The 57,671-nt window shown below is 59.9% G+C and carries 48 protein-coding genes and 10 pseudogenes (1 of these 58 only partly in view); 16 read left to right on the forward strand and 42 right to left on the reverse strand.

Going from position 1 to position 57,671, the window contains the following annotated elements; all coding sequences use genetic code 11:
• Together HZZ16_RS20765 and ligD are read left to right on the forward strand one after the other, a co-directional pair.
• A protein-coding gene (locus HZZ16_RS20765; RefSeq protein WP_197951147.1) for an MOSC domain-containing protein crosses the window boundary here: on the forward strand, nt 1-254 show its 3' end. It extends 310 nt beyond the left edge of the window; the window shows 254 of its 564 coding nt (coding positions 311-564); its start codon lies beyond the left edge, outside the window; its stop codon occupies nt 252-254.
• A 12-nt stretch (nt 255-266) separates the two neighbouring features.
• Nucleotides 267-1,214, forward strand: coding sequence for a non-homologous end-joining DNA ligase (gene ligD / locus HZZ16_RS20770; RefSeq protein WP_197951149.1), 948 nt, complete (start codon nt 267-269; stop codon nt 1,212-1,214).
• A 28-nt stretch (nt 1,215-1,242) separates the two neighbouring features.
• Here ligD and rnhB read toward each other — a convergent pair whose 3' ends face one another.
• Complete coding sequence (rnhB, locus tag HZZ16_RS20775; protein ID WP_197951151.1) at nt 1,243-2,067, reverse strand: ribonuclease HII; 825 nt, start codon at nt 2,065-2,067, stop codon at nt 1,243-1,245.
• Nucleotides 2,068-2,328: 261 nt separating this feature from the next.
• On the opposite strand from rnhB, the gene HZZ16_RS37230 reads away from it, so the two are divergent.
• On the forward strand, nt 2,329-2,553 hold the full coding sequence (locus tag HZZ16_RS37230; RefSeq protein WP_246510262.1) for a hypothetical protein: 225 nt from the start codon (nt 2,329-2,331) through the stop codon (nt 2,551-2,553).
• The gene (locus tag HZZ16_RS20780; RefSeq protein ID WP_246510263.1) at nt 2,510-3,433 is read left to right on the forward strand and encodes a DNA topoisomerase IB; all 924 of its coding nucleotides are present in this window, start codon (nt 2,510-2,512) and stop codon (nt 3,431-3,433) included. The genes HZZ16_RS37230 and HZZ16_RS20780 overlap by 44 nt, the downstream gene beginning before the upstream one ends.
• Nucleotides 3,434-4,147: 714 nt before the next feature.
• Here HZZ16_RS20780 and HZZ16_RS20785 read toward each other — a convergent pair.
• The 5 genes and pseudogenes from HZZ16_RS20785 to HZZ16_RS37235 all read right to left on the reverse strand — a co-directional run.
• Nucleotides 4,148-4,933, reverse strand: coding sequence for a succinate dehydrogenase iron-sulfur subunit (locus HZZ16_RS20785; RefSeq protein WP_197951153.1), 786 nt, complete (start codon nt 4,931-4,933; stop codon nt 4,148-4,150).
• Between the two features lie 15 nt (nt 4,934-4,948).
• On the reverse strand, nt 4,949-5,113 hold the full coding sequence (locus HZZ16_RS20790) for a hypothetical protein (protein WP_197951155.1): 165 nt from the start codon (nt 5,111-5,113) through the stop codon (nt 4,949-4,951).
• The gene (locus tag HZZ16_RS20795; RefSeq protein WP_197951157.1) at nt 5,085-5,591 is read right to left on the reverse strand and encodes a DUF2243 domain-containing protein; all 507 of its coding nucleotides are present in this window, start codon (nt 5,589-5,591) and stop codon (nt 5,085-5,087) included. Before HZZ16_RS20795 ends, HZZ16_RS20790 begins: the two co-directional genes overlap by 29 nt.
• 280 nt (nt 5,592-5,871) lie before the next feature.
• Nucleotides 5,872-6,063 (reverse strand): hypothetical protein, encoded by a 192-nt coding sequence (locus HZZ16_RS38620; RefSeq protein WP_512699523.1) that lies wholly within the window; start codon nt 6,061-6,063, stop codon nt 5,872-5,874.
• A gap of 26 nt (nt 6,064-6,089) precedes the next feature.
• Nucleotides 6,090-6,215, reverse strand: a pseudogene (locus tag HZZ16_RS37235) (cobalamin biosynthesis bifunctional protein CbiET); the annotation flags it as partial.
• Between HZZ16_RS37235 and HZZ16_RS20805 the strand changes: the two are divergent.
• On the forward strand, nt 6,186-6,515 hold the full coding sequence (locus tag HZZ16_RS20805) for a DUF4142 domain-containing protein (protein ID WP_311974217.1): 330 nt from the start codon (nt 6,186-6,188) through the stop codon (nt 6,513-6,515). The pseudogene HZZ16_RS37235 and the gene HZZ16_RS20805 sit on opposite strands and share 30 nt — an antisense overlap.
• Nucleotides 6,516-7,151: 636 nt before the next feature.
• Entirely contained in the window at nt 7,152-7,697 is a 546-nt protein-coding gene (locus HZZ16_RS20810) for a phosphatase PAP2 family protein (protein ID WP_197951163.1), read from the forward strand.
• Nucleotides 7,698-7,726: 29 nt separating this feature from the next.
• Here HZZ16_RS20810 and HZZ16_RS38165 read toward each other — a convergent pair whose 3' ends face one another.
• Nucleotides 7,727-8,224: a DUF1236 domain-containing protein gene (locus tag HZZ16_RS38165; RefSeq protein ID WP_197951165.1), complete on the reverse strand. Its 498-nt coding sequence runs from the start codon at nt 8,222-8,224 to the stop codon at nt 7,727-7,729.
• A gap of 258 nt (nt 8,225-8,482) precedes the next feature.
• Here HZZ16_RS38165 and HZZ16_RS20820 point away from each other — a divergent pair, with 258 nt between their 5' ends.
• Nucleotides 8,483-8,656, forward strand: coding sequence for a hypothetical protein (locus tag HZZ16_RS20820; RefSeq protein ID WP_197951167.1), 174 nt, complete (start codon nt 8,483-8,485; stop codon nt 8,654-8,656).
• 93 nt (nt 8,657-8,749) lie between these two features.
• Here the strand turns inward: HZZ16_RS20820 and HZZ16_RS20825 are convergent.
• From HZZ16_RS20825 to HZZ16_RS20890, 15 genes and pseudogenes are all read right to left on the reverse strand, one after another.
• Nucleotides 8,750-9,714: pseudogene (locus HZZ16_RS20825) on the reverse strand (TIGR03885 family FMN-dependent LLM class oxidoreductase).
• Between the two features lie 101 nt (nt 9,715-9,815).
• Nucleotides 9,816-10,073 carry a DUF2934 domain-containing protein gene (locus tag HZZ16_RS20830; RefSeq protein ID WP_197951169.1) on the reverse strand — a complete coding sequence of 86 codons (258 nt, stop codon included), beginning with the start codon at nt 10,071-10,073 and terminating at the stop codon, nt 9,816-9,818.
• A gap of 11 nt (nt 10,074-10,084) precedes the next feature.
• Nucleotides 10,085-10,444 carry a hypothetical protein gene (locus tag HZZ16_RS20835; protein ID WP_197951171.1) on the reverse strand — a complete coding sequence of 120 codons (360 nt, stop codon included), beginning with the start codon at nt 10,442-10,444 and terminating at the stop codon, nt 10,085-10,087.
• A gap of 880 nt (nt 10,445-11,324) precedes the next feature.
• Nucleotides 11,325-11,742: pseudogene (locus tag HZZ16_RS37245) on the reverse strand (hypothetical protein).
• A 445-nt stretch (nt 11,743-12,187) separates the two neighbouring features.
• Complete coding sequence (locus HZZ16_RS20840; protein ID WP_197951173.1) at nt 12,188-14,413, reverse strand: hybrid sensor histidine kinase/response regulator family protein; 2,226 nt, start codon at nt 14,411-14,413, stop codon at nt 12,188-12,190.
• A 205-nt stretch (nt 14,414-14,618) separates the two neighbouring features.
• The gene (locus HZZ16_RS20845; protein ID WP_197951175.1) at nt 14,619-16,643 is read right to left on the reverse strand and encodes a hybrid sensor histidine kinase/response regulator; all 2,025 of its coding nucleotides are present in this window, start codon (nt 16,641-16,643) and stop codon (nt 14,619-14,621) included.
• Nucleotides 16,594-17,244, reverse strand: a complete 651-nt coding sequence (locus HZZ16_RS20850; RefSeq protein ID WP_197951178.1) for a chemotaxis protein CheX — start codon at nt 17,242-17,244, stop codon at nt 16,594-16,596. Before HZZ16_RS20850 ends, HZZ16_RS20845 begins: the two co-directional genes overlap by 50 nt.
• Nucleotides 17,241-17,627, reverse strand: coding sequence for a response regulator transcription factor (locus HZZ16_RS20855; protein ID WP_197951180.1), 387 nt, complete (start codon nt 17,625-17,627; stop codon nt 17,241-17,243). The genes HZZ16_RS20850 and HZZ16_RS20855 overlap by 4 nt, the downstream gene beginning before the upstream one ends.
• Nucleotides 17,628-17,991: 364 nt before the next feature.
• On the reverse strand, nt 17,992-20,271 hold the full coding sequence (locus tag HZZ16_RS38170) for a chemotaxis protein CheA (RefSeq protein WP_197951182.1): 2,280 nt from the start codon (nt 20,269-20,271) through the stop codon (nt 17,992-17,994).
• A complete protein-coding gene (locus HZZ16_RS20865; protein ID WP_197951184.1) occupies nt 20,268-20,663 on the reverse strand; it encodes a response regulator in 396 nt (131 codons plus the stop codon). The genes HZZ16_RS38170 and HZZ16_RS20865 overlap by 4 nt, the downstream gene beginning before the upstream one ends.
• Nucleotides 20,656-21,525: a CheR family methyltransferase gene (locus HZZ16_RS20870; RefSeq protein WP_197951186.1), complete on the reverse strand. Its 870-nt coding sequence runs from the start codon at nt 21,523-21,525 to the stop codon at nt 20,656-20,658. The genes HZZ16_RS20865 and HZZ16_RS20870 overlap by 8 nt, the downstream gene beginning before the upstream one ends.
• 6 nt (nt 21,526-21,531) lie before the next feature.
• Nucleotides 21,532-22,137 carry a HEAT repeat domain-containing protein gene (locus HZZ16_RS20875; RefSeq protein ID WP_197951188.1) on the reverse strand — a complete coding sequence of 202 codons (606 nt, stop codon included), beginning with the start codon at nt 22,135-22,137 and terminating at the stop codon, nt 21,532-21,534.
• On the reverse strand, nt 22,124-23,245 hold the full coding sequence (cheB, locus tag HZZ16_RS20880; RefSeq protein WP_197951190.1) for a chemotaxis-specific protein-glutamate methyltransferase CheB: 1,122 nt from the start codon (nt 23,243-23,245) through the stop codon (nt 22,124-22,126). Before cheB ends, HZZ16_RS20875 begins: the two co-directional genes overlap by 14 nt.
• On the reverse strand, nt 23,242-24,822 hold the full coding sequence (locus HZZ16_RS20885) for a chemotaxis protein CheW (RefSeq protein WP_197951192.1): 1,581 nt from the start codon (nt 24,820-24,822) through the stop codon (nt 23,242-23,244). The genes cheB and HZZ16_RS20885 overlap by 4 nt, the downstream gene beginning before the upstream one ends.
• The gene (locus tag HZZ16_RS20890; RefSeq protein ID WP_246510264.1) at nt 24,812-26,608 is read right to left on the reverse strand and encodes a methyl-accepting chemotaxis protein; all 1,797 of its coding nucleotides are present in this window, start codon (nt 26,606-26,608) and stop codon (nt 24,812-24,814) included. The genes HZZ16_RS20885 and HZZ16_RS20890 overlap by 11 nt, the downstream gene beginning before the upstream one ends.
• Before the next feature lie 472 nt (nt 26,609-27,080).
• On the opposite strand from HZZ16_RS20890, the gene HZZ16_RS20895 reads away from it, so the two are divergent.
• Complete coding sequence (locus HZZ16_RS20895; protein WP_197951196.1) at nt 27,081-27,704, forward strand: chemotaxis protein CheX; 624 nt, start codon at nt 27,081-27,083, stop codon at nt 27,702-27,704.
• A 1,310-nt stretch (nt 27,705-29,014) separates the two neighbouring features.
• Here HZZ16_RS20895 and HZZ16_RS20900 read toward each other — a convergent pair.
• Together HZZ16_RS20900 and HZZ16_RS20905 are read right to left on the reverse strand one after the other, a co-directional pair.
• Nucleotides 29,015-29,347, reverse strand: coding sequence for a low affinity iron permease family protein (locus HZZ16_RS20900; RefSeq protein WP_197951198.1), 333 nt, complete (start codon nt 29,345-29,347; stop codon nt 29,015-29,017).
• A gap of 14 nt (nt 29,348-29,361) precedes the next feature.
• Entirely contained in the window at nt 29,362-30,288 is a 927-nt protein-coding gene (locus HZZ16_RS20905) for a TIGR04086 family membrane protein (protein ID WP_246510266.1), read from the reverse strand.
• A 1,047-nt stretch (nt 30,289-31,335) separates the two neighbouring features.
• On the opposite strand from HZZ16_RS20905, the gene HZZ16_RS20910 reads away from it, so the two are divergent.
• Nucleotides 31,336-31,557 carry a hypothetical protein gene (locus HZZ16_RS20910; protein WP_197951200.1) on the forward strand — a complete coding sequence of 74 codons (222 nt, stop codon included), beginning with the start codon at nt 31,336-31,338 and terminating at the stop codon, nt 31,555-31,557.
• 51 nt (nt 31,558-31,608) lie between these two features.
• Nucleotides 31,609-32,022: a hypothetical protein gene (locus HZZ16_RS37250; protein ID WP_246510268.1), complete on the forward strand. Its 414-nt coding sequence runs from the start codon at nt 31,609-31,611 to the stop codon at nt 32,020-32,022.
• A gap of 533 nt (nt 32,023-32,555) precedes the next feature.
• Here the strand turns inward: HZZ16_RS37250 and HZZ16_RS20915 are convergent.
• From HZZ16_RS20915 to HZZ16_RS20945, 7 genes and pseudogenes are all read right to left on the reverse strand, one after another.
• The gene (locus HZZ16_RS20915) at nt 32,556-33,125 is read right to left on the reverse strand and encodes a DUF1236 domain-containing protein (protein WP_197951202.1); all 570 of its coding nucleotides are present in this window, start codon (nt 33,123-33,125) and stop codon (nt 32,556-32,558) included.
• Nucleotides 33,126-34,529: 1,404 nt separating this feature from the next.
• Nucleotides 34,530-34,760, reverse strand: a complete 231-nt coding sequence (locus HZZ16_RS20920) for a DUF6894 family protein (RefSeq protein WP_197951204.1) — start codon at nt 34,758-34,760, stop codon at nt 34,530-34,532.
• A gap of 1,258 nt (nt 34,761-36,018) precedes the next feature.
• Nucleotides 36,019-36,993 (reverse strand): Bug family tripartite tricarboxylate transporter substrate binding protein, encoded by a 975-nt coding sequence (locus HZZ16_RS20925; RefSeq protein ID WP_246510272.1) that lies wholly within the window; start codon nt 36,991-36,993, stop codon nt 36,019-36,021.
• 432 nt (nt 36,994-37,425) lie between these two features.
• Nucleotides 37,426-38,460 carry an IS110 family RNA-guided transposase gene (locus HZZ16_RS20930; RefSeq protein ID WP_197951206.1) on the reverse strand — a complete coding sequence of 345 codons (1,035 nt, stop codon included), beginning with the start codon at nt 38,458-38,460 and terminating at the stop codon, nt 37,426-37,428.
• A 259-nt stretch (nt 38,461-38,719) separates the two neighbouring features.
• Nucleotides 38,720-39,309, reverse strand: a pseudogene (locus HZZ16_RS20935) (ATP-dependent DNA ligase).
• A 117-nt stretch (nt 39,310-39,426) separates the two neighbouring features.
• Complete coding sequence (locus HZZ16_RS20940) at nt 39,427-40,041, reverse strand: general stress protein (RefSeq protein ID WP_197951209.1); 615 nt, start codon at nt 40,039-40,041, stop codon at nt 39,427-39,429.
• Between the two features lie 11 nt (nt 40,042-40,052).
• The gene (locus tag HZZ16_RS20945) at nt 40,053-40,370 is read right to left on the reverse strand and encodes a PepSY domain-containing protein (RefSeq protein WP_197951211.1); all 318 of its coding nucleotides are present in this window, start codon (nt 40,368-40,370) and stop codon (nt 40,053-40,055) included.
• Nucleotides 40,371-40,492: 122 nt separating this feature from the next.
• Here HZZ16_RS20945 and HZZ16_RS38295 point away from each other — a divergent pair, with 122 nt between their 5' ends.
• Nucleotides 40,493-40,723 carry a DUF6894 family protein gene (locus tag HZZ16_RS38295; protein WP_376707578.1) on the forward strand — a complete coding sequence of 77 codons (231 nt, stop codon included), beginning with the start codon at nt 40,493-40,495 and terminating at the stop codon, nt 40,721-40,723.
• A 97-nt stretch (nt 40,724-40,820) separates the two neighbouring features.
• Here the strand turns inward: HZZ16_RS38295 and HZZ16_RS38175 are convergent, their stop codons facing one another.
• The 3 genes and pseudogenes from HZZ16_RS38175 to HZZ16_RS20960 form a co-directional block, all read right to left on the reverse strand.
• Nucleotides 40,821-41,132, reverse strand: a complete 312-nt coding sequence (locus HZZ16_RS38175; protein WP_311974219.1) for a hypothetical protein — start codon at nt 41,130-41,132, stop codon at nt 40,821-40,823.
• Between the two features lie 915 nt (nt 41,133-42,047).
• A complete protein-coding gene (locus tag HZZ16_RS20955) occupies nt 42,048-42,221 on the reverse strand; it encodes a hypothetical protein (RefSeq protein ID WP_197951213.1) in 174 nt (57 codons plus the stop codon).
• Nucleotides 42,222-42,225: 4 nt separating this feature from the next.
• Nucleotides 42,226-42,504 (reverse strand): annotated as a pseudogene (locus HZZ16_RS20960) (IS3 family transposase); the annotation flags it as partial.
• A 43-nt stretch (nt 42,505-42,547) separates the two neighbouring features.
• Between HZZ16_RS20960 and HZZ16_RS20965 the strand changes: the two are divergent.
• Nucleotides 42,548-43,955, forward strand: a pseudogene (locus HZZ16_RS20965) (IS30 family transposase).
• Between the two features lie 7 nt (nt 43,956-43,962).
• Here HZZ16_RS20965 and HZZ16_RS20970 read toward each other — a convergent pair.
• From HZZ16_RS20970 to HZZ16_RS21005, 8 genes and pseudogenes are all read right to left on the reverse strand, one after another.
• Nucleotides 43,963-44,840 (reverse strand): annotated as a pseudogene (locus HZZ16_RS20970) (IS3 family transposase); the annotation flags it as partial.
• A 63-nt stretch (nt 44,841-44,903) separates the two neighbouring features.
• A pseudogene (gene rtxC / locus HZZ16_RS20975) lies at nt 44,904-45,604 on the reverse strand (dhydrorhizobitoxine desaturase); the annotation flags it as partial.
• A gap of 31 nt (nt 45,605-45,635) precedes the next feature.
• A pseudogene (locus tag HZZ16_RS20980) lies at nt 45,636-48,046 on the reverse strand (2-aminoethylphosphonate--pyruvate transaminase).
• A 1,954-nt stretch (nt 48,047-50,000) separates the two neighbouring features.
• Nucleotides 50,001-50,186, reverse strand: a complete 186-nt coding sequence (locus HZZ16_RS20985) for a hypothetical protein (RefSeq protein ID WP_197951217.1) — start codon at nt 50,184-50,186, stop codon at nt 50,001-50,003.
• A 470-nt stretch (nt 50,187-50,656) separates the two neighbouring features.
• Nucleotides 50,657-51,065: pseudogene (locus tag HZZ16_RS20990) on the reverse strand (transposase family protein); the annotation flags it as partial.
• A 49-nt stretch (nt 51,066-51,114) separates the two neighbouring features.
• Entirely contained in the window at nt 51,115-51,750 is a 636-nt protein-coding gene (locus HZZ16_RS20995; protein WP_197951219.1) for a LysE family translocator, read from the reverse strand.
• Between the two features lie 180 nt (nt 51,751-51,930).
• Entirely contained in the window at nt 51,931-52,149 is a 219-nt protein-coding gene (locus HZZ16_RS21000; protein ID WP_197951221.1) for a hypothetical protein, read from the reverse strand.
• 316 nt (nt 52,150-52,465) lie between these two features.
• Nucleotides 52,466-52,699 (reverse strand): hypothetical protein, encoded by a 234-nt coding sequence (locus HZZ16_RS21005; protein ID WP_197951223.1) that lies wholly within the window; start codon nt 52,697-52,699, stop codon nt 52,466-52,468.
• Nucleotides 52,700-53,647: 948 nt separating this feature from the next.
• Between HZZ16_RS21005 and HZZ16_RS21010 the strand changes: the two genes are divergently transcribed.
• The 4 genes from HZZ16_RS21010 (at nt 53,648) to HZZ16_RS21025 (ending at nt 57,150) form a co-directional block, all read left to right on the forward strand.
• Nucleotides 53,648-53,929, forward strand: coding sequence for a hypothetical protein (locus tag HZZ16_RS21010; RefSeq protein WP_197951225.1), 282 nt, complete (start codon nt 53,648-53,650; stop codon nt 53,927-53,929).
• Between the two features lie 14 nt (nt 53,930-53,943).
• A complete protein-coding gene (locus HZZ16_RS21015; protein ID WP_246510279.1) occupies nt 53,944-54,192 on the forward strand; it encodes a hypothetical protein in 249 nt (82 codons plus the stop codon).
• Between the two features lie 1,305 nt (nt 54,193-55,497).
• Nucleotides 55,498-56,103 (forward strand): response regulator FixJ, encoded by a 606-nt coding sequence (gene fixJ, locus HZZ16_RS21020; protein WP_197951227.1) that lies wholly within the window; start codon nt 55,498-55,500, stop codon nt 56,101-56,103.
• 462 nt (nt 56,104-56,565) lie between these two features.
• A complete protein-coding gene (locus HZZ16_RS21025) occupies nt 56,566-57,150 on the forward strand; it encodes a hemerythrin domain-containing protein (protein ID WP_197951229.1) in 585 nt (194 codons plus the stop codon).
• The last annotated feature ends 521 nt before the right edge of the window (nt 57,151-57,671 follow it).

The following is a 57,671-nucleotide window of genomic DNA, read 5'->3' on the forward strand; positions in this document are numbered from 1 at the left end:
GGATGCCGCTCGGGACCCTGATCGAGCTCGGGCCGTCCGCGGTCGTCGAGCTGACCGGTCTCCGGACGCCTTGCGTTCTGATCGACCGCTTCCAGCGCGGCCTCAAGCGGCTGGTACTCTCGTCGGAGGAAACGGGCCCCCCATTCAAATCAGGGGTGCTGGGCGAGGTCCGAGCCGGGGGACCGGTCGTGGCCGGCGACAGCGCGCGGGTTCGCCTTCCATCCTCGTCGTTTCGGCCTTTGCCGGCCCTGTAGAGAGCCCCTGCCATGGCCCGAAAATCGACCCTGCCTCGGCGCCTGCAGCCCATGCTGGCCACGCTGACGGATGCGCCGTTCGACGATCCCGATTGGGTCTTCGAGGACAAATTCGATGGTTTCCGCATGGTCGCGGAGATCCGGCGTGGTCGGGTCGCGCTCTACAGCCGCAACGGGAAGATCATCAGCCACTCCTACGTCGAGGTCGCGAAAGCGCTAGAGGGCGTAAAGGTGGACGCCGTGATCGACGGCGAACTCGTCGCGATCGGCAAAGACGGCGTCTCCCATTTCCAATTGCTTCAGAACGCCCTGCGCCATGAGGCCAAGCTCTTGTACTGCGCGTTCGACCTCATGTTCGCGGCCGGCGAGGACCTGCGAGCGCTGCCGCTCTTGGAGCGCAAGAAGTGGCTTAAGGCCATCCTGCCGCGCCACAAGCTGATCGCGTTCAGCAACCACCGCAAAGGCAATGGAACAAAGTTCTTCGCAGAAGCTGAGCGAAGGCATCTCGAAGGCATCATGGCAAAGCGCGCCGACAGCCCGTATGCGTCTGGACGCCGGACAGCCGATTGGCTGAAAGTGAAGACCGCGCAGCGCCAGGAGGTGGTGATCGCCGGCTTCACGGCGCCGAGGCGGACCCGGCCTTTCTTCGGCGCTCTCGTCCTGGCGGTGCGGGAAGATGATGGGTGGCGGTACATCGGCCATGTCGGCACCGGTTTCAGCCACCAGGTCCTCGAAGAGCTTCACGGCAAGCTCATGAGCCTCAAGACGGGTAAGTCGCCGTTCCCCGCCAAGGTGAAGGATGAGCAAGTCACGACCTGGGTCCGTCCTTCGCTGGTCGCGGAAGTGAAGTTCGCGGAGTGGACCAGCAAGGGCGAGCTGCGCCAGCCAGTCTATCTCGGCCTGAGGTCCGACAAGAAGGCCAAGGACGTCGTTCGCGAAAAGAGTTGGTCGCGAAAATAGCGCCGCCGAGAAGACACGTCCGACCCCGTCAACCGGCCGCGCGCTCTGTTGCAGAAGGCCACGGCGGCAGGGGCGGCAACCCGAGAGCCTTGCGTACAGGTCCGAACGACTTCCGGTGAGCTGCGCATGCACCAAGCCTGGCGAGAGCATCGTAATGAGCTGGCACCGGGTAGCCCTTATGATCCGCGAAGCCGTAGCCGGGGTGGCGGACGTCGAGAGCCCGCATGACCGTGTCGCGCTCGACTTTCGCCAGGATCGACGCAGCAGCGATGCTCGCGGACTTGGCGTCGCCCTTGATGATGGCCTGCTGGGGGAGGTCGATTTCCTTCAATTTCTTCGCGTCGATCAGCAGGTGTTGCGGCGTCAACCCTAGTCCCCGGACGGCGCGCTGCATAGCCTGGATGCCCGCCCAATAGATGTTGATCGTATCGATCTCCTCGACCTCGACGAACGCCACACACCAACTCTCTGCCTTTGCCTTGATCTCCTTCGCGAGTTCCTCGCGGGCCGCAGCGTCGAGTTTCTTCGAGTCGTCGATCCCGACTATCCGGGTACCCGGCTTCAGGATCACGGCGCCAGCGGAGACCGGCCCGGCAAGAGGGCTCATTCCGGCCTCGTCCACGCCTGCCACGACATGAACGCCGCTCTCCCACAGAGAGGTTTCAAAACTGAGCATCTTGCGGAGGCGCTGCCCTTCGGACCTGTTTTCGAAGCGCCGCTTATCAATCGAAGCCAGGATGGCACGGGCTCCCGCGCGGGTGTCGGCCCGCAAGATCTGCTCCAGGCTGGACTCCAGTGGTCGTTTCTCGACGACATAGCGCTGACGCAACACATCGAGCGAATATTGGGACATAGCGGCCTTCGCACAGACTAAATCGGGAAAGCGTGTCCGTAAACTTTGTGGCGATTGTCTGAAGTTAGGCCTTGCCGCCATCGTCAGCCTGCGCAGCGCCCCGTCGAGAGGAACCGCCTGCTCTAGCTGGGGGCCGGTATTCTGCGCGGCTACTGATCTGCATCTAAGACCCCCCGATCTCCGAACGGAACCAACCGCTGTCTTCATTCCTTTAGAAAGGAGTGGAGCCTCGATCCCAGGGTGCTTCCGAGGGACAGGCCCATGCTCCGAGAGACTCGCGACGAAGAACAGGTTCTGGACCGCACCGCCGAGGTCGCAGCTACCATTGCGGAAGAAGGCCTTCGCTATGTCAGCGACTCCGCGCCCGGTTACACCCGCAAGCGGATGGGGATTACCTTCAGCTACTACGACAAGGACGGCAAGCGCATCACCGATGCCGCCGTTGTCCGACGCATCAAGTCCCATCGGTATCCCGCCGGCCTATGAATCCGTCTGGATCTGCCCCTCGGCGAATGGCCACATACAGGCGACCGGGCTCGATGCTCGGGGGCGCAAGCAGTACCGCTATCACGCAAAATGGCGCGAGCTGCGCGACCAGAACAAGTACGAACACATCGTCCAGTTCGCTGCCGCGCTGCCCGCGCTGCGCGACTGTGTCGCGGCCGACATGAAGCTGGAAGGGCTACCTCGCGAGAAGGTTCTGGCCACGATCGTGAGTCTGCTGGAGAAGACGTTGATCCGAGTCGGCAACGCCGAGTATGCCGAGAAAAACAAATCCTACGGGCTCACTACGATGCGGCGAAAGCACGTTGCGGTGGGCCGCGGCGTCCTTCGGTTCGACTTCACCGGCAAGTCGGGCAAACAGTGGAAACTTCGGGTCGAAGACAAGCGGATTGCCGCCATCGTGAAGCGTTGCGCGGAAATCCCGGGACATGAGCTCTTCAAGTACCTGGATGACGACGGACAGCCGCGTACGGTCGATTCCGGCGACGTCAATGCTTACATCAAGGACATCACGGGCGAGGACTTCAGCGCAAAGGATTTCCGGACTTGGGCGGGGACGGTTCTGGCGGCGTTGGCGCTGACCGAGTTCAAGAAGTACGACAGCCAAGCCGAGGCGAAGCGCAACGTCGTTGCCGCGATCGACAGCGTCTCGAAGCAGCTCGGCAACACGCCCGCAATCTGCCGCAAGTGCTACGTGCACCCGGAAGTCCTGAGCGCCTACATGTCCGGTGATCTCGTTAACATGATCGAAGCCAAGATCGCGCAGAAGTTCAGGCGCCAGTACGCCAAGCTCACTTCGGACGAGATCATGGTTTTGTCGTTTCTCCGCAAGCGTCTCGATTGTCTGAAGGGCTCCGCCTGAGCTTCCGCTCACAGTCGGCATGGCCGTTGTGCTGACCGTGCTACGGTTCCGAAGTTCTTCCGATTTCTGGAGATCCGCGCGAAGACTACTTCCAAGAACTCGTCAGCCCAAGGAACACTCAACCGCCCCCAGTGTTTGATCCATATGCGCTATAGGCGCGAGGCTCTCTTGAGCCGAAGCGGCCCCAGCCCTGGGTCACTGATCCAGGCCTGGGGTCGTTTGATTTCTGCATTATCGGCTCCAGAAATCGAGTGAAAGGCATCCAGGTTCTTGGGATGAGTGTTGGATCTTGAGTGAACGCGACAAAAAAACCGAAACATGTCAACTGACCAGCTTCTTGCGATTATGAAGAGACACTCGGCATCAATGCAAATTCAGCCGATCCGGGAATGGTGCATCTTTCCTATGTCGACCGTCCGAGCGGCAGCGCGTGAAGAATTCGGCGCCGCGAAAGCGAATCGTCTCGGGGGGCGCGCGCTCAAAATGCAGCGTGAACTCCTTACGGCCTCACTATTGGAAAAACATTAAGTTTCGCCTTTCTGGTGACGGCTCCTCCTTCTGAGGCACGCAGGCTGCGAACGTGCTCTCGACTGTCGGTATACGACCGCGTCATGGCATCGGCTTCCGCATTGCGCGCGTCCGAAGCAGCGATTTATCCTTGGAACGCCGACGGATGCTGAAGCTAAAAGTATAGGGACGGTCAACGCGCGGCGCTCAGAATTTTCGCTCCACCATCTTGAGGCGCAGGGCGGAGATGGCTTCTCCGGGATTGAGACCTTTGGGACAGGCCTTCGCGCAATTGAGGATGGTGTGGCAGCGATAGATCCTGAAGGGGTCCTCGAGCATGTCGAGCCGCTCGCCTGTCGCTTCGTCCCGGCTGTCGTAGATCCAGCGCGCGGCCTGAATCAAGGCCGCAGGGCCGAGGAAGCGCTCGGAATTCCACCAATAGCTCGGGCACGACGTCGAGCAGCAGGCGCAGAGGATGCACTCGTAGAGACCGTCGAGCTTGGCCCGATCCTCGTGGCTTTGCCGCCATTCCTTCTGGGGCTCGGGCGATCGGGTCTGCAACCACGGCTCGATCAGGGCAAGCTGTGCGTAGAAGTTGGTGAGGTCGGGGACCAGATCCTTCACCACCGGCTGATGCGGCAAGGGCAGCACGCGGAGCGGCTCGCCTTCTGCAACGTCCTCGCTCATGGATTTGGTGCAGGCCAGCGTGTTCTGGCCGGCGATGTTCATCGAGCAGGAGCCACACACGCCCTCGCGGCAGGATCGTCTGAACGTCAACGTCGAGTCGACGTTGTTCTTGATCCAGATCAGGCCGTCCAGCACCATGGGTCCGCAATCGCTCTGATCCACGAAGAAAGTGTCCAGCCGGGGATTGCGGCCATCGTCGGGATTCCAGCGATAGACATGAAATTCGCGTAACCGCGTGCCGCCGGGCTTTGGCCAGACCTTTCCCTGCTCGATGCGGGAATGTTTCGGAAGCCTGAACTCCACCATGCTCTTTCTCCTCGTTCAGACCGGCGCAAGGCAGCGCAACTTCAGGAGTTCGTCCATCGACAGACCGAACAGGAGGACACGACATAGCGGCGCCATCGCGAGCATCAGCAGCAACACAAAGACGGCGTAGACCAAAGCCGGCGGCGTGCTTCTAACGAGCTTGTAGACTGCCTTGCGCATGCGCTCTCTCCGCTCCCGCACGCGCCATGGCGGCGCCCATCACGGCCATCGCAGCTCCCCAGAGCAGGAAGCCGAGATCCCAGAAGATGCGCTGGCCTTCGGGCGCCGTCTCATTGACCTGATGCAGCCTGAGGATCTGGTGATCGATCACGCCCTCGACCAGGTTGAAGATGCCCCAGCCGAGCAGGATCAGGCCGAGACATTTCCGACGCGACCATTGCAGATCGCTCCTGCGTGCCCGCTGCCAGAGCAAATAGAGAGCAGCAAGTACCGCGACATAAGTGGTGCTGTGGAAGAGGCCGTCCCAGGTCGTGTTCAGCCTGATGTTGTCGATCGAGTCGAGTGGATACCAGCCGCTTAACATATGATGCCATTGCAGCAGCTGATGAAAAACGATGCCGTCGAAGAATCCGCCGAGGCCAAGTCCGAGAAGAACGCCGGCGGACGTCGGGAAGCTGTTCGGTCGCTTGTGTTTCATGTGGTGGACTCGTGCGCGGAGCGGCACTTAGGATGCCAAAACAAGCCATCGCTCACACGGACGTTCCTATGATGGCCGGCAATCTCACCAGCGGTGAGCACCCCATGGCGACCAACTCGTCGGGACTAAACATGCGTTAAGCAAGCGGACGTCGGAGCATGCAAGGGCCGGCTCCATACCGGATTAGGAACGTTCAACATAGCGGGCGCGTCTGTCGTCGACACGTTGGAGATACAACATGCTGAGACGATCGTTTTTGCTCGCTCTGGGCGGGCTCGGCTTATCGACCTACACTGCACGCGCCAGAACCGTTCCGCAGAGGGACTTTCGCACGGCCGACCTCATGGGCGGCGCGTTCGCGATGCAGACAAGTCAGCTCGCCTTGACACGCACGAGCAATCCCTTCGTCGAGACCACCGCCAATGAAGACGGCATCCGGCGCTTCCAACCCGGCAAGAGCTTCCGGTGCCATGCCCGTGACGACTGTGATCCGATGCGCTGCACCACGGGGCGCGCTGCCTCCCACGACCGATAGCGGCCGAGCGGAGCGGCATGAGAAATCTCCACCCGCATCAGCTCGCCGCCGTGGCGCTGGTGCAGCTCGCCGAGCACGTCATCAATTTCGCAAGGGCCGGGATCGCCGAGCAGGTTCAGGTCGCGAGCGCGCTCGCGGCGGAACCCGGCGCCGCTCCGCTGCGGCCCGACCATGCCACGTTGCTGCGCCAACTCGAGGCCACGCCGGCGGGCCGGTTCGATCGAATGTACGTCCAAGGGCAGATCCGGGGACATCGCGAGTTGCTCGCACTCAACAGTTCTTATTTGAGAGGCGGCAGCAATCCGCAGGAGCAGCAGGTGGCCCAGATGTCGCTTCCTATCATTCAGCGACATCTGGCGATCCTGAGCAGTCTCAGGGAGATCGCGTAGGGCTTTCGAGGAGAGCAAGGGAGCGCTATCTTCCGATCGGTCTCCCAATTCTGCGAGCTCTCGGACCGGATCTGGTCGCCGCCCTGCAACGAGGGACCGGGCGTGACCGTGCCATCGATCCGGCCGATGTCTCGCGCGTACGGAAGTCTCCGGTCTGATCACAGAGAGCCTTTCCTGGCACGAGGGGTACATCCGCCCTAGCGTGCCGTGAAAAGCTCGCGATCTTCCTGTTCACTTGAGTGATTGAGGTCCTGCGCCGAAGTCGCCTCAGTGCTATCGCTGGTCGCGCAGATGCCGCTCGAGGTCGATCGCTCGATCAGCATTGTAAGCGCGCTTTAGCAACGAGTTGCGTTCCTCTCCTGGCGGCCGGTGGTCTGCCTCGTCTCGCAAACGTGTCGCGAACTGCGCCAGCCGCGACTCGAGAGAATCTGTCTGTTTGAATCGTCTCCTGCGCTTGATCATTGGTGACCTCCGTTTGGACGTTCGGGAATTATATCTTCGGATAAATGCAAGCTGCAGGAACATAAGTTAAATTATGCGCAGGAAGTATTCTCGCCTATCGTATCAAATGATAGGGCACGAAGTGACGGCGGCATTAGAGTCAGCGCCCTGCAGATATTCTACGATTCAGGGAAGATGATCAGGAAAGTATCCATTCCGCCCACCAAGGCGGATCGTTTCATTGCAACCCAGGCGGCAACACAGACAAATCCGATCATCCAGAAATGCCTCCGGACAGCGACGTGGGCGGCTGATGGTCACGTGCTTGGCCCGGCCGCCGCTGCCATCTGGCTTGCTTCGCGGGTAGGTGGGCGGCGTCATCGCATGTCCGCGAGCCATTTCGCGTTGACGGTAGCGGCAGCGATCGCTGCTCCGAAAGTGATCAAAAGCTTGATCGACCGGCAACGCCCCGACCGTTGCGTGGTGGGTCAAGATCGACGAGGGGTCGGCATCTCTGGCAAGCCGTACGATTCCTTTCCTTCCGGGCACAGCGTACATCTTGGAGCCGTTGTCGGCGCCCTGGCTTGGGCTTACCCCAGGAAAAGTAGGTATATCTATGCGGCCGGCGGAGCGCTTGCTGCGACCAGAATTGCCGTTTTGGCACATTGGCCAACAGACGTCCTTGCCGGCTGGGCGCTGGGTGCCGCGATTGAGAAGTCAATCCGGCAACTATCCGCCTGATATAGTTGGCCGCTGCAGGAAAACAGGTCTCAGTGCACGTTGGCGATGATGGCGGCCACGCGGCGGGAGTGTTGATCCACAATCACCAGACTTTTGCCCGCTATGAGATACTGGTCTCCCCAAAATCCATTCAGCACTTGAGTTGCTTCGGGCGGCAGGTCTGCAACCGTCGTCTGCCGGGGAATGGACGTCCCGATCATCATCTCGAAATTGGGGCGATCCATGGTAGGCGCTTGCGCAGCTGAGAAGATCGCACGGAGTTGTTCGCGCTGGCGCTCGCTGAGGTCAGCTGGCGCGGCAGTTTGTCGGATCTCGCGGGCTCGACGACCTGTCGAGTCTTCGTTTTGAGCGGGATCTTCCTTCGCTGCCGTGCTGATCGCCTCCCGCTGTGTCGGAACTCCGGTCCCGACCGTAGTGGCAGGCGCGCTGTTGTTGGCTCCTGTCGGCGGACGTCCAACATAGTCGGTCGCACCGAACATCTGGGGTGCGACAAACCACAACGCAGAGCCCACGAAAAGAACCGCCACGACGGCGCATCCCCACATCATCAATCTGCGGGTGCCTTCTCTCTCTTCGCGTCGGGGAAGATTTGCGACCATAGCGAGCGTCTCCGGTTTCTTGTCCCAACCAGAGCATCGATCCGCCGTTCCTAAGTCGTAGCTCTGCGGACGCCTCCCTGGCCGCAGAGCCCACGGGGCAGCCGACACCATCGGCAGGAACGTTCAGCTCTCGCGCGCGCTGATGAATAGCAATCGGACTACTCGCAGCGCCGACAGGAGCATGCAATGCAACGACCTTCAGAAGCCAAGCTTCAATCGATTCCGGATGAAGCCGCCGAACGGACGACTGAACATCCGGCAGGACCGCACGCCAGACCGGAATTGACCGACTCGGACAAGACGCCCGGCTGCGGTGTTTTGCCGGAGCCGGGTGATCCGAACATTAGCCCGGCGGGTTAGGAATCCAGACCCGGCGCGTGCAACCAAGAGCAAAGATCGCGGCGCAGGCCTCGGACGGCGCGACTGCAAGCCACTCCGCCTCGGCACGCGCCGTCACTTCTCACGGACGGCCGGGAGCACCTGCTTTGCGAATGCCTCGATGAAGCTCAATTGCCGTCGTCCCACTTGATGGAGATGAATTTCGGCGAATCCCATTTCAGCGTACCGGGCAAGCCAAGCGCGATGCTGGCCCAGGTCTGCCGACACCAGAACCGATCGGCGAACGTCCTCACCCTTGACTAGGCGGCCGACCTTGTCGAAATCCTGTGGTCGTCGAAGGTCCCAGTTCACCTCCCCGCCGACCGCATTGGAAGCTCATTGGTGCAGGGCCTCGGCTTCAGCCTCCTCTTCGGTCGGAGCCCATGACAGCGCCATTTGCAGGATGATGGCTTGCCTTGCCCGCCTCCTCGACGGAAAGCCTCGATAACCTTGGTTAGTTGCTCCGGCTCGGCCTGAACGGTGATGAGAGCGTCGGCCCAGCTGCCCAGCCACTCCGCTGTCGTCTCGGTCACGGCGGCGCCGACCAGCATGACCGGCTCCTCCGGGCGGGTATAGAGCCTGGCTTCAACGACGCTCACCCTGCCGCGATGAGTAACAGTCTCGCCTGCGAGAAGCGCCCTGATGACATGCACGCATTCGAGAAGGCGAGCGTTGCGCTCCTGCTTCTCTGGCCACGGCATGCCGGTGATGGATTCGTTGATCGCCTCGCCGCTCCCGAGAGCCAGCCAGATGCGACCCGGATACATCTGCCCGAGCGTCGCGGCACCTTGTGCGACCACCGCAGGATGATAGCGATAACCGGGTGCCGTGATGATCCCGAACGGGAGGCTAGTTGTTTCCAGTGCCGCACCCAGCCAGGACCATGCGAAGCCCGATTGCCCCTGTCGCTCGCTCCAGGGACGGAAATGATCGGATGACATGGCGCACTCGAAGGCCGCCTCCTCTGCCATCTTGGTCCATCGGAGCAGATCGGCCGGTGCAAATTGCTCGTGCGAAACGTGATATCCGAAGCGGGCCATCGTCTTTAAACCGTTCCTCTCCCAACGATCCGAGAGAGGGAGCCTGATTGCGCCAAAACCATGCAAGGCCCTGCCCGGCCCCTAGGCGCCCTCTTCTGGTGCTACTCGCGGGCAAGTTCGCCGGGAAGATGCTGCTCCCCCTGGTCTGTGAGAGTTGGAAACTCGCCTTGGTTCACCAGCGCCTCCACCGGCTCGACAGTTTCGGTTGTGACCGGTTTCCGCATATGCGGCTTCGCGTCCTCGAACGCGATGGCCATTCGCGCCAGCTCCCAATGCGCTTCGGCCTTTCCTTCCGGTCGGCCCTCGTCCAGCCAAATACGATGGGCCCGCTCACGTATTCTTTGCTCCAGATCGGTCATGCGCGTCTGCTTCAGATGATCTTAGTCATCGTATCGGCCCGATCGAACACCGGACCGTCAGAGTCCTCACGGTCAGATTCTTCGACGTCGGTCTCGTCCTCCGCCCCCACGCGAACGGCCTCTTCCGTCTCGCTCAACCCATCGATCGTCTCGTTTGCGCCCATACCTGGCTGATGCCGGCCGGTCACCTCGCTCCTCGGCCGCGCGCCGACCGGCTTGTCCACGTCTGCCGCGGAGGGCGAAGCCGGATCAGCGCCAAGATCATCTTCTCGACCTGCGATTCCGGGGAGCAGGATTTGATCTGATCCCTCAACTTGTGAGGTGTTGGCGTATGGAGATCCAGATTTCGAGTCGACTTGGTCACGATCCACGGCTGCCTCCTGTCTGATCGAGCACTACCGATTTACGGTCGTGATCGTTCCTATGTCCCGTTCCTGTGTATCTCTGAGACCTTTGCCCACTTGAGTACCAGACGGCCCTCAAGTGCGGTGCTCTGCTTCCCCCCCTGAACGCAGAGACGTTGGCTGGAGACCTACCCAGAAGCGGCGCTCGCCTGCTCTACGCTGGCCGGGCCGCATGCTCACAACCTGTTGCCTAAGGGAACGGTGTTGGTAATCGCCAGCGATTGTGGTCCCACTTAACAGGCCGCCACCCGATCAGAGCTCTGGTCAAGGCCAGCGCGCCCAGGGGTGCGCACGCCAGCACGTTCGTCCCGCAAGGCTACTTACTCATCTGCAACCCTGGCTCCTCTGCGGCAAGTTCATGTGGTCCAGCCGAACCCTTCTCGTTCGTTTAGGCATGCAGGCGGAGCGGGTTCGACCTCGAACGGATGCCGCTCGGGAGGCGTTCGAGCTCGGGCCCACGGCCATCATAAAGGTGAGCGGCGTCCAGACGCCCTGTGTCCTCATCGACCGTTTTCGAGCTGGCCCTAAACGGCAAGTGCTCTCATCGGCGGAAACGGGCCCTCCGTTCAAGTCCGGGGCTTTAGGCGTGGTCCGAGCCGACGCAACCATCGCGGCTGGCCAGCGCTCGGGTTCGCTCCATTCTCCTCATTCGGCTCTAGACGGCTTTGTAGAATGCCCCGTGCATAAACCGGCGGCCGCATAGCCGAATCGAAGCGCGTTCGATAGGATGGAGCGGCATGGCCGCAAACAAGGTAACGGCGGTACGCTTGGGGCTGGGGAGGCAACCGACGGTCCGGGACTATCAGGCCGCCAGCTCCGCTGGCGGCTTTGTTTCGTTCAACCTTCCTCAGGAGGCGTTCGCCCTTGCTCGTTCACGGGCCTCACGGCGACGCTCCCGGCGCTCGCGCCGCCGTTTGGCTCGATCGGGGGGCTGCTTCAGCGGTGGAACGGGCGATGTGGACGCCGCAATGGAATCTTCGACCGCGGGCACCTGGACAGCCTCCGATGCCGCTGGACGGGCCTCCATGAGGTCGAGCACTGCCCGTCCTTTGGCTGTGATCTTCCATCCACCGCTTAGGCGCTCGACCAGTCCTTTGTGACCAGATGTCCAGGCCCGGCACCCTAGCCGCGAGCCGCCTGGTCCGGTCCGTCCAGTCGCGGCCGCTCGTCGCCAGGATGGCCATGTCGCGCTTGAGGTCTTCCATCACGGCGAATCCGTCTGGATAGGCCACCAGGATCTTCAAGACCGTCACCTGGAAGTTCACGCGGGCCCCGCGATCAGCGCCACATCCTGGGCGTATGCGAACGGCATTTCGGCGGACCTATTTGAGACGCTCGGGAGCACTTTCGCTACTCGTCGCCTCCAGTTGCGGCAACTGAAAAGGCTTTCACAGCATCGGTTCGTCACCGAATGCCTCAGGCACGCCAGGCTCCGAATAGCCGCTGTCGCAGACGAAGGCGACACCACGGTCCTATCACTTCCGGCCACTGGCACCGATCCAGCAAGATTGACGAGGATCGCCACGCCGAACGCAGCGTCCCGCGAGAGCAAAAGCGCCTCCCGCAGGTTCCGGCTTTCGCACCCACGCAATGCTTAGTTCCTCGATCATATCGACAAGCATCATCCTTGATCAGCGCCTCGTCCGGGACGAGGAAGAATGATTTGCCGGCTGCTCGGTCGCGTTCACAAAAGATCTTTCTTTGGTGTTGTCACGTGCCGTGCGTGTGGGTTTGGCGAGTATCGAGCATCGACCTCAGACGCAGCGACAACTCCGGCTGCGAAAATGGTTTTTGGATGAGGACGACATCGGGATGGAGCCGACCATCCTGAACGATGGCATCTCTTTCATATCCCGTCATAAAGAGGACCTGCAGCGCGGGACGCTCGGAAAGCGCGAGATCGACCAGTTGCCTGCCGTTCATGCCTGGCATCACGACGTCGGTCAGCAGCAGGTCGATCCGCTGTTCCGGATCCGCGATGAGTTTCAGGGCCGCCTCGGCATTGTCGGCCGCCAGCACCGAATAATTCATATCGCCAAGCATCTCCAACAGATGCTCGCGCACCGCTCGATCGTCCTCGACCACCAGGATCTTCTCGCCCCGCCCGTCAAGGACGCTTCGATTAGGCTCGTCCAGAAAAACAGGCTTGGCTGCGTTCGATCGGGGCAGATAGAGGGTGACCGTCGTGCCTTTCCCAGCTTCGGTTCGGATGTCCACGTGCCCTGACGATTGTCGGGCGAAGCCGTAGACCTGACTCAGTCCTAAGCCGCTCCCCGAGCCGGGGGCCTTGGTCGTGAAGAATGGCTCGAACACCCGCTCAAGGACCTCGGCAGGTATGCCCGTTCCCTGATCGCTGACCGAGACGGCGACGTACTCCCCAGGCGAGAGATTTTCGATTCCGGCGCAGTAGTCGGAGTCGAGCACGCTATTGCGAGCCTCGATCATCAACCGTCCTCCGTCTGGCATGGAGTCCCGAGCGTTGATCGCCAGGTTTATGAGAGACGCTTCCAGCTCGATCGGATCGACATCGGTGATCCAAAGATCCGGTGCGCGGAAGACGTCGATCTTGACCTTTTCTCCAAGCGATCTGGCCAAAAGGCCGGCGACCTGGATCATCACCTGGTTCACGTCAATTGGCTTCGGCGCAAGAGGCTGCCGGCGCGAAAAGGCGAGCAGCTTCCTCACCAGTTGCGCGGCCCGCTCCGCTCCGGTCAGAGCGTTTCGAGCCTGGCGATGCGTTTTGTCCTCCTCGGGGGTGCGGCGAACGATCGCTTCGAGATTGCCCATCACGATCGAGAGGAGATTGTTGAAGTCGTGCGCAATTCCGCCGGTGAGTTGGCCGATAGCCTCCAGCTTCTGCGATTGGCGGATCACGGCTTCGGCGCTTTCTCGCTTGCGGACCTCCGCGTAGAATTGATTGGTCCGCCGCAATGCTAAGTATTCGAGCCAGAGGATCAATGCCAAGGTTGGTATCCCGAAGGCGAGTTGGAGAAGCAACCACTCACCCCATTCCCTCCAGATCGACATCTCCTCAAGACTGGAAGTGACGTAGATCGGCAGATGCCCGAGATGCCTTACCTCGAACCGACGCTTCAATCCATCTACAGCCGAGACCGTTGTATAGGTCGCCTTGCGCTCCTGAGCTGCGATAGCGCGCCGGAAACCGGTGTTCTCCGCCAACACGATGTCCGGGGCCGTCGGAGCTGGGTAGCGCGCCAGGACGGCCCCGTCGTCCCTGATGATCGCGAAACTTGCCGCGGCACCGCCGCCGAGGGTAGCGAAGAATTTCTCGAATGCGCTGGGCGGCACCACGACGGCGCTGATGCCGGCGACTGCGCCCGTCTCGTCGCGCCACTTCTTGCTCACCGAAAAGAAGGGAGGTCCGCCGATCCTCGGTATCAAGATCTTGCCGACGAAGGTGCCCGTCTCCGGATTCCGCTGCGCCACGAAGTAATCGCGGTCCGAATTGTCTAGGTCGGGAGCCCGAGAAACCGACGAAGTCACCACCGGCCTCCCGTTCCGATCGAACAGCCAGATCGCGCGAAGGTCGGACACCTTGCCGATCATCTCGTGAAGTCGTTCGTGGAGCGCATGTTCTTCGCTCTTCAGAGCCTCCACGCTACGCCTTCGCGTTATGCCTTCAACGCTCGAAAAAAGGAGTTCGATTTCTTCGAAAACCTTGTTGGTGTGTTCGATCGCGATATCCAGGGAACGTGCAATGCGCTCGTCGGCGGATCGCGACACGAAGCTGTAATGCTGCAGGCTGGCGATGCTCAACACGAACAGCGCTCCCATCGCGGTAGCGGCCATGACAAGCGCGAAGCTGGCGGTGGCGGAAGGCGCCGCGTGGTGTCTGATAGTTCTACTCACACCGCGGACCCAAGCAGGACGAGGCCACTCGTCGGTGCTCTTCCACGGCTGGCGCTTCTCGGTCAAGCATTCATTGTCCCTCGGCGGCAACGTAAGTGCTTTTACCTCGGCTTGGTTCCATTAGTATAACTACCGAGTGGGGTCTGCCGCGCGCGTTCCGGTACATGGTCGGTCAGTCGTTGATGCCCACCCATGCGCGCCTGAAAGCGCGGCTTTGCCGTGCATTTGGGACGAAGTCGTGCGGGCAGCGGGCGCTGAGCCGCCTGGTGAATCAAGCTGGTCCGACGCCGATGAAAGCCTTCTCCAGCGCTGAGGCCAAATGGGCAGATGTATAGGGCTTCGACAGATGTTCGAACTCGATCGGCCGATCCGACGGCAGCTCAGCATATCCCGTCGCCAGAATGATCGGCAGCTTCGGGTGCAGCTCTTTTATGCGTTGGGCAAGCTCCAGCCCGTTCATTCCAGGCATGGCATAATCCGTTACGACAATGTCGAACAGCGGATCGCTGTCTAGCAATTTCAAGGCCTGACCGCCGGACTGCGCTTCGGTGACACTGTGACCGAGATCGAGCAGCATGTCAGCCGCTCCCATGCTCACCAGGACGTCGTCGTCGACCAACAATACGCGCAGTCTCCTGCTCAGTTCCGGAGCAGCGGGCCTAATCTCCGAACTCGCCGGTTTCTCGCCGTGCTTTGCGCGGGGTAGCCACATCGTGACTGTCGTTCCCTCGCCCCGCTGGCTCTGCAGTCGCATGGCTCCGCCCGACTGAGCCGTGAACCCGTGCACCATCGAGAGACCAAGACCGGTGCCCTTGCCCACCCCCTTCGTGGTGAAGAACGGCTCCTGCGCCCGCGCGAGCGTTTCTTCGCTCATGCCTTCTCCAGTGTCGGTCACAGTGATGCAGACCAATGATCCCGGCGGTAATCCAGCGCTGCCGGCGTTCTCTTCGTTGTGGCAGGCGATCGTCAGCGAGCCGCCATGCGGCATGGCATCGCGAGCATTGACGGCAAGATTGATTAGTGCCAGCTCGAGCTGGTTCGCGTCGACCGCAACCGGATCAACGTCGGGCATCACCTCGGCGTGAATGACGATGTTCGGGCCGACGGAATGACGGAGGAAATCCAGCATCTCCGGAATCAGCGTCTGCAGAGAGACGACCTCAATCTTCAATTCCTGCCGTCGTGCGAACGCCAGAAGGCGCGTCGTCAATGTCGCACCCCGCTCCGCTCCCTGCATGGCGCGGTCCAGGAGCCGAGAGATCCTGGGATCGTCGGGAAGAGCCTTTTTTAAAAGACTGAGGCTGCCGAGGATAACCGCCAGCAGATTGTTGAAATCATGAGCGACACCGCCCGTCAGCTGTCCGATGCTCTCCATCTTCTGAGATTCGTGGAGCTGTCGCAGGGCGACCTCCCGCTCGCGAGTCCGCTCATTGACCCGGTCTTCAAGTTCCTCGTTGCTTTTCTGAAGCGCGTCCCTCGCATCGGACAAAGCCGACTCGGCGTTCACCCGTTCCGAGACGTCCCGCCAGATAGTGGTGACGAAATTCCGCTGATCGGCGCCCCAACGACCCAGCGAAATTTCGAAATGCCCAAACGTTCCGTTCTTGTACCTGCCGACGACCGAGACGGCACGCTTGTCCTGCTGCTCGATCGTCCCTTCAGCCAGCAGCCGCACAAGCGTATCCTCCGACTGTAAAAGAAAGCTCAGCTTTTGCCCTATCAACTCCGTTTGGTCGTAACCAAGAACGCGGTCCACGGCCCCGTTAACCCATTGAATGTTCTGGTCGGCGTCGACTGTGATGATCGCGTCAGGAGCGGAGTCCACAATCGCATGATATCGCGCGTTTTGCCGCTCGCGAAGCACGCGCTCTCGTGTCACCGCGGCCGTGACGTCGGTCACTTGAAGAAGACAGTAGTTCGACTCAGCCGTTGGTACAGGACGGACGATGATGTTGTGGAGCAGTTCGCCTCCATCGTCGAGCCGCAACGGAAGCAATGAGTTCAACGTGTGGGTCAGAAGGCTGGAACTGCCTACCTGAAACGCATCTTCGATCACGCTAGGCAAGCGCGTCGTGCGCGCCTTTGGAAACACGTCGAAGAAATCCTTGCCGAGCACTTCGGCGGTCGAACGCTTTGACGTGCGGGCCATCCAATCGTTCCAGGCGACGATCCGTCCTGCGCTGTCAACGACGATCAGGCCAATGTCGACGGTGTCAAACGCCGGCTCGTAGATAGGGTCCGTCGCATTATTCGGCGTGACGGGGGGACTGATCTTCGATGGCGTGGATGAAGTCATTGACGATGGCTTTCAACGTGGCGATCGACGGCAGGTCCATGAGCAACGCTATAAAGCCATGAACATCTCGGGTTTTAATGTTGAAATCGATATAAAGAAAGAGCACGAATTGCGCGCCCGATGCGGGGCCGTCGACGTCAAACAGAGCAGCCCCATCGCCTCGAACGATTGAGGGCAGCGACATCCGCATGGTCCGGTGCAGAACATTTGCGATCGTCGCCAGGCAGCCATTAAGAATGATATTGCCCGTTTCAGCCAGCGCTTCATGCTCGAGATCGATGACGTCTTCCAAGGTATGTTCATCGCCTAGTATCGAACGAACCAACTCGAGGCTCTGAGCTTCCGGGAAGATCAGCAATGCCCTGCCGGCAAACGGTCCTTCAAAAGATTGCTGCACCGCCACGAGCTTTTTGGCATTGTCCCGCTCGACCAGTTTTGCGGCCGCGGCGCGCGTGACAATCCTCACCGACGGAACGGACAGCAGCACCTGCTCGCCGACCATTTGTCGCAAGCTGCTGGCGGCGCGGCTGACGCCCATGTTCGCGATTTCGGCAAGCGCATCCTGTTCGGTGTGGGTTAGCTCGCCGATGTCGGCTGTCATGACGCAGCCTTCTTCAAGCGAAGCGTGGCTCCCGACAAGAAAGCCGACAATGTTTCGTCTGTGAGCGGCTTTGGTATGAACCCAGCGTTCAGCTCGCGGGCCCGTCCAACGATTTCATTCTGGACGTTGGCCGATACGACCGCGACGGGCATGCTCGGGTGGGTCTTGCGGATGTTGGCAACCAATTCCAACCCGTCCATTCCGGGCATGTTGAAATCGATAAGTGCGATATCCGCCGCTCCCCCTGCAATGGTTGCGAGGGCCTCTTCCGCATTAGTGACTTCCACTAAGGTCCAATCCGGCCTGATCCGCCGCATCGAACTTGCCATCACCATCCGCGCCAGCTTGCTGTCGTCCACAACCAAAACTCTATACTGCTGCATATCCTGGCTCTTGTTGCGAGGGGTCGCGGGTTGGACTAGTACAGTCTGATCAGGTCTAACCTCTTGCTGGGACGGGGTAAATGGCCCGCGCGGCAATTGGTTCCACGGGAGTAAGCCTAGTCGCCGGCGGCCTTATGCAATCCCGGTGCTACCCACTGTGCCACCCAAGTATCACCGCAGCGCCCGATCGGCGCAATTCCCGAGGCCAAAATGACCTGAAGTACCGCTGTATGCATCCGCTCGCACTGCGTCCAATCGAGAGCTGCCTTCGGAGTGCGCTGCAACATCTGCAGCAGGGGCTCGGCGTCCTCAACCGGGCAGACGCCCTCGAGAATTATGACGCCCGCCTCGGTCCTATGGACTGTCACTGCAGCAGCTCCTTTGCGTCCAGCACCAGCAGGACCTGCCCGTTACCAAGCAAGGTTGTTCCGGCAAACCCGCGCACCCCCTCCAGCAGTCCCTGCATGGGTTTGAGAACCACATCAAGCCTGTCGCGGATCGCGTCGACTTCAAACGCGACGATCTTGCCGGCGCTTTCGACGATCACCAGAAGCCTAGGCGCCGCCTGGTCCCGAGCCCGTTCCGGCAGCTTCATTCGCTCGGCCAGGGAGACGATCGGCACCACGCGTTCGCGCAGAATGACCCCATAGTTTTTCTTGACCCTGCTAATGCGGTCGGGCGTCACCCTGACTGTTTCGGACACCGCATCCATAGAGATACCGAACAATTGTCCGCCTGTTTCGACAAGCATGATGCGGGACATCGAGACGGTCGTCGGGAGATCGAGCCGCACCGTGGTGCCGATCCCTTTCCAGCTTTCCAGTGCTACACGTCCGCCCATCTGCTCGATTCCGGAGCGGACCGCGTCCATGCCTATCCCTCGCCCGGATATGTCCGATAGCGCGGGCGCGGTCGAGAAGCCGGCGGAAAACACCAGATCGATAGCCTGCTCGTCCGTCAGAGCGTCCAGCTCGTCCGGCGCCAACAATCGATTTTCCGAGGCCCTCTTCCTGATGGCCGCCGGATCGATCCCGCGGCCATCGTCGGCGACCTCGATCAGGAGCCGATCACCGGCCCGCGATGCTGCGATTGAGATCGTCGCCGTTTCCGGCTTTCCAGCCGCGTGTCGCTGTTCCGGGTTTTCGATCCCATGATCCAGAGCGTTGCGCAGGAGATGCACCATGGGTTCGAAAAGGCGGTCCATGATGCTCTTGTCAAATTCCGTCGTCTCACCCCGGGTGACCAGGGCGACCTTCTTGTCGAGTTGCCGGGCCACATCGCGGATCAGCCGCGGAAAGGACCTGAACAGCTGTGCGGCCTCTATCATGCGCAGCTGAAGCACGGCCCCGTGCAATTCCGTGACGAGCCGCTCGATGGCCTCGCGGTCGCGCTCGACAGCTCGTGAAATTTCGGTCCCGCCAAGCTCCTGCTCGACCCGCCGCGCCGAACGAGCCAGGGCGTTTTTAGCGACGACAAGCTCTCCTGCAAGATTGACGAGCGCGTCGACTTTTGCCGCGCCAACGCGCAGCACGCGGTCCGCGGCTCGCTCCACCTCGTTTGTTGCTCTCGCCTGCGGCTGGCCCAAACGAGTATCGCTCAGAGTGGATGGCACAGCGGCAAGCGCTGTGAGAGCCTGCTCGAGCGCCTCCAACAATGGAGCGGGAGTTTGCTGCGCCGTTGCCAGTGCGCCCCCACGCAGCACCGCCTCTGCCAGTTCTGGAGGCGCACCATAACGCAACGCGTTGGCTGCCGCGCGTACTGCTGAGCCAATGCATCCTAATAGATCGGCTTTTCTGCCCGGCACGTTCAGCATTTCGCGCTGCGCTTCGAGCACGTTCCTCACCAAAGCCAGGCTGGGCTGCGCCGCGTTGGCCGCGGGGAGGGCTTGGCGCGGGATTCCGATGAGACGCACCTGATCCGGCACCAGCCTGAAGATGCGCGAGATGTCCTCCCGCTCGGCAATCGAAAGCGCTTGGAAGCGCATATTGCAGGCGTACGGGTCGATTTCGGAGAGAGCCGCAAAGGGCTCGCGCGCTTCGATATGGCACGCCGCGAGCCCCGGAACCTGCCGCATCAGCTGCAGCGGATCGTCGCCGTTGTAAAAGCAGCCGACGGCCGGCTCATACAGGATCGCTGTCGCATGGCCAGGCGGCTCCGGCATTGACGATATCGCCGCGATTAGCCGCGCGATCCAGGAGGGCAGCTCGCCCGCACTTCCTGCCGGCTCCCGCGAAGCGGGGGCGACCGGATCCGCTGCCGCATTTGTCAGGAACGACCGCAGGCGCTCCGCCATGGCGCGCCCGTCCTCACCCGCTTGAAAAGGCAAGACGCCGGCGGCCTCAAACTCGTCAACCCAATGCGACACCTGGTCGAGGCAAGCCATTACCGCATCGATGATATCGCTGTCCGCGACGAGCGTGCCCTCCCGCAGCCCGGCCACCAAGTCCTCGGCTGCATGAAGAGTGATGCTCATCGCCGGCAATTCGACTATCCCGGCGGAGCCCTTAAGCGTATGAAGTGCCCGCAACACGTAGCTGGCCGCTTCGTCCGATGCTCCGTAGCGTTCGAGCGCGATGAGCTGGTCTGTTGCCCGTCGGATCAGGTCGCGAGCTTCCGTGACGAATTGTTCGTGTAAGGCGTTCACGGGATGGCTCCGGTGAGAAGGCCGACGTGCCGAACCAATTCGTCCTCCGCCACCGGCTTAATCAGGTACATGTTCGCGCCCGCGGCTCTTGCGTCCGCAACATCTTGCGAACCCGCCTCGGTCGAAATCATCAACGCCGGAACGGTCGCCACTTCGCCGCGGCCGGCGCGCAGCGATCGAATGAAGGTGAGGCCATCCATTCGCGGCATGTTCACGTCGAGGATTACGAGATCAAACGGCTCCGATAACACCTTTTCCATGGCCTCGATGCCGTTGATTGCTTGCTCGACATGGAAGCCCGCCTTGTCCAGCGCGGCCCGGTAATAGAGCCGCACCAGCGATGAATCATCAACCACAAGGACGTGGATGGCCCGCCTCGCGGTGTCAGCCATGATCTGCCTCCGGCTTTTGATAGACGATCGCGTCGGGAAATCGCGACACACTAAAAAGCGGTGAAATTCGGCTCATGCTTTCCGAATGGCCCAGACAAATGTACCCGCCCGGTCGAAGGCAGTCACACAGATTTTCAGCCGTCTGCCGTCGCGAGGCGTCGTCGAAATAGATGAGCACGTTGCGGCAGAAGATGAGGTCGAAGTCGCGATAAGTTGCCATATCGCGGGCATCGATCAGATTGGCGCGGGTGAACTCGATCGAATTCCTGAGCCCCTCGTCGATTTGGTAGCGGTCGTCGGAAATTGGAATAAAATAGCGGCTGATGATGTCACGCGACAAACGCATCAGCGCCCGATCCCGGTATATTCCTTCGGCAGCGGCCTTAAGTGCGCGCGTATCAATATCCGAACCGACGATTTCAATGTTATAGCTGTCAACTTGCGGCCAGTTCTCGAGCAGCCAAATCGCGATCGAATAGGGCTCCTCACCGCTCGCGCACGGGATAGACCAGATCCGAACGGTGCCGCCCGGAGGCTTGCGGCTGACGATGGAGTCGAGCAGTCCAGCTGTCAGGCATTTGAGCTGGTGGTCCTCGCGAAAGAAATATGTCTCGTTCACGGTGAATGAGTTGATCAGCTGCTCGATCTCGTGATCGGCGTCGGCTCTGAGGAGCGAGAAATAGGCCTGGAAGGACAACGAGCCGGTCGCATCGATGCGGTCTCTGAGCCGACGGTCGATGTAATATCGCTTGTCCTCGCTGAACGACATTCCCGTACGTCGGTAAAGAAAGTCGCAGAAGCGCAGGACTTCGTCGGGCGTGATGTCGTAGGCAGGTGATTGTCGCCCCGTCCGGCCAGCCATGCCCCCTTAGCCTTTCACGCCCGATATGCGGGCTATTGCGGCCGAAATTGCAAAAGGCAGAAACGGCGACGCGGAAAAGCGCGCCGCACATCTTTCGAGGGACGGCAGGGCCTCTGGCGTGCCCACCTCGGCTAGTACGTCGATCGCCGCGCCGCATACATTGGGATGCGGCTCGCGTTCAATCAGGTCGCATAACAGGGTGGTGGCTTGGGCCGCGTCCATGTTGCGCGTCAGCTCGGTCGCAAGCAGGCGCACATCGGAGTCCCCATCGCTCAGCAACTGCGGCATGAATGGGGCGAGGGATTCTCGTAGTGCGCAGAGCGCTTCGACGGCCGCCGTCCGCAATGCGGCATCCTGTGACCGCAGGTATGGCAGTATGGCCTCGATGCTCGCCGCGTCGCCTACCCGGATCAGCGCGGTCATGATGGCTTCGCGCACGCGCGGCACCCCTTCGCGGCGTAGCGCCGCGGCCAGCGCAGGCACCGCTGCCGCCTGACCGGAAAGCGCTCGGGCGGCGGTCCAGCGGGCTTCCGCAACAGGACTGTCGAGCGCGGGCTCAGGCGGAATTTCATCATCCCCGCCTGTCGGACCGCGGCGTCTAACAAGGGGCATGGGCGTTCACCAAGTGCACGATGGTATCGGCGATGCTTTCCAGCGGCCGCACCAATTCGGCGCCGCCAATCTTCACCAGTTCACCTGGCATGCCCCACACGACTGCGCTGGATTCCGCCTCCGCAATCGTATGGCCGCCGCCGAGACGCAGCCGTTTCATCGCCTCAGCACCGTCATAGCCCATCCCCGTCATCATCACTCCGATCAGGCGCGAGGCGTCAAGGTGCTCAAGTGCGCTCGCCACCATTCGTTCGACGCTGGGGTGCCACAAATAGGTGGTCTTCGCCGGCACTGGCATTGTCACGATGCCGGCTGCCCGTGATGTCACCATCACGTCGGCATCACCTTTCCCGATATAAATCGTGCCCGGAGTCAAAGCCATCGGCTGGTTAACCTCGACAACCTCGAGTTGGCATTCCCGGTCCAGTCGCCTTGCAAAGGCACCGGTGAAGCTTGCCGGCAAGTGCTGTGCCACCAGAACCGGCCAAGGAAAATCTGGAGGCAGTTGCGGCAGCACGGTATCGAGCGCCGCCGGGCCGCCTGTCGAGGTCCCGATCAGCACAAGCCCCGGGGGAGAGCCGTTCCGGACGCGCTTCGCGCGGCTGTCGGTCCTGGGAAGCGGTGCGCGCGTAAATCGCTGCGGGGCGCGCGCAACCAACCCTGCCCCCCGAATTCGATGGCGAACGCGCTCAGTCAGGCGCAGGGTTCGGCGGATCCGGGCGCCTGCGGCGCCACGGACCTTTTCGACCAGCAACGGGTGCAGACGGTCAATCTCCAAGGAGACGGCTCCGCTCGGTTTGGCGACAAAATCAACGGCACCGAGCTCGATCGCCTCCAGAGTTGCGTCAGCGCCTTCTGCCGTCAGCGACGAGACCATCACCACCGGCCGGGGTGCCTCGATCATGATCTGGCTGAGACAGGCCAGCCCATCCATTCCAGGCATTTGGACATCGAGCGTTACGACTTCAGGATCGAAGATGCGAACCAGATCCAACGCCTCCTTCCCGTCGCGTGCGAGGCGGATGTCAAAGTCGCCCTCAGCCCTGAAGATGCCCTCGAGCAACTTTCGCATCAGGGCGGAATCGTCAACGATAAGGAGCCTGATCACGACACGGGCACGGCAGGGGCGGTCGAAGAACCCTGGAATTTGGCAAGGATGTCCGACTCCATCTGGTCGAGCAGTTGCCCGGGGTCGATCAGCAGGATCAGCCGCCTGGTGACTTCGAGATTGATCACGCGGGAGATCAGCCGCATTTGTTCTGGTGATACGCCGGGAGCCGGGCAGATGGCATTCGCTGGCGCTTTCATGATTTCGGAAATCGCATCGATCAGGAAGCCCGCTCGGACTCCGTTGATCGACAAGACGAGAATGCGCCGCAGTCGCGATTGTTCCGCCCCACTCAACTCGAACCGCCGCCTGAGATCAATGATCGGCACGACATTGCCGCGCAGATTCATCACCCCTTCGATGAAGGCGGGCGATTTGGGCAAACGCGTCACCTGCTCCGGGGGCCGTGCGACCTCGCTTACCGACCCAATCGGAACGCCGTACTCCTGGTTACCCAATCGGAATATGATGAACTGTTCGTCCGCCAATAGGGTCTCCTCGGCCTGCAATGCGGATGCGCCGGTCTCCTGTTCATCGAGGATACGCCGGATGACGTCCGACCGAAACAGCCGGTCTGGCGAGAGCAACGCAACTAGTCGCCGTCCCTCGTCCAGCCGACAGATGGAGCTTATCTCAGCGTCGCCCTCGCCGCGGGTGAGCAACGACGGTGCGGGCTCCACGACCTCGGGATCCAAACGCAGGATTTCGCGCGTCGCGTCGACTAGCAAGCCGACCGCGCGCTCACCGATCGACACGACCACGACCTTGCTGGTGCGGCGGCCTTCCTCATCGGCCACCATCCCCAGCAGCATGCGCAGCGACACCAAGGGCAGAAGGCGACCTCGCAGTGTCACAACGCCCAGCACAGCAGCCTCCGGTCGGGGAAGCCCCGAGACATGATCCGGCAGGGGAATAATCTCCCGCACGCTGTCTAGAGGTAACGCATATTCCTGATCGCCGAGACAGAAGCTCAGGAGCGACATCACGGCGCGGGTCGGCACCGCAACAGCTCGGTCGATGGCAGGGGACATCGAACTGGCAGCGGTCGCCGAAGGCATGCCGAGCGCGACAAATTTGCCCGCCAGAATACGCGACGGGCCGAGAAGCTTGATCGGGCTCTTCCCCTCCTCGCCGCGAACGATGCCGTCCAGCAGCGCCCGATCGATGTTCCCGGCAGCGGCTTCATCTCTTTCCAATTGATCGGCCGGGATCGTCAGGAGGCGATCGATGCCGTCCACAACGAAACCAACCGGCGCATCGCCATGCGTGACGATCACGCGCGTCGAGTCGGAGGCGGGTGCAGGCGGCATATTCAATAGCACCCGCAGGCTCAGTACCGGCAAAACGATGCCACGTAAGTTGGCCAGCCCGAGCAGCGACGGAGGTACGAGTGGCATATGGGCAAGAGCGGGCGGCCGGATGATCTCGGCCACAAAGGGCAGCCGAAAACCGAAGAGTTCGTGCGAGAGCCGAAAAATGAGCAGATCTTGGGTGAGCGCGTCTGTCCCCGCAACAAGCCGACGCTGCGCTGCGGGCGCCTCGGCCGTCTCCGGAGCCTGCTGGCGTTTACTTGCCATCGGGACGCTGAATGATTTCTGCGAGCGAGGCGATCTCTTCGATCGCTGCCGCCAGATCCTCGGTCCCGCTCGCCTGCTGTTTGGCGGCAGCCGCCGCCTGGGCGGACGCGCTGGCCGCCTCCTCGGCAACTGCTGCCACCTGCCCGGCACTCTGCGCGGCTTCCTTCATCGACGCGAGTATGTTTTCGGCGCTGGACCCGATCTGTTGATTTTCGGTGGCGATCTTGGCGACATCACCTTGTACCACGTCAAAGCTCGCCAGGATCGCGTCCGTCTTCTGGTTTTCCGTTTCGGCGCCGACTATCACGCGCTCCAGCTCGCGACGCACCGCTGAAATTTGTCCCTGGATCGCGCGAAGGGTCTCCTTGATACGGGCGGCATTCTCCCCGGAGTCCCGGGCCAGGTTGCGTATATCCTTCGATACGACTGCAAATCCTTTGCCGAATTCACCGGCCCGGGCTGCCTCGACCGACCCATTCACCGCCAACATATTGGTCTGTATCGACACCATGCTGATCCCGTCGACAATCCTCTCGATATTGGCACTGAGGTTTTCGAGACCAGCGACCAATTCAAGGCTTTGCCTCGTGGTTTCGATGGAACGCGCAACGCCTTGCGATAGATCGGTAAGCTGTGAGCGGCATTCGCCAAGCATAGCACCCATCCGCTCGGTGCGGTCGAGCGATGCAATTGTGCTCTGGCGAAAGGATTGGGCAGTCTTTTCAATTTGAGCCATCGCAGCGCTGGCCTGCTGCGTCGCTGCAGCCTGCTGCTGGGCACCTCGGCTTATTTGGTCAACCGCTGTCATGATCTGTGCGGCAGACCCGGACATTTCCTGGACGGTCGTCGAGAGCTGCTCGGCCGCGGAGGCGAGCTGATCGGCCCTGGAATCATCCGCCGAAATGGACTTGATGTCGGCGGCCAGCGTCGAAAGTGAGCGCGATGCAGCCTGACTCTCTTCCAACACGCTCGCCTGTTGCTCCACGCTTCGCAGCGCTTCGGCAGCGGCGGCGGCCTGCTCCTCAGCGGCGGAAGAGATGATTTCGGCCCCTCTCTGGGCCTGGCGCGCGGCCGCTTCGGCTTGCACCGTGGCGACAGCGATAGATTGACTTGCGTCAGCCAAACCGCTGACTTCCTTGCGCAGCTCGCCAAGGGCCACGATAACGATCTGGCTCTTCTTTGCTTCCCCCGTTGCCGTGTCGGCACCGGCCTTGATGATCGACGTCATGGAAGACACTTGGCTCTCGATTTGCGCCGCAAGACCTTGCACGTCCTGTGCGCTATTTTCCGACCTTTCGGCCAGTGCCCGCACCTCGTCCGCGACCACCGCGAAGCCGCGGCCATGATCGCCCGCCCGCGCGGCCTCAATTGCCGCGTTGAGAGCGAGCAGATTGGTCTGGTCGGACACGTTGCTGACCGTTCTAGTGACATCACCAATGCTGGCCGCCTGCCTACTTAGTTCAGCCATAATATCGACCGTGCCCCCCTGCCGGTCGCCATTGTGTTTGATATTGCTGGCCCATGCGCCGATTTGGTTCGTGGACTCAACGAGCAGCATTTGAAGAGCCTCGGTCCGACGACGGCCGCTTTCAGCCAAATCGCGCGCCTGCGCGAGCGTTGTAGCGGTGTTGTTGGCAACCGCGAGCGTCTCCTGAGCTGCGCTGGCGGCCTCCTCGGCCCCGCTCGAGATCTGCTCCATCGACCGCCGCAACTCCTCGGCTGCAGATGCTGCCGCCGTAATCCCGGTGGCCAGCTCCTCCGTAGCCGCCGCGATCCGCTCCTCCAACTTTTGTTTCTGGATGCCGGAAAAGCCTGGGCGAGCGGACTTGCGGCGCGCCGCGGCAGGTCCAGAGCTTGGGACTTGGGGCGAGGGTCGATGGTGAAGCGCCCTTCCCGCACCCAGTTCAGACGTCTTCATCAGCGATTTTGGACCGCTGGCCGGCACTGCTTTGGAAACCCTGGACGCAGCTTTGTTTTCCTCCTTGGGAGGCGCTAATCCTGCTTGCCCCGTGTTCCCGTTCGCGTCGAGCGAGCGCGATTTTGGCCGGCTGGGCTGCTCGCGAGTGCCAGAATTTTTGCGCATTGCGGTCGATTTTCCTTGAAGTGTGCAGTGACTTCGGTTGGAAAGGGCAGTTGGGAACACTAAACTACGCGCTCTGCATGAACACAAGCTTCGTGGGCGCGGTGCTCGGATTACGGCCTGAGCAGGCGCACGGGAAGCCGTAGCAGTATCAGCGCGCGACTGACGGGACGCCTTAATGACCGGAGATTCGTTTGTTCCCCTCACGGAGATGGAGCGAGATGCTTTGGCGGAGCTCGCCAACATAGCCATGGCGAAAGCCGCCAGCAGCCTGCGCCTGATGATCCAGAGTGAGGTGGTGTTAGCTGTCCCCTCGGTTGATATCTTCACCAGCGCGGCCGCCGCACGACTGGTGGCAAAGCCCGACAACGCTAAGCTGGTGGCGGTCCGTCAGGATTTCGCCGGCGCCTTCTCCGGCAGGGCTCTCCTCATATTTCCGGAGCGGAGTAGTCTCGAATTGGTGCGAGCGGTCGTCGGCCGACAGCTACCTCTGGAGGACATCGTCGATCTTGAAGATGAGGCACTTGCGGAGACCGGCAATATCATCCTGAACAGCTGGGTAGCCACCGTCGCCAATCTGCTGAAGCGCGGCTTAAAGATGTCGTTACCGATTGTCGTGCGCGGCGACGGCAACCACATGTTTGAGAGCGCCCGTTCGGATCTCGTCTTGTTTCTGCATGTCAAATTTGATATCCGCCAGCAGGAGATCGGCGGTTATGTTGCTCTTCTAATGGACATTCCATCATTGGATGAGCTGCGGTTGCTGATTGCCGGCTTCATCAGATCCCTCACCCGCGGTTGAGTTGCCATCGAACGGCCATTCCCCCGGGTCGGCCCCCAGAGATGGCCGCAAGGGCGGCGTCCCTCCGGAGCGGCCTTGCCTGAGATCACCCGCTACCTCCGCCGGCAGCGCCGCTCGCTCAATCGGGCGGCGTGATGCGGCAGGGGCGGCTCTCGCTTGAGGAAAGGGTGGCGGCAGTCGCCGCGATCAAGTGCACTGCTTCAGCAAACCGCTCCCGGATCGCATCGTCCTGGCCGAAGGCCACGGCGAAGGCGGCACACGCTGAGACGTTCGCCACCGCTGTCTCGCCCGCCGCTGCCCGCCTGCCCAATCTGCGCAAGTCCACCTGATTCCATCCGAACTCTCCGCGTCTTCTTTAAGCTGGCTTGGAGGTCGCGGCGCGAGGCATGTCCGAGAACATCACCACCCGCCGCCCGAATCGGGAGCGGATGCCGTTCGGCACCCTCATCGAACCGCGCCGTCGAGCTGACCGCTCTCCAGACGCTCTGTGTCCCAATCGACCCCTTCAAGGCCGGTCTGAAAACGAAGGTGCTCTCGTCGGCGGAAACGTCCTCCATTCAAATCAGGAGTGCTGGGCGTCGTCCGGGCCGGCGGGAGTTGCCGCGAGCGCTCCCGCGCGGGTTCGAATTCCGTCCTCTTCTTTTCGCGCTTTACCGGCTCTGTAGGAGCCGGTGCACAACTCGGTTTGCGGACGGCCGAATCGAAGCTCGTTCGGTAGGTCGGACGGGCATGGCCGCGAACAAGTTAACGGCGGTACGCATGGGGCTGGGGGAGCAATCGACAGTCCGGCACTATCTAAGCCGCCGCGTGAAGCCGGCGGGTTTCTTTGGCCAACGTCGATTCTCAGATAGACCTTTTACCGTACGCGCTCAACCGCTTCGCTAGTTCAACGGGTCGGTAAGAGGATTGGATTGGGTTTTGCGAGCTGAAACAGGTAAAACCGGAATGGCCTCCAGCGAGAAGGTCGTTCTGGAAGCATATGAGGCAGCAGAAACAAAAGTCAAAAAATTATCAACCTGTTCGCGGAGAACGGTTATGTGTTCGCCGGAAAAAAATACCGCGGCCGAGAAGCCGGTGACCTTGTCAGGAACGTCAACATTTCATTTCCGGACATGCACCGAAAGCCCCCCACAACATCTACACCCTCCGTCGGTTAAATGGCCGCTTGTGGCCCTTAGCTGACCTTGCCGCGCCGCGTGCCGACCGTGAGCTTGTGACCCTGAGCGGACCTGCTCCGTGTTCGCACCGTCGGCGAAACGGTGCTGAGCGCTCAGCTACCGATTTCGTCGGCGCACTAACTTCGTTGTGCATTACGATCGGAAGCGAGCCCGTTCTTGCTCGACTTCTTCGGCGTCTTTGTCGTCGAGGGTCACGAGCGAGTTCTTCGCGTCGCCGTTAACTCTCAACAGTTCGTCAAGCTTTGCGTGAAGAGCCTGCGTATCGCGGTGCTCAGCCCTCTGAATGACCAAGGTCATCCCCCACGTCGAAAGCGTCGCCAGATCGTGCCAGCCGAGCCCACCGCCGATGCTGACCCAGAGCAGTCCGTACACGATGAATACACCAAATGCGGCGGGGCGCGAAGTGAGAACGCCGAGATCCGTAAGCCAGCTCCGAATCTTCTGTAAAGCTAATGCTGTGGCCAAAAGCTTCTCTCGCGCTAGATGGTTCGGACGGAAACAGTCGGAGTCACAGCGCTGGCTTGACCGGCGAAAAATGCAGCCAGCGCGCCCAGAAGGAGGGCAAGGGCACCCAATAGTGCGCCCTGCGACACACGCTTCGCCGCGGTGTCGGCCGCCTGTTTTGCCTGCTCTTTCGTTTTCGCGACCGTCTCCTTGTACTGCTGCTGATACTGAGCGATCTGACTTTTCGCCTCGTCTTGAGAGATGTTCTGCGCCTTGGCCAATGCGTCCGCGGCCTTGTCGTTAGCCCCAGCCTGTTGCGCAGGGTCGCCGGTTAGTGCTGCGCGAACGGCCGTCATTGCGGCGTCCCGAAGTGCTGCAGGATCCTGGCCGCCACTGCGCACTTTGCTTTCTATGGCGGCCATTGGGTCGCCTGCATTATTAAGAGAGGGTGCTGCCGTCTGAACCGCTGTCTGGACTGTTCCGCCAAGGGCTTTACCTGCTCCACCCAGAGCCGAGGCCGAAGTGCTGAGAACGCCACCGATCATGCCGGACGCAGCCGACGAGAGAAGATAAACCACAATGAGGGTCGAGACTGCCCACGATATTAGACCGTGATAAGCCGTGGTGGATCGAGATGCCTTCCCGGAAAGCCGCCCGGCAATGTAACCGCCGAGCGCGGCAGCGAGTATACCAGAGACGACAAACCATATCCCAGCACCGACCGACATAGAGCCGGCGCTAGGAGCATCGCCTTGCGCGAGATCCAGCGTCGAAAGACCGACGCCCACCCCCACCATGTTAAGAATGATCTGCATTACAAGCCCGATCACGGCACCTGCGAAAACAGCGCCCCAAGCTACTTGGTTCAGCATGATCGTGCGTATGTCGTCGGCAGGGCCAACTTCACTGGCACGAGGTGGAAATCGATGATCCTGACGCGGCATTTCAGGGGAGTAAGCCATGACGTTCATCCTGGGCAGGAGAGGTTCACGCGCTAACCTTCCCTTCATTGCGGTTGTTCCTAAGTTTTAAGGTTAGTTGACGGACCCCCAAATTCTGTCAGTCGCGAGAGCCCTAATCAGGACTGCTCGTCCTCAATAGGAAATGGCCTGAAAGGGCAAGACGCGTTTCCCAATCCATGAACCTTATGACGCCCCTGATGCTCAGCTGAGATGCACAACTCAGGCGCGCGAGAGTGCTTAATCAGCGGCGGTCTTCGGCAGCTCTCCTTGGCGCTTTGAAACGAGCGACTTCCGGAATTCGCCCGTGGCTGACCCAAGCCCGAATGGCGCAAAGTCGCTTGCCGATGGTGACGCGCTAGTTCGTGACCGTCCATGCCCGGCATAATGATGTCGGTGACCCCATGTGCCCGCAATGGTCCCCCCGTATTCTCTTGAAAGCGGGTGCCGCACCCCCGTCCGCCGGGTTTACCCGGCGAGCAGCTTCGCTGCTCTCATGCAGCTCCCGTGCGCCGCACTCAATTGGTTCTAAATTCGGTGAAGGCTTGCTTCTTGCTTGCGTCGGCGCCCGAAAGGCACCGCGACGGCCATAAGAGGTCTATAAGGCTGCTCTTCGGCACCGCCCTATTGTTCAGGCGGCTCGTGGCCCCCTATCCGTGTATTCACTCGGTGACAGCAATCAGGGAAGAGTGACAGGAACCTGCGCTGGTCCATCGCAAACTCCCCGAACCTGCAGGACCGACAAGGCCCCGCCGGTCAGCCTCAGGACACCGGTGAGGTCAACATTTGGGGCGACAATGGCGGGCTGCACGGCAGCACGCGATCCATCCATTGAGAACCGCGCAGTCACTCCAGTGTGGCGCGACACCGTTATGTCCACATGCGGTCGAGCCCCGACCAAGCTGAGGCTATCGTCGGGGACACGGACAAAGCCACTGCACCGGTCCCATCACCACGAGCAGAGCGATAGATCTCCGGTGGCGATTGGGTCAGTTAGGAACGAGGGCTCGGCTTTCACATTGCTTGTGAGGTGCAATCGGGAGTCTCAGCATGGCATTGCAAATCGTGATGGATCACAGCGGCGACAGCCGCCACTTCTTCGACAACTCCAATGCAGAAGCGTTGGTAGAGGCGGAGAGGCTTTTTCTGCAATTTACCAGCAAAGGATACACCGCGGCGGTGCGGAACGAGCCCGGTGAGGTAACGAAAATCACCGCATTCGATCCGACCGCGGAAGAGACATTGTTCTTCCCGCGGCTCGTCGGTGGGTGAGCATCAGTGAAGAGAAGGTCTCGTCGCATCGGCTCATGGACCCCTCGGAGCATGGCTGTTGGTCAGCTTTATCAAGCAGCAAAGGAGGAGAAAACGGTTCAAGCTCGAGCGCTGCGACTGCTGCGCTCTTGGCTCTCACCCCAGCAAAGGGCCGAGTTCGAGAGGAAGGGGCACTTCGACGTGGTTGGGTGCGATACGGGAAAGCGGTACCGCATCCGGCGGGGAACGTCCGCCAACGTCAACGAGATCGACGAATACGGCCGGCTGGGCATGGGGTGGTGCTTCGTCCCGGTGGGTGGCTTGGTCCAGGGCGATGTCATGCTCGCCCAAAAAATAGCTCTTGAAACGGACGAGGCACGTGCCCTGAGCATCGCGAATAGCTTCCCCGGTCCGATCCGGTGGCGCCGACCGGGTACTCGTCCGCGAGAGGGGAGAATTGTGCCCGGACGTCTTCATTCGAGCTAAAGGCAGACCGGCGTCGCCGACCGGCCGCCGAGCAGAGGAGTTGAGGCCAAGGAAAGGGGGCACCCTGACCTTCCTTTGAACTTCGGGAGTTATATCCCCGACAAATGCAAGCTGCAGGAACAGTAATCTTGCTCCCTGAGTACATCGGGCGGGCGGCATGCCAGCGATTTCCACCATTCATGAAGGTCATCGCGCGACGGCGAGCCATGTCCGGTGGCGGCACGATCGCTGGTCCGAAAGTCATTAAGAGCTGTACGACCGGAAACGACCTGACGATTGCGTGCTGGGTGCTGATTATAGGTGTCGGTATCGCCGGGAAGCGGTGCGGCCCGGGAGCTGTTGTCGGAGCGCTGGCTTGGGCTTCGCCGGGGAAAGAACGCATATCTTTGCGTTGGTGGAGCGCTCCCGGCAACCAGAATAGCCCTCCTGGCACATTGGCCCACGGACGTCCTTGCCGAACTCGCGCTGGGCGCCGCGATCGAGAAGTCGAATCCGGCAACTATCTATCTACCAGTCGAACGCAAAAACTCGGTTCAGCGCACGTCGGCGATGATAGCTGCCACGCGCCGGGAGCGTTGGTCAACAATCACAAGACTTTTGCCCGTGATCAGATACTGGTCTCCCCAAAATCCATTCAGCACTTGAGTTGCTTCCGGCGGTAGGTCGGCGACCGCTGTCTGGCGGGGAACGGACGTCCCAATCATCATCTCGAAGTTGGGACGATCCATGGCAGGCGCTGACGCCGACGAGAAGATAGCACGGAGCTGTTCGCGTTGCACATCGCTGAGGTTCGCTGGGCCAGCAGTTTGCCGGATTTCGCGGGCCCGACGGCCCGTCGAGTCTTCGTTTTGAGCCGGATCTTCCTTCGCACTTGTGCTGATCGCCTCCCGCTGTGTCGGAACTCCCGTCCCGACCGTCGTGGCGGGCGCGCTGTTATCGGCTCCGGTCGACGGACGTCCCACGTAGTCGGTTGCGCCGAACATCTGGGGTGCGACAAACCATAACGCAAAGCCCACGAAAAGAACCGCGGCGATGGCGCATCCGAACATCATCAGTCTGCGGGTGCCTTCTCTTTCTTCGATTCGGGGAAGATTTGCGACCATGGCGAGCGTCTCCGATTTGTTGTCCCAACCCGGAGCATCGATCCACGGTTCCTAAATCGCTGCTCTGAGGTCACCTCCGGCACGCGCGACGCACTTGCTAAACCACACTATTGCTTGGAACGTTCAGCTCCCGCGCGCGCTGATGAAGCAGTCGGGTTACCCGCAAGGCGGACAGGAGAATGCGATGCAACGACCTTCAGAACCCAAGCTACAATCGATCCGCGATGAACGCGCTAAACAGGCAGCTGAACATCCAGCAGGACCACACGCGACACCGAAGTTAACCGACTCGGACAAGACGCCCGGCTGCGGTGTTTTGCCTGAACCGGATGATCCGAACATCAGCCCGACTGGGTGACAATTCAGATCGCGGCGCCGCAATCTCAGGACGCAGGTTGCCGCAGTCTGCCGTTCAGCTGCGGATGCTCCTCTTCAGCATGTCCTCTTCTCTTTTGATGGCCGGGAGCACTTGCTCTGCGAATGCCTCGATGAAGCTCAACTGGCGCCGTCCCACCTGGTGGATATGAATCTCGGCGAAGCCCATTTCAGCGTACTGAGCAAGCTAAGCTTGATGCTGCCTTAGGTCTGCGGACACCAGAACTGATCGACGAATGTCTTCGGCCTTGACTAGGCGGCCAACCGATCCATTCAAACTGAAAATGAAAAACCCCTCTTCGATCGTCCCGATGTCGGTTCAGCAGACCCGACGGTGGGCCATATTTCCCATGGGAGACCTGCCGTCCAAACAGGGCTGCCAACTCGATCCCAGGATAGCCAATGAGCTGCGCGAGGATGCCTTACATCTACAGCGCGCATTGACACAAGCAGAGCGCGCTTCAAGGACTCCGTGCAGACCTCGGAATTGGCCAGCAGATCGGTAGACAACTCCCCGCTGGAGTTTCGAAGGCTTCGCAGTTTTAGCCAGGCCACGACGAGTCTTCGTTTTCTCTGTGTTTCAAAGAAAAGAGCCTCAGCCGCTGTTTCAAAAAAAGGCCCCAACCCGGGGGGAGGATTGAGGTCTTCGGCATAGAGCACCTTGTTCGGCAACAGATGCGATGGCCCAACTGATAAAATTACGCCGCGTTGTGTCCTACTTCATTCAGTGGGGGTCCTAAGTAGGACAGTACCCAACGCCACCCCACGGCCCTACGCTCACGGACCGCAACCCCAGCCTATGAGGATCACCTCGCAGACGCGCGAGATCGGCTTATGCGGCATCTTGGTCTATTGCCACTGCGGCCACAACGTCGCGACGGACAGCTCACTGGCTGGACGACGTATGTCTTTCTGACATTGAGCCTCGTTTTGTGCGCGAGGGCTGCGGCAGCCGCGGCGCCGACGTCCGACCGATTTCGGGCGAGGCGACCCACGACGCGCGATTCCCTCGCAGGCCAGCGCCGGCTGCTATCTCATTCTTCGAGATCCAATACTGATGAAGTAGATCGGCTTCCCGGCTTCGTCGGTCACCTCTAGCGACCATTCCTGACCTGGACGGAACTTGCCGTCGATGTCCTTAAACAGGGCTCCCGCGTAGCCTATGGCTTCCTTCCAAGCCGCTTCATCGTCGGGCAATTCCTCTCCCAGGCTGTCCTTCATTGGGTGCGAGTCGTGCACATTAAAGAAGTACTTCGGCATGCCAGGTAAAATGCTGTTTGAACGGCCTCCGTTCCTAACGCGGAAGCTTAGGAACGCCGGTCAACCGCCCTGATTGGAATGCGGGCCATGCGGAAGGCTATTGAACGACGCACGCAGCTCGGCCGGCGTCGCACCACTCAGAAAAAAAGGCGCCAGGAGTGAACTAGGAACGCTGCGGGCCGGCCCATGTTGATCCTCGTGCGCTTAGGCGCAAGGCTATCTCATCCGTAGCCCGAGCGGCCCCAGCCCTGGGTCATTGATCCAGGCCTGGGGTCGTTCTTCTACCATTCGGCCGAACTTCGGCGACCGTTTAAGGGAGATGCTGGCGAATTGTGTGATCTGCGTAGCGTTGAATAGCGAGAGCCAGCCGGAATGTCTGACGAGCACCCGCGACTCAATAGGCGGTGAGGTGCTGTCCGTATTTCCCTAGGGTCCTAAGTTGAATTTGAAAGGTGTCCAAGCGCCAAGGGGGACCAGTCCAGCGCCGGGGATATCCCGGACTGAGGCGGTCGCCCAGATGCGCGATGTTCTCGATTCTATCGGGGCTACCTGTCCGGCGTGCCGCCAGAAATCGACTGGAGGCTGTTCTCATTAAGTGGCATGGCCGTCTCATATCCGCTCCAGCTTCATTCGTCGCGTTTTCGAGAGCGTGGTGCGCCGCTGCAACGAGGAACGACTGGTCGGCGGTGACGGATTTGCGGTCGATGCGAGCCTAATTAAGGCCGATGCCAATCACGAGGGGCCGATCTCCAAATTCAGTGACCTCAATATGCTCGTCATGCTCGGAGCGCTTGAACGGAGCTACGACGAGTATTCCGCTCTATGTCGAACGGCCGGATTTGAGACCGCGGCACGGCTCGCGCGGGCTCGCACTTCCAGGTCATGGAGGCAGTTCCGACTTAGACTGAGCCAGTGCGGATCCTTTCTTCACAGCGCAGGGTCTGCATCCGATACGCTTTCACAAGCTGAGGTCTGGTCATGGCGCGATGGCGAAGTTCGGTTTGGCTCAGATATGGTCTGCTGATCGAGGCACACTGGAAGTGACACGGCACCGTTCAAACCGACGCTTTTGACCCTGGCTGTGTAAAAACGCGAACAATCGACAGGCGGCTAGAACTACGTTCTTCAGTTCGCCATCTCGCTTGAAATTGCTTGCGAGCATGAATGCTAGATCGGCCTTCCAAAGCGGAATTTGTTTCACGGGCAGAAGAAATGTCTATCTCGCTTTACGTACGGCATTCCGTGTTCTCGTCGAGTATCAGTTCTGCTTTGCGAGGGGCGAGTTCACGACCCTTCCCCAGCGGGGTACCTCGGTGGCGACAAGCTCGCGGAGGGCGTGGGGCGTTCGTCGTGTGGCTTCAGGAATGACGAATCCGATCTCGGCCAGTCGTTTCCGCGTCGTCTCGTCGTCCAGGGCTTTTTTCAACGCCTCGTTGAGCTTGGATTGAACTTCGGGATCCAGATTTTTGGGCGCGAAAATCGCGTTCCAGGTCGAGACGACAAACTCAGGCAGGCCACCTTCAGCAGTTGTCGGGACGTTCGGAATCAGCTCAGTGCGCCGCGGACTCGCGATTGCGATCGCTTTCAGGGTACCGCCTTGGATCTGCGAGATTGCCCCACTCAGCGAAATGCAACTGAAATCGACCTGACCGCTCATTAGATCATTCATCGCTGGCGCGCCGCCACGGTAGGGAACGCGCCCGGTTTGGATTCCGAGCATCGATTGAAGCAGCGTGCAAAAGAGATAGGTGGGCGCTCCAGCACCGACATGCGCTTCGTTGACCTTATGCTGGTTCGCCCGGACGTAGGCGATGAAGTCGGGAAGACTGTCGGCTGGGAAGTCCTTTCGGGTCACGATCACTGCAGGCACTTCGGCCGCGATGCCGATGGGCGTGAAATCATTGATCGGATCATATTTGAGGTCGGGATATTGCGCAGGGGCGGCACCATGCGTTCCCATGTTGCCCATAATGATCGTATAGCCATCCGATGCCGCATGGGCGGCGCGCGTCGTCGCTGTCGTGCCTGCGGCTCCAGGCTCATTATCGATGATGACGGGCCGCCCGAGCGTCCTCGACAAGTGCTCGGCTAGAATTCGCGACAAGGTGTCGTTCGATCCACCGGCCGCGTATGGCACGATGAGCGTAATCGGCCTGGAGGGGTAATCGGCCCGGGCTTCGCCCAGAGGGCAAAAGGCGAGACCAGTGAAAAAGAGCGCGAGCAGGCGAATCATTTCAATCCTCCCTGGCTTACGACTTTCGAGATAACCTATCATTCGGGTCGCCAACTGCGCTATGATATAAAAAGACGCGCGTCCCCTCTTGGCCCAACTCGGACCTCATGCAATGTCCATTTCTGCGCGCCGTTGGGGGATGAGCGGACATCCCGGATTCATGAGTACACGCCCTTCTGTAATGGGCCCGATGATGTCAAGCCTCCCGAGTGAACGTCTCGTCGCCGAGCTCATGCTTCTGTCCGTGGTCAACGCCTGGCCGCCACATCATGCTGTCAGAGGGAGCGGTGAGCCTATCTAGATACGCGTGGTTCGTCAGATGACGACCACTGGCCGTGTAACGGCTTCACCGGATCCACCGTCCCGGCGACGGGACTTCGGGCACCGAGCTTCAGTTCAGCCCGGTTGCGTTCTTGATCTCCTCCACGTTTTCTATGCTGCGATCGAGCCGGCGTCAGTCCATCGGTAAGTTGTGCCGTCGATCCAGATCCGATGCAGGATCACCGCGAGCTTGCGTGCCAGGGCGACCTTTGCGCGCTTTGAGCCTCGCCGCTTGGCGACGTCCATCCCCCAGCGCTTGAGTTTTGAGAACCGCGTGATGCGCGACAGCAGAACGTTGGCGGCTTCATACAACGCCGTGCGCACCGTCTCGTCACCGGCCAACGTGATCCCGCCTGTGACGTCCTTTTCTCCCGATTGATATTTCTTTGGCGTAAGCCCGAACAGCGCGCCTGCTGCCTTCGATTTTACGATGCGATGAGGGTCATCAATCGCTGATTTGTAGGTAACAGCCACCAGGGGGCCAACACCCGGTACTGTCATCAGCCGGCGACAGACTGCATCGTCACGCACAATTGCCAGCACAGCCTTGTGCAGCCTTCCGTACTCTGCCCTCAAGGCCGATCGTGCCGAAAGCATCGCACTGGCAATACGCTCCAATGTCGCTTGTCCCGCAACCAACTCTAGGATCCGCGCTTCGAAACTCCTCCGCGTCACCGGGCCAACCTTCAGCCCGAAGCCGCGCAAAATCCCTCGGATACTTAATTCCACATCGATAAGTCGCCCGAGAAGCTGTTTGCGTGCGATCAGGAGTGCCCGGATCTCCTGGGCGCCGACCGACTTCGCGTGTACCGGCTGGAACCATCCCATCCGGATCAACTGGGCGATCCCGCGGGCATCCTTGCGATCAGTCTTCACCGTCATTGCAGACAATGCGGCCTTAACATGTCGCGTCTCGAGCAGGACCGCCTCGAGCCCCGCTCCTTTCAAGCCTGCATGCAGCCATTGCGACAGCGGCCCCGCTTCCAGCCCAATTCGCTTTACTGCAAAGCCAAGCCTCTCGAAAAAGTCGACTAAGGCGTCGGGTTCGCTCGCGATCTTCGCTTCCTTCAGGATCTTACCCTGGGCATCCACAACGCACACGCTCGACAGTTCCAATGACACGTCGATTCCGGCATAGTTCTCCACGGCTGTCCTCCGTCTCTAGATGCTTGGGCCCGACTCAAGTCGTGACCCCGTTTCATCATCTATCGGGGGACAGCCACCATCATGACCCCTTGCTCGGAGCAGGGCCCATTACGGCATCTAGAACTCCCGGGTAGTCGCCGGGTGCTCTCGGTTCTTGACCTTGATCCAGTCTTTCGTCATTTGCGGCCATAAGAACTAGAATGCGACAATGAAGCCAACCACAGTGATTGCGGTGATTGATAAGGCGCGCCCTGCCGGCTCATAGCTCTCGTCCCATCGCAGGATGGGTTCTGTTCTTCACCTTGATCCAGTGCTTCTGCCGGCCTCCACGGTACGGCCGATCGCGGTGCTTGGAAACCAAGCCCTCAAGTCCCATGCGGCAAGCGGCCCAGAAGAGGTCTGGCCCGATCTCACCTCGCTCAAACGGCGCCACGCTGATGCCATCCGGCCGGCGGGCCAATAGCTGCTGCAGATTTGTTTTGCGAAGGTGGAGGGGAAGGGGCCGCAAATCATTGCCGCCCATAACCAGGATGTCAAAGGCGTACAGCTGCACCTCGTCATCGTATTGGCGGCTGTGCAGAGCGTTGAATCGCTGATCCCATCTGCCCCGAGGATGACGGCCTCGCCATCAATCACAAAGCGCTTCTGCCGGTTCTTCAGCGCGGCCTCGGCAATCCAGGGATAGCGCTTCGTCCAGTCGGTGCCGTTGCGGGAGAGGAGGCGCACGCGTTCGTTCTCTCGGATCACTAGCATCCGATAGCCGTCGTGCTTTACCTCGTGAATCCAGTCCGGTCCTGAAGGGACCTGCTCGGCGGCGGTTGCCAAGCAGAGCTCGTACGCCATACGCATCCATCGGAGATAGTGGCTGAAGGTCTGCTTTTCGAGAGGAGAGAAACTCTCATTTGAGTTATGGGAACGGCCTCAGGTGGTCCCCTGAGGCCGTCTGCTAGATTAGTTCTGCTGAGATCAGCGCATTGTTCCGTATAGCTGCCGCTCCTGTCGAATTTCATCCGCGCTGAGCGGACGACTTGACGGATCGAACCGTTTCCAGCCGGTTTTCTCCCAGGCGAGACGGCGGTCTGCAAGATCAATGGCCGATTCATTCAAAATGCTGTCGAACCGAGCGCGATCCGCGTCCGGGACTTTCGCGGTCACAAGGGTGCCACCTCGACGAACGCCCTCGGCGTAAGCGTGAGCATCATCTTCGGACAGGCCAGCATTCATCAGGGCTCCAACGATACCGCCGGTAGCTGCCCCTGCTGCCGCTCCCACGGCCGTGGAGGCAAGCCAACCGGCCGCAACGACCGGACCTAAGCCGGGGATCGCAAGCAGCCCCAGGCCCGCGAGCAAACCTGCCGCCCCGCCGAGGCCGGCTCCGATACCGGCGCCTTTGCCAGCACCCTCTGCGCGGTCGTCAACGCCATCGGCGTCTCGATCTTTCTTATCGCCGCTGAACCAATTGTCTGAGTTGTTTGCAACGATGCTAATGTCGGAATGCGGCAGGCCGGCAGCTTCAAGACGGGTTACTGCGCTTTGTGCATCCGAATAAGAGTCGTAGAGGCGAGAGACAGTGACTGTCATGTTCAAGTCCTTCACTTTGCCGGGTTGACGTTGCCCTGGAAATCCAAGCTCACGGAGGTGGTCGACCCTCCTTTTTTGGCTTTCCCACGCCATACGCCGTTGTCGTCTTTTTTCAGCTCGGTCACGTTCGAATAGCCGGCGCCCTCGATCCGGGACTTAGCTTGGCTTTCAGTGAAGCTGTTGCGCCCTGCAACAGGAGCATTCGAGTTATTCTGGCCCGAACTGTTGACCGCGTTGTTGTTGGGCCTGTCCTTGGCGGGCTGATTTTGGGCGAGCGCCGGTCCTGCCAACCCAACCGTCAAGCAAACAACTGCCAAAGTGCGAAACATACGTTCCTCCTCCAAACGATAATTATGTGTCGCTAACCCAGATAGGCGGTGCCGGTTCCAAACCGGAAACTTCTCGGAACAGTTCTCGGGGAACCTTGTACTTACGGCAGCATTTTTTCAGTATGCCGAGGTATTTCTTTCACGTTACGCATTATCGGACGCAGGTTGACGACGAAGGCGAGGAATTGCCCGACAAGCATGCTGCTTGGAAGGAGGCCACGATAATGGCCGGCCAGACACTGCAGGCATTGAACGGGAAACTGTCGCCTGGCCACGGTTGGAAAATGGAAGTGACAGACGAGTTTCAGAATGTGTTGTACGTTTTGAGCATCCGAGCAGAGAAGCCGAAGTAGTTCCCGGCGCGGACAATTCTGCTCTCTTGCTGGAACGTTGAATGGTGCGCGCTATTAACAATAAACGCCAAGGGAAATCGCGATAACGCTTTGGTCCTTAGCTGCCGCTTGCCTGGTGGCATTCGGTCTCGCGGCTGTACTTATCCTTCATCTCCCCCAGAAGAGGCCGCCCTGATGGGCGGTCTCTTTCATTTGTGATCGCAAGCCGCGTGTTACCCCGCTCGAAGTCAGGTCGCACGTCGCCGCCGCGGCTCCCGCATCCCTGACAAACAAACCGCGGTTCAAGGTCGGAAAGGCGGACGTTGTCTGGCCATCGATCGGAGCTCAAAGCAACGTTATGGCCGCAATGGCAGTAGACCAATATCCCGCGCAAGCCCATGCCGCGCATCTCGCCGAACGTGATCTTCATCGGCCGGTCCTCAGCGTGTGTGGGCGTGTGGCGCTTCTGTCGAGGCATGTCGCCCATCGAAGCGCGTCGCGTGCGAGAGTCAAATTGTCGATTACTGGTGGATCGGAACGCGCGTGAGGCGCCGTGTGTCGTGGGTATGGAAAGCGTTGGCCTGCCGGTTCACCCTGGTCCGGGTGTCGGTGCTGGCATCGAAAAGATCAAGAAGCCGGTTTTGTCGGCCAGCTGCCGCTCGACGAATGCCGGCGAGCAGGCATGGCTGACGCTGAATGACAAAGAGCACTGTAAGCGCGTTCGGCCTGCTCCTTTGTCAAATTGGCGGCCCAATCGCTTCCAATCAGGGCCGGACCCTTTCGCTCGCGATCGTAAACCATCCAACCGGCGGATCCGAGCCGAACAAGAAACCTGCTTGCCTTCAGTTCTCCTTCACTCACCAAAGCCTCCTCCTGTTCTAGCGTAGGTGGGCGGCCCTTCAGCTCCTTGAGATTGTAAATGGTGATTACCAGTAGGTCCAAGCGAGCCATGCAAAGGTTCAAGAACCCCGAAAAAGACCCCACACTGACGGGCGATGGGGCTGGGGTCCAGACTGAGGTCGGCCCTTCTGGAAAGGGCATCGGAAAACCCGGCACTCCAGTCCACGTTCACTTCCGCTGCTGGCCCTTAGCGACCAATCGATGCCGTGTGCCCGACGGCAGGTTTTGACCCAGTTCGGACACCTCATTTTACGGGGGCGCAGCTGGTTTCCGCCGTATCAATGTACTCGTTTTCGCCGATATGATGTTGCGACGGGAAGTTCTTGGTATTATTGGCGGAGCGGCAGCTTGGCCGCTCGGGGCGTGGGCGCAGCAGCCCAAGAGTGTACCTCGCATTGGCTTCCTGGTGACGGGTCCGATCGAGTCTCCCGAGGCGCGCGCAGCCCTAAAAGCCTTTGATCAAGGATTGCGCGAATTCGGCTACATCGATGGTCAGAACGTGTTCGTAGAGGTTCGAGCTGCGGACTTGAACGTCGAACGGTTTCCGGCACTGGCGAGTGAACTGGTCCACCTTAAAGTCGATCTCATCGTCGTGAGCTGCTGCCGGTTTGATGGACACCAGGTTAAGCTAATCCCACCTTGCGCTCGAACTCAACCGGGCTGAGATAGCCGATGGTCGAGTGCCTGCGGATCGTGTTGTAAAATCTTTCGATATAGTCGAACACATCGGCTCGTGCCTCGTCTCTGGTTCGGTAGATCTTGTCGGCGGTCCGTTCGGTCTTGAGCGACGAGAAGAAGCTCTCCATCGCCGCGTTGTCCCAGACGTTGCCGGAACGGCTCATGCTGCAGACCATGCCGTGGTCGGCCATCAAGCGCTGGAACTGCTCGCTGGTGTACTGGGCGGATTCAGGCGGTCGTCGCAACACTCTGGAGGTGGAGGTTGCGATGAGCATTCGAAAGCGGCGATCGGCACGGTCAGGACGAGCGCCATTACCATCGCCAGGACGACCGTCTGCTGCAGGGCGCGATGAACAAAATCGATTCTGGCGGGCGATTGCCGGTGGACTGAGCAGCGAAGAGGCTGCGCTCGAAGCCGGAGTGTCGCAACCTGTCGGAACCAGATGGTTCCGAAAGGCGGGCGGCATGCCACCAGCGATGTTCAGATCTTCGGCCAAGCCGCTCTCTGGGCGGTACCTCTCATTGGTAGAGCGCGAGGAGATCGCACTCCTCAAGGTGCAGGGCCATTCCATACAGGAGATTGGGCGCCGCCTCGGTCGGGCTGCCTCGACAATCTCGCGTGAACTGCGGCGCAATGCGGCCACCCGCAGCGGCGGGTTGGAGTACCGGGCGACGACTGCCCAGTGGCATGCAGATCGATCGGCCCGTCGTCCGAAGCTGACCAAGCTTGCGCTCAACACCACCTTGCGCACTTATGTGGAAGAGCGACTTGCTGGTGTCGTCGTGGCTCCGAGCGGCACTCCTGTTCCTGGTCCCGCCGTTCCGTGGAAGGGCCGCCGGCATGGGCCGCGCAAGGATCGGCGATGGGCCAAAGCCTGGAGCCCTGAGCAGATTGCCCGACGCTTGCCGATCGACTTCCCGGACGACAAGGCGATGCGCATCAGCCACGAAGCTATCTATCAAGCCCTCTTCGTTCAGGGCCGCGCGGCGCTACGCCGCGAACTGACGGCCTGCTTGCGAACAGGGCGTGTGTTACGGATGCCCAGAGCACGCGTACGCAGGCGAGGTAAAGGCTTTGTCTCGCCGGAGATCATGATCAGTGAGCGCCCCGCTGAAGCGGCCGATCGAGCAGTGCCGGGACATTGGGAGGGAGACCTTATCCTCGGTCTTAGCAGCTCGGCAATCGGCACGCTGGTCGAGCGCACGACGCGCTTTACGATGCTCTTGCACCTTCCACGGTTGGCAGGACATGGCGAAGCTCCGCGCGCGAAGAACGGGCCCGCCCTCGCGGGACATGGGGCCGAAGCCGTGCGCGACGCGATCACGCGCACCATCATCACTTTGCCCGAAGAGCTGCGCCGCTCGCTAACCTGGGATCAGGGAGCCGAAATGGCTCAGCACGATCGTCTCAAGATCGATGCGGGTATCCAGGTCTACTTCTGCGACCCGCAAAGCCCTTCGCAGCGCTGCACTAACGAGAACACCAACGGTTTGTTGCGGCAGTACTTCCCGAAAGGCACAGACCTGAGCATCCACAGCGCCGACGAGATATCCGCTGTGGCAGCGGCCCTCAATGGCCGACCGAGAAAGACACTGGGTTGGAAAACACCCGCGGAGGCGCTTGACGCCTTGCTGTCATGAGCCAAAGTTACAGAGTGTTGCGACGACCGCCTGAATCCGCCCTGACTGCCCTGGTCGGAGTGGTGCAACAGTGCTTCCGGCTTGCCGCGTCGCCAGACGGCCATCAGCAGGGCATCGGTCACCAACTGAGCTGTCATGGCGGCGCTCATCGACCAACCCACCACCCGGCGTGAGAACAGGTCGATCACCGCTGCGACGTAGAGCCAGCCCTCGGCCGTCCAGAGATACGTAAAGTCGGCGATCCACTTCTGGTTCGGCCGCTCGGCGGCGAACTGCCGGTCAAGGAGGTTCGCCGGCACGGTCTCGAGCTGTCGATCGCCACTGTCCTTCGGCAAGCGCCGGCGTCGCGGCCGCGCCCGCAAGCCTTGCAGGCGCATCAGCCGTTCGATTTGGTGCAGGCCACAGTCCGCCCCATCGGCGAGCAGATCACGCCACACCCGGCGCGCACCATAGGTGCGGTCGCTCGCCATGAAGCTGGCCTTCACCTTGCCGCCGAGCTCTTCGTCGCTGCGGGATCTGGCGCTGGGCGAGCGATTCAGCCAGGCATGGAAGCCCGACCGCGACACCCCCAGCGCATCGCATAGCCATGCCACCGGCCAGATCGCCCGGTGCTTCGCGATGAAGACGAACTTCATGTCAATTCCTTCGCGAAGGCTGCGGCCTTTTTTAGGATATCCCGCTCGGCCTTCAACCTGGCGACCTCACGGCGCAACCGCTCGATCTCCTGCTGCTCCGGCTTCATCTGCCCGTGGCCGGGAAAGGCCTGCACCGGATCGGAGCCGAACTCTTTCACCCATTTGCGCAGAACGTTCTCATGAACATCCAGGTCGCGCCCGGCCTGCGCCACCGACACCCCACGCTCCCTAACCAGCTCGACCGCCTCGATCTTGAACTCGCGACTGAACTTCCGTCTCTTCATCGCCCACCTCCGGCTTCATGAAACACCTAATCTCGGTGTCCATCAAACCGGCAGCAGCTCACGAAGGACCTGAAACGTGGTGAGATAGGGCACGATCCAAAACAGGACGACGATATGGAGGAGCCCAAGAGCATATGAACCGCCTAGGACGCTAATCCAGAAGAGGAAGAAGCCATACTTGTCGATAAGTATGCCTGAGCGGCTTTGATCCTCAGGATCTGTGATCGAAAACCGATTGGTCCAAAGATACTTCAGATACGCCACTGTCGCGCCGCCGAAAATCGGCTTCCAGATGATGTTGAAGCGTACCGTTCCGGAGGCTGCACGTCGTAAACGCCGCTGGCCAGGAAAAACTTCAGGTCGGGATCCTTGTCGGGGTCGCCGAGATAGGGATGGTGCAAATAGACGTGCGATATCCGGTAGGCCCAGTGGCGCTGGAACAACGGATAGGAAGCGAACAGAATGCCGAGCACATAATTCCAGGTGGTGTTCTTCGCGAGCGTGCGGTGAGCCGCATCATGGGCGATGGTTGTCAATCCGCGCTGATAGGCACCAATCAGAAGAACGGCTAGCGGGTAGAGCCACCATGAGAGGGACACAGTCGCGAGCGTGCCCGCCGCGATGACAGCGTAATCTTTGGCGATATAGGCTGCTCCCGTTACGTTGTCCGGCCGCAATTCGGAGAGCTGCCTGTTGATCTCTCGGCTGAATTGAACGGACTCATAGCGTGATGACCTCAATTTCCAAGCGTCTGTCTGATTCATGAGAACCTCTTCCTGATCGCTTTGCGGGTTGTCAGATTGCGGAAAGGGCCTTGTCCAGGTCGCGTACGATGTCGCTGACATCTTCAATGCCGACGCAAGGCCGGATTGAGCCGCCCAATATGCCGGCGGCTTCGCGTTTTTCGCGAGGGACGGTGGCGTGCGTCGTCGAGACAGGATGGGTTACGAGCGTGCGGGCATCCCCCACTTCGAGACGTGATATATCAAGTCGACGTTCTGGATGAACTTGCGCCCAGCCTGTTCGTCCTCGACTTCGAACATGATCATCGCCCCGTGTCCGTATGTAGCATTGAGGGTCTGTTCGACGGTTTCCCGATCGGCGCCCTCAAAGAGCCCCGGGTAGAAAACACGGCGCACCTTAGGATGCTGCTTGAGAACGTCGGCCACGATTCTGGCATTCGCGCAGTGCTGCTTCATCCGAAGCAGCAGCGTTTCAAGCCCTTGAATCAGCTGAAAACTCGCAAACGGGGCAATCGCCGCGCCCGTATCGCGCAACCAGGTCATGCGAGCCTTGAGGAGAAACTCGCTCTTTCCAAGATCGTCGACATCGCGCACCGCATTATGCCAGACCATCCCGCCATGCGCATCGTCGGGGCGGTTGAACAAGGGAAAGCGAGAGGCTCCCCGGTAGCTAAACTCGCCGTTATCAACGATCAGTCCGCCGAGCGTCGTCCCATGGCCGGATATATATTTTGTGGCGGAGTACGTTGTAATGGCAGCGCCGAGATTTGACGGCCGGCATACCAGCGGCGTCGTCGTATTGTCCACGAACAAAGGCACGCCGTACTTTCGCCCGATCGATGCCAGCTCTTTGACGGGGAGCGGAATCAGACAGGGATTGGAAATCACCTCTCCGAACAGACATATGGTGCGATCATCAATGGCGCGTTCGAACGTCTCGGGCCTTCGGGGATCCGCCGTCTTCACGGTGATCCCAAGACGCTTTAGAGTGTTGTGGAGCAGGTTCCAAGTATTGCCATATAGATACGGAGAGGCGACGACATTGTCCCCCACTTCGCCACTTGAGAGGTTGACGATAGCAAGGAACGTCGCCGCTTGCCCTGACGCAACGGCGAGCGAGTCGCTTCCCATATCGACGGCGGCGTAGCGCTTTTCCAGCGCGCGGGTCGTCGGATTGATGATCCTGGTGTAGGTGAACCCATCGGCCTTGACGTTGTAGATGTCGGCAATTTGGTTTAGATCGCCATCGAGTTCGTAAGCCGTATTCTGGTAAATCGGCACTGCGACGGCTTTCGTCACGGGGTCGCGTCGATAGCCCGCGTGCAGAACAGCGGTCTCGGCGGAAAACGGCAGCCGCGGGTCCCCAGCCGCGGGAGCAGGCATCTTTACGCGAGCCCCGCATGCCCCTACGCCCGACACCGGCCTTGCAGAACGCCCCTGGCCGGACCGGAAATACGTACGGAAAGCGCACCCCAACTGCTCGATCCAGCTGGATTGGATTTCCCCAATGCAACCGACGCGAAAACTCCGCGTCGCAAGATGCAGCTTCGAGTAGACGTAAAGGTTGTGGGCTGCCAAGTGGCGATAGAGCCCATCGAATCCTTCCTGATCCACGATTCCGGATGGCGCACTGAACGCGACGCAGATCGGCGACTGCAGGTCAGCGGACAGCAGCGGAGACACCACTCCTTCGAGTTCTTTGACGAGATCGTTTCTGACCTTCTCGTACCTGCGGCGCCTGGCCTCGATGCCCTCCTCGTGCAGAATCTTCAGGGCCGTCGTCGTTGCCTGAACGATGTGGGTGGGAGGGGTCGACCGCCACTCACCGGTGCGCTCGAGCGAGAGCCATTGATCTCTCACGTCGAGCACAAACGACCTTGGTTCTTGAACCGCATGCTCCAGCAGCTCGCGAGACGCAATGACAAACGCAACGCCTGGCGGCCCTTCTATGCACTTGTTGCTCGACGTGACCAGGACGTCAGGTCCACGCTGGCTCAGGTCGATATTGAGAGCGCCGAAGGAACTCATGCAATCGATGATGGTCTTTACGCCACGTCGCCTCGCCTCCTCCACGATCGCTTCCAGCGGATTGACGATTCCGGTTGTCGTCTCACAGTGGACGAAACACAGGTGCGTAACGTCAGGATTTCGGCTCAGATGCTCGCCAATTTCTTGGGGATCCAAAGGATCGGTCGCTCGCTTGACAAGCTTCAGTGCTTCGACGCCCCACAGCCGCAGAATTTGCGAAATGCGCTCGCCATAGATCCCGTTTATGCAAACGAGCGGCCTGTGGGCTCGGGCCAAAAATGAAGAGAGAGCGGCTTCCATCGCAAAGGAGCCGCCTCCCTGAATAGGCACGACAGAATAGTCGTCAGCATTTCCCAGCAAGTTGAGCATCAGCCGCCTCATACAGGCGGTCACTTCCTTGAACTCGCAATCACGCGATGCGAGATCGAGCTGCATCTGGCTCTTGACTGCCAGCGGCAACGACAAAGGACCAGGCGTCAGCAAAGAGCGCTGTCTAGTCAAACGATTTCTCCTCAAGTTGTTTTCGTCGATAGGTCTGGGGTACGCCCACCCACCAGGGGCGCCCCTGCGGCGAGCATCGATTTGCTCGGCTCAACAGCTTCCAATCAGCCGCCTATGGATCGCGGGCGCGCTTGAGGTCAGCGCCCTAAAAGCACGCCGGACGACACCCTCCAGCCTCCCATCAGCGCAGATGCAGAGCGATCTTTAACAAAGCTCCTCAGCGGGACCATCTGTCACCTCCCAGAAATTAGCGTTGCGAACTGGCGCTGAAGGGCGCTTTTATCCGGCCATAACGCATGCGTGAGTTTGACCAGCAACTTTCTTGCGTCGCCGAGCGGCAGGTCGGCCGGCCGACTAACGTTCTGAACCTGCGCCATTCAGGCGCACTTAGCGCTAGGAAAACGAGGCAGTTGGATTATCGCGCCGGGCTGCAGATCGAGGCGAACTACTTGACGACATCGTTAGCAGCAGGAGTCTGATGCAAGGGTCTAAGACTTGATGCATTCGCACGTCGCCGCTCGTTGTAGGGTTTCGGAACGCGAATGACTGTCGTTGTCCATTTCAAGATCTACAACTTGACGTTTGGGGCGTTTCAAGCCTCTCCAGGAATTTTCTCGCGAAGCTTTCTTCGCGACGTACTCCCATCCGACGGCGACCAGCCTATCTCGGCAGCTGAGCGCGGAAATTCACAGCGAGTAGGGATAATTGAGAGCTCGACATCCGGACCGCCGGCGTTGCGCCTGCGACCGCGTCCGGCCAGGCTAGGTGATGTCACAATCCCAGTTAATCGACGATCCTCGCTATAGCCCTAGATTCAGATGGAGGTACCGAGCGTCTCCCCCATGCTGGCGAGATCTTCCTGGATGCTCGCGACTGGAAAGGTACGCGTGCGTCGCACCGACCGAAGCTATTGCTTCGTTGCGTTTGGTTCGAGCAATCCTTGGCCGATGATCGAACTCGGATAATCAAAATTACCTGGAGATTTCTGTCCATTTTGCAAAAAAATCAGTTCGACGCCCTTCGGCGAGCCGCCTGACGCCAGGACTTGTCGTCCTGCTTTACTAGGACCACGCCGATGCGACTCCAGATCATCTTCTGTGAGCGCGATCGTTAGGCTCGCAACAATTCTGGGTTCTGAACTCCGCAGCCCGGCGAGAAACTCTCGCGGAACAATCATCGTCGTGGCGAGCGTACCGCGGCTCTCTGCTCGTATTGGCCACTCCGCAGCGTCCTGCTCGTTGATAGCGATCTCGCGTTCTACGCGGTCTCTTGCGCGTTCGAAAAGGTTGACGGTTGACCAGAGCAGATCACCAAGAGATCGTCCTTATCGCTTACCACGGATGAGCTCTCTTGCCTTTCCGCCGCGTGCCAGGGCCGCCTTCATTGCGATCAATGACTGCGGGGAAACAGAGCAGAACCGGAAGCGCGGCGGAGGTTGTAGTGCAGCGCAAGTTGGCCAAAATGAGCGGGCTGCTTTGTTTCGGCAACACCGTCCGGGGACTCACTGACGGCCGTACAGCAAAACTTGCAAAGGGACTCAACGTGAAGCCAGTTGAGAATGGAGCTATGAGATTGGGCGCCGCGGCTCTTCTGAAACATGGCGCCTCGCGCCCTCTCGACAAGTTTCTGCGGAGAACTCTGCGAGACGGGCCCCTGATTAAAACGGTCAATTGCAATCATCCATCGCAAGCGGTCGTGGTCCTCGAAACCGACTTACGAGATACTCCATCGAAGATGAGGCGCTGGAGCCCATTCGGCGACAAAAGGCCATCCAGCACGGCCGCGAAAAACTCTCTCACCCCGGATCGGCAAAGCTAGTTGACGCTCTGACCGTAGAGGACGGCCCGCGAGCCGCCCTACCGCGCCAGTAGCCAGCGTTGGCTCAAAATTACCGCTGATGTCCCAGTCCGATTCCAAGATTTAGCGCCTTCTGGCGTAGCGCACCGACGCTGCGTTTGGTCATTTTTGCTAGCTTTATAACGGGGGTCCGGGCCTTCGAATGAGCTTTGAGCTCCTTGACATCTGCCTTCGTCCACTCGCGCCGCTTAACGCGTTTCTTGGTTGCTTTTTTCACGATGAATGCTCCTTTCAAGACAAGCGGCTTGTAACATAGTTTTGCCGGAGGGACGATCGCAAAAAAGAGGCAATCATAGGAACTCTCGCCAGGGTATAAGCTCGGTAATGCTTTCACGCCCTGTTTGCGGGCTTTGATACGGTTGAATGCAGCCCTCAATCGACGCCTTTCTACTCGAAGCTAAGCAGGTCGACCAACATGTTCTGGAATGAGCAAGCCAATTGGGATGAACCTAAACAGCCGGGGAGGTTCGTGATTTGTATGCTCAGAGCGAATAAACGTCGAGGCCGTGTAAGACATCGCGGGTTCCTTGCTGTGGTCGCCTTATGACAATTAGGTCGCTGTGTTATCAAGTCGCCGGAGTTCCTCGGGCTGCGGTTGAGGGCGTGAACTCATAAACGCGCAGCCAGCTACAGCGTGCTTCACGCGAGCTGAACGAAGGCAAGGTAGTTGGTTGCAAGCCTGTCTCAGCACATCGCTATCCGGCGACATTGTTTGCTCCGATTGAAGAACCACTCGACCCGATTGCAAGCGCGGTAGAGATACGGGCTAAAGCAGACCGGATCTCTGCGATTGCTCTTCCGCGCAATGTTGGCCCACGCACCCTTCTTCATGGCAAGCTCCATGATCCAGTCGGCGTCATAGAACGGCCGGCAAGCAGCATTGATCCGGATTTCAGACCAGGCAGCAGTTTTCCGGCAAATCGGAGTTTGTGCCTCACCGGGGCTCAAAGCCACCGGCCGACCATTTCTATCGACCACCGCATGGATTTTCTCGTCAAGCCGCCGCGTGACCTTCCCTCCCTTTGGCGCTGATTCTTTGTGATGCAGGCTCCGCGCTGGTGCACGCCGACATGGAGGTATCGATCATCTGCAGCGCCGGGCCGCGTCCCGGTCGAAGCTACCCCATAGCGGTCGTGGGCTGCTGTCTAAGTGGGTCGCTTGGCGAACGCTAAACCCAATCCTAGCATCACCATTGCCGTGCCGGACCCCTCACGCAGTCTCTGAATAAGAACAGGACGTTGCGCCATACCGCTGCGGATGTGGCTTGCGGCAAAGACGACCGCAATGTCCGCGAGCGTGTTTAGCGCGACCGAGACAGCGCCAAGCAGAACAAACTGCTGCGCCACATGCCCGCAGTTTGGATCAACGAACTGCGGAATGAAGGCGAGGAAGAATGCGGCAGTCTTAGGGTTCAGCGCCTCGACCAGCACGCCCTCTTGAAATGCTCGTCGCGTCCCAATGGATGGGGTCGTTGCACCAAATTCCGCGTCCTTTCGAGCGTATCGAAACGTGCGGATGCCAAGCCAAACTAGGTAGGCCGCCCCTACCAGTTTAAGCGCGGTAAATAGTTCGGCGCTGGTCAGGACTATGGCCGAAACACCTAAGCTCCCAGCGACGACGTGAACCATGCCGCCTAGGCCAGTTCCAAGACTGGAGCTTATGCCCTCGCCTCGGCCACCGGCTAGGGTCCGTGCGGCGACATAGAAGATACCTGGCCCCGGTGTTATGGCGAGCACCAAGGCGGCAGCTACGTACAATGCGAATTGAATGGGATCGAACATGCCCCCTCTATAGCACCAAAAGTTTGACCATCGACAGTCTAGTTCTTGGCCCATCGTGTCGTCTCGCTGCGCTGCAGGAGCATGGTGCCCGCGGGCCGTCGATGCGAAGGTTCTCGAAGGCATCGGCGACACCTGCGCGACTTGTTTCGAAGAACGGACCAATGTAGATGCCGCTTTTGGCTACGCGTCTGACGAGCGCTCAACTGCAGCTTTCGACGGATTTGAGATCAAACTACGTCGGTGGTAACCGCGCAGTTGCACATCTTGGCGAATGAGATCGCTCACTAAACGCACCGCCCGCTTCTTTCGCTTCCAGTTGCCGTCCAACCCCACAGGGATCGCGAAGCCTCGCGGAACGACCAAAAGATCGTGTCTTCCGTTCAAATAAATATCGAACATGTCGTCCCTCGTTCGACACGAGCGTAGATCGCCGGTTCATCTATTTGGTGACATGGCAGCAACAGTCGCATCTAAAGACTTTACACGGGTTTTCTCCGGATCGCCCTCACGTGAGCGTGCATAGAGCGGAGGATCCGGTGGCATTGCAGGAACAGATATCAACCAGCGCCGCGGGGCGATCCGTTGTCCACCAGTCACGCCTTTCTGCCGGCTCTTGGACGGCAGAAAGTAGTACACCATTACATCGGTGCAATTCGGATCGCGCCTAGTTCGCAAATTGACGCCGCGATTCAATCGCGCGGACTTTAGGCCACACTCAAGCTAACTGCCCCATGCCGACTTGCAGTGCAGGCGGGGTTCGAAGTTCTATCACATCGGCGAAGACTGTCCAATCGCCGATGCTCTTTTGCCTGCAGAAATCGGTCTCCGCCTGCTGCGCAGCAGCACTCAGCGAGGCGGCGTCGATCTTGAACACTGCCTGACAGGCACGATGCTCGTGGCCCATATCGTCACAAACGGTCTTAATGAACCGAACGTTAAATGAAGGCATGGTCCGATCTTTCCGTGGTTTTGCTCACTCTCCATTCTGCCATTCGAGCCACGAGAGTATTTGATCTGCCTCAAGGAGGATCCCGAGCGGTTGTCCGCTCCCGAGCTTTGGTCGAGGCTTGAGCAGCGCGGCGCGAGCGCTTCTGTTATCCCGGAGATGATCGCGCGATCGGTTTCTGTCCGAGCTTCCGGATCTCGCTCTCTCTTGAAACGGCTGATGGACAGCGCCGTCTGGTCCGCAATGCGCTCGACTGAGAAAATGGAGGCAATGATCGAGGAAGGTCTTGCACCTACGACTGCGAGCAGCATGCGCCGTCACACCCGAGACTGCCGGCTGTTGATCTCTAAAGAGCCCATACTCCATTACTGGCAATATGAAACCTTCGGGCCGCGAACTCTAGACGCGATACTTGGTGGTCTCACGGGCATTGCGAACTCAAGTGTGGGGACGGCTATCGACAATGCGAGGCACACTCAATTGACCATCTGTTTGCCGGCTATCGCAGCATTGAGCTCAAAAGCGCATCTACAGTTTTTTGAGCTGTATCAATACTGCTGCGGCCGCCTACTGATAAATCTTCCGGTCCAAGGTAACATGCATGTCAGAAAGAAAGACTTGGCGCCCTCCATGTTTTCCTGTCCAGATACCGGCGACCGAGTTCAAGGACTGCTGCCGGAATCAACTGAGGGCGTGCCGATGACCTGCACCCGAATCCTGCGCCGCTTGCGACAGCGTCCACTTCATCGACCTCCGAAGCGGCGCGATGTTCGGCACCGACCGCTGCTAGGCCCATCCCAGGTGATGTCTAGCGAGCTCCGACGTCTTCCCCGTTCTCGCTTTGGGAAGTCGTTCCCCTCGCAAGCGCGGGGCCAACGTCATCATAACCCAACGGCCAAGCTCGCCTCGTCGGACAAGGAAATTTGTCACCAACACTGAGAATGTTTCGACATGAAAGACCACGGCGACATTTGCCACGGCGCAGGCCAGATCGCGGGATCGGCAGGCCAGTTTAGAACAGCGGAAAATACAAACTGCCGACGGCTTGAGCTGATCCAGATGGAATCGAGCCGAGCCGAGGAGTGGTTTCCCAGCGCTACTCCGAGGTTCAACAGCGCCACGGCCCAAAAGATCGCGGCAGCGGCTGACGCGATCGAGACCACGCACCACCTGCATAATGCTGCGCTGAACCTGTCCGCGCGGCGGCCAAGCGATCTCGTCCCTAGTGCTTAGAAGGTTGCCTGAATTTGTCAGCTCGCACCGATGAACTCCGCCCAAGGTCTATCGGCGACCTGACCTGGGAGCAACTCGAAACGGCGCCTCCCTTTGATCGGGATCTGGAGATTGCCGTGATCGAAGGCAATACCATTCACCGCGTGGTCTTTCCTTGCCGTCGTATTGTCGGCGGCTGGATCAAGGCAAAGTCCGGAGAACACGTCGCCGTGCAGCCGACGCACTGGCGCATCTGGCCCAGTAGCGGCGGCCCGCCTACATAATGGATTGACGTGAGTTGAGGCCCGAGTGCGGCCGGTGGCCTCTCGTGGGAAACAATGTAGCGTTGGATCAATAAGAGGACCTGACAGCCAACATGTCGGACCACATCAGGTACTGTTATCTGCTCTGCGCCCCATCAGCGTCGTCTTTCTCGCGAAGGGCCTTATCACCGATCCGCAAACATGACCGACATCCCGGAACTCGCGGCATTTTCTCTTCTCCTTGGCTCTATGCGCAATTGGCCACGGCGGGAGTGAGAGCAGGCGCGGTATAGGTTACCCCATCAGCATTTGACCGGGACATCGTGGCGAAACCTATCATTAGGCTTAAGGAGAAGGGTGTCATTCGCTCGTTCAGCGACGCGGCAGTGCATTTATTCAGTTTGGTCCTCTCACGAAGTGCTTGCAACGAGGATTGCTGGAGCGCTACCGCGTCGAACGCGGCCACTACTGGACGATATCTGACAAATGGGCGGGCACATCATCGGCATCGGCCGCATCGTAGTCGGCGAATGGAGCAACGAGACGCGCTCTTCGGATGGAGCTTGCGTCGGTGAGGCAACAATGCGGGGCAGACGACTCGTCGGTTCCATCGGAAGCTTCGCTGAATGACAAGCGCAGAAGACTGCGTTTGCAAGAGCTGCAATCTGAACTCGTGCACGTGTCGCGGCCATGGTGAGATGACATCCTCTATAGCCCATGAGATCAACCGGCCGCACTCCGCAATCGACTAGATGCACGGCACAAAAGGCTTTTCTGACGCCCGACAAGCGCGACGCAAACCGTATGCTAGTGCACCCGACCACGCGACCCGACAGGCTGTGCGTTTTTAACGAGATCGGCCGAGCGCCCCGCGGTAATTCGCCGCCAGGGCAGTAACAGAGCACTCTGTGGAGGTTCCGCTCACGCTCGTTGAAGTAGCTGTGGCTCTGACTCCTGTCGGCCCGGGAGAAGAAAGCCGCAAGCCTGGCTATCCGCAGCGACCGCGATCTGTCATCAATGATCCTGGCCCCAAATCTAGATTCAGCAGGCCGCGCTGATCTGATACGCAAGCAATCGAGGCATGGCTTCCTGCCCTTGCCGCGAATTGACTGTCGAAGCTGTCAACGTCGATACGTTTACCGTGAAGCGACTCCGCATCAGCCCTGCGCCGAGCCTGTTCCACGCCTGTGTCACGACAGAAGAGCAAGGCGGTCAATCTGCAGCACAATCATAGAGACATATGGTGGCCACATCGTCGTGGAAGTGAACCCAGGCGGCGGCACGGTCTTTCAGTTCGCCGCGCTATTGCGGAGCTTAGGAAGAGACATGATTGGACGGCGCATTCTTGTGATCGACGATGACGCGGCGATTCGGGATTCGCTCGCCTTTCTGCTTGATGTTAACGGCTTCTACGTAGCAACCTATGAGACCGCGACTGCGTTTCTCAATGACGTCGCGAGCGGTCCGGTTGACTGCATCGTGTCAGACGTCCGGATGCCAGGTATGAGTGGTCTCGAACTGGTCCGCAAAGTGAAAGCCGATCGTATCGAATGCCCAGTGGTTCTGATAACTGGCCATGGCGATGTATCGCTCGCAGTCGAAGCGATGAAAGCGGGTGCGGTCGACTTCATCAAGAAGCCTTTCGAAGAAGAGGTTCTCTTGCGGGCAATCGGTAGCGCCTTGGAGGCGCGGCCAATAAAGCCGGCGGATGACGCAGCGAAACTGCAGGCGCAAGCTCGCCTTGCGGGCCTCTCGTCGCGCGAGCGTGACGTCCTGCAGGGGCTAGTGGCCGGCAAAATCAACAAGGTGATCGCCCATGATCTCGGCATCAGTCCACGGACGGTCGAGGTTTACCGCGCGAACCTGATGGCCAAGGCCAATGTCCGCAGCATGTCTGAGTTGATGCGAATCGCAATTACGGCGGGACTCTGACAGCCGCGCAAATGGCGGCCGCTGGCTTATTCATGTATCAGGCTCCAGGCCGATAGGAGCGTTCTCGGATGCAAGAAAAGCTACTCGGCGATGTCCCCGGGGAATATCCTTCGTGCGAGCACCACCTTATTATGGCGTCGCGCTGACGGCAAGAATTCCAGGTGCGATCAAAGCGCCGTCGCAATTGGCATCATCCGCATTGAGGTGCCCTCCGCACGGGCTTACGTGTATCTACTTAGGGGGTTCTACCTAGGGAGAACATCTAAATTTTCCGGTTTGTTAGGAGCAGCCAATCTGCGGCCATCGGCCTTCGCAACATAGCTCAGCCACGCAGGTCCAGGCACCCAGTTTTACCGAGACGAGCCGCCATCGGACCGGCGTGTTGCGCGGGCAACTCGTGATCTGGGCCGTCAAATGGCAGACACTCTTCCAACCTACATTGTGCCTCGAGGAGGACCCGCAATGATCGTGGATCTTTTGCTTCGAGAGCATCGCAACATCGACCTGCTTCTGGTCGTTCTTCAACGCGAATTGGAGATTTTTGAGAAAGGGATCCGTCCCGACTACGAGGTCATTCGTGCGATTATCAGCTATTTCGAGGTTTACCCCGAGGTGTATCATCATCCGCAGGAAGACTTAATCTTTGCCAAGCTCAAGGCTCGCGATCCGGAGGTAGCTACAATCGTCGGCGACCTCGCCCTGGAACACCAGGAGGTCGTCGACCGTTTGCATCACTTCGCGCAAGCTATTGATGCCATCCTGGCGGACCGTGAAGTCCTTCGGGAAGGCGTCGGCAATATCGTACGGGACTTTATCGTACGCGAGCGGCACCACATCATGTGGGAAGAACGAGATTTCTTTCCCGCCGCCCTGAAGGCTCTCTCGGCTCAAGATTGGACCGAAATCGCTTCGGCTCTCACCGGTCATGGAGATCCGCTATTCAGCAAGACAGCAGCAGAGACTTCCGATGCACTAAGGGCACATATTCTGCAACTCGCGCAAGAAGCTGACGCGGAACGTAGGTCGGTCGCGCTTTCGTCTGCCTAGGCCCGTAACCCGCGACACGGCGCCGCAATGGATGGGCGTTGTTGATTATTGCCGAAAGTCGACCCGATGCTCGTCCGAATGAGTAGGGATGCTCGCCGGCGTGCGTACGTCAGAACGGGTATGGGCCTGCTCGACCAAGGGAGCAAGCGGCATAGCCGCGCTTTCCTGAGCTCTGGTTCGTCCACAATGTGACCGTCGGTCGCTTGCGCTCCCGATGGTCTCGATGGAGCCTTGAGGTCACAAAAATGCTCGGCTGATGTAGCCGCGATGGATGGGCTGAATGGAGCTGTCGGAACGTGTGCAAGTCGGACACTCTTCAAAGATGACACGAAACCGCTGCGAATTGCCTCCCTGTTACCTGGCACGAACAATGCAAGTCCGGGCATGCCCAGGCTTCTCCTGCTGGGCATGTCCAGACGGCAATAAGGGCTGCCGCTGGAGACTAAGGTTAGCGGCGCGTGACATAGAGGGGAGCGCCTGCTCGCGCGGGACCACAAGCGGGCACCCCGTCGCGTCGCCGC

The sequence above is a fragment of the Bradyrhizobium glycinis genome (genome assembly GCF_016031655.1).
GTDB lineage: Bacteria > Pseudomonadota > Alphaproteobacteria > Rhizobiales > Xanthobacteraceae > Bradyrhizobium > Bradyrhizobium glycinis.

Bases quoted from the DNA above. Each gene is read 5' to 3' on its own strand.
- ligD (WP_197951149.1), top strand. From the start codon at position 267: ATGGCCCGAAAATCGACCCTGCCTCGGCGCCTGCAGCCCATGCTGGCC.
- rnhB (WP_197951151.1), bottom strand. From the start codon at position 2,067: ATGTCCCAATATTCGCTCGATGTGTTGCGTCAGCGCTATGTCGTCGAG.
- HZZ16_RS37230 (WP_246510262.1), top strand. From the start codon at position 2,329: ATGCTCCGAGAGACTCGCGACGAAGAACAGGTTCTGGACCGCACCGCC.
- HZZ16_RS20785 (WP_197951153.1), bottom strand. From the start codon at position 4,933: ATGGTGGAGTTCAGGCTTCCGAAACATTCCCGCATCGAGCAGGGAAAG.
- HZZ16_RS20790 (WP_197951155.1), bottom strand. From the start codon at position 5,113: ATGCGCAAGGCAGTCTACAAGCTCGTTAGAAGCACGCCGCCGGCTTTG.
- HZZ16_RS20795 (WP_197951157.1), bottom strand. From the start codon at position 5,591: ATGAAACACAAGCGACCGAACAGCTTCCCGACGTCCGCCGGCGTTCTT.
- HZZ16_RS38620 (WP_512699523.1), bottom strand. From the start codon at position 6,063: ATGGCACCGGAAGCTCTTGCCGGGTTGGAAGCGCCGGATGCCGTCTTC.
- HZZ16_RS20810 (WP_197951163.1), top strand. From the start codon at position 7,152: ATGATCAGGAAAGTATCCATTCCGCCCACCAAGGCGGATCGTTTCATT.
- HZZ16_RS20820 (WP_197951167.1), top strand. From the start codon at position 8,483: ATGCAACGACCTTCAGAAGCCAAGCTTCAATCGATTCCGGATGAAGCC.
- HZZ16_RS20830 (WP_197951169.1), bottom strand. From the start codon at position 10,073: ATGACCGATCTGGAGCAAAGAATACGTGAGCGGGCCCATCGTATTTGG.
- HZZ16_RS20845 (WP_197951175.1), bottom strand. From the start codon at position 16,643: ATGACTTCATCCACGCCATCGAAGATCAGTCCCCCCGTCACGCCGAAT.
- HZZ16_RS20850 (WP_197951178.1), bottom strand. From the start codon at position 17,244: ATGACAGCCGACATCGGCGAGCTAACCCACACCGAACAGGATGCGCTT.
- HZZ16_RS20855 (WP_197951180.1), bottom strand. From the start codon at position 17,627: ATGCAGCAGTATAGAGTTTTGGTTGTGGACGACAGCAAGCTGGCGCGG.
- HZZ16_RS20865 (WP_197951184.1), bottom strand. From the start codon at position 20,663: ATGGCTGACACCGCGAGGCGGGCCATCCACGTCCTTGTGGTTGATGAT.
- HZZ16_RS20870 (WP_197951186.1), bottom strand. From the start codon at position 21,525: ATGGCTGGCCGGACGGGGCGACAATCACCTGCCTACGACATCACGCCC.
- HZZ16_RS20875 (WP_197951188.1), bottom strand. From the start codon at position 22,137: ATGCCCCTTGTTAGACGCCGCGGTCCGACAGGCGGGGATGATGAAATT.
- HZZ16_RS20885 (WP_197951192.1), bottom strand. From the start codon at position 24,822: ATGGCAAGTAAACGCCAGCAGGCTCCGGAGACGGCCGAGGCGCCCGCA.
- HZZ16_RS20895 (WP_197951196.1), top strand. From the start codon at position 27,081: ATGACCGGAGATTCGTTTGTTCCCCTCACGGAGATGGAGCGAGATGCT.
- HZZ16_RS20905 (WP_246510266.1), bottom strand. From the start codon at position 30,288: ATGGCTTACTCCCCTGAAATGCCGCGTCAGGATCATCGATTTCCACCT.
- HZZ16_RS20910 (WP_197951200.1), top strand. From the start codon at position 31,336: ATGGCATTGCAAATCGTGATGGATCACAGCGGCGACAGCCGCCACTTC.
- HZZ16_RS37250 (WP_246510268.1), top strand. From the start codon at position 31,609: ATGGCTGTTGGTCAGCTTTATCAAGCAGCAAAGGAGGAGAAAACGGTT.
- HZZ16_RS20915 (WP_197951202.1), bottom strand. From the start codon at position 33,125: ATGGTCGCAAATCTTCCCCGAATCGAAGAAAGAGAAGGCACCCGCAGA.
- HZZ16_RS20920 (WP_197951204.1), bottom strand. From the start codon at position 34,760: ATGCCGAAGTACTTCTTTAATGTGCACGACTCGCACCCAATGAAGGAC.
- HZZ16_RS20925 (WP_246510272.1), bottom strand. From the start codon at position 36,993: ATGATTCGCCTGCTCGCGCTCTTTTTCACTGGTCTCGCCTTTTGCCCT.
- HZZ16_RS20940 (WP_197951209.1), bottom strand. From the start codon at position 40,041: ATGACAGTCACTGTCTCTCGCCTCTACGACTCTTATTCGGATGCACAA.
- HZZ16_RS20945 (WP_197951211.1), bottom strand. From the start codon at position 40,370: ATGTTTCGCACTTTGGCAGTTGTTTGCTTGACGGTTGGGTTGGCAGGA.
- HZZ16_RS38295 (WP_376707578.1), top strand. From the start codon at position 40,493: ATGCCGAGGTATTTCTTTCACGTTACGCATTATCGGACGCAGGTTGAC.
- HZZ16_RS38175 (WP_311974219.1), bottom strand. From the start codon at position 41,132: ATGAAGATCACGTTCGGCGAGATGCGCGGCATGGGCTTGCGCGGGATA.
- HZZ16_RS20995 (WP_197951219.1), bottom strand. From the start codon at position 51,750: ATGTTCGATCCCATTCAATTCGCATTGTACGTAGCTGCCGCCTTGGTG.
- HZZ16_RS21000 (WP_197951221.1), bottom strand. From the start codon at position 52,149: ATGTTCGATATTTATTTGAACGGAAGACACGATCTTTTGGTCGTTCCG.
- HZZ16_RS21005 (WP_197951223.1), bottom strand. From the start codon at position 52,699: ATGCCTTCATTTAACGTTCGGTTCATTAAGACCGTTTGTGACGATATG.
- HZZ16_RS21010 (WP_197951225.1), top strand. From the start codon at position 53,648: ATGAAAGACCACGGCGACATTTGCCACGGCGCAGGCCAGATCGCGGGA.
- fixJ (WP_197951227.1), top strand. From the start codon at position 55,498: ATGATTGGACGGCGCATTCTTGTGATCGACGATGACGCGGCGATTCGG.
- HZZ16_RS21025 (WP_197951229.1), top strand. From the start codon at position 56,566: ATGATCGTGGATCTTTTGCTTCGAGAGCATCGCAACATCGACCTGCTT.